This window comes from Carboxylicivirga mesophila, from assembly GCF_018271975.1.
Classification (GTDB): Bacteria; Bacteroidota; Bacteroidia; order Bacteroidales; family Marinilabiliaceae; genus Carboxylicivirga; species Carboxylicivirga mesophila.
In genome coordinates this window covers 1-57,671 of record NZ_JAGUCN010000003.1, presented here as the reverse complement: position 1 = coordinate 57,671, position 57,671 = coordinate 1, and the positions used below count along the sequence as shown (strand labels likewise).

Annotated in this window: 46 protein-coding genes (1 of these 46 running past the window's edge); 29 read left to right on the top strand and 17 right to left on the bottom strand. The window is 43.4% G+C overall.

All coding sequences use genetic code 11. The features are described from left to right. On the top strand, positions 1-780 hold the 3' portion of the coding sequence (locus tag KEM09_RS03945; RefSeq protein WP_212225807.1) for a glycoside hydrolase family 20 protein. It extends 1,479 nt beyond the left edge of the window; 780 of the gene's 2,259 nt are visible here — the last part of the coding sequence; the start codon falls outside the window, past its left edge; it ends in the stop codon at positions 778-780. A gap of 422 nt (positions 781-1,202) precedes the next feature. Here the strand turns inward: KEM09_RS03945 and KEM09_RS03940 are convergent, their stop codons facing one another. The 6 genes from KEM09_RS03940 to KEM09_RS03915 form a co-directional block, all read right to left on the bottom strand. Next, positions 1,203-1,898, bottom strand: coding sequence for a hypothetical protein (locus KEM09_RS03940; protein WP_212225806.1), 696 nt, complete (start codon positions 1,896-1,898; stop codon positions 1,203-1,205). An 85-nt stretch (positions 1,899-1,983) separates the two neighbouring features. Continuing rightward, entirely contained in the window at positions 1,984-2,646 is a 663-nt protein-coding gene (gene ung, locus KEM09_RS03935) for a uracil-DNA glycosylase (RefSeq protein ID WP_212225805.1), read from the bottom strand. 439 nt (positions 2,647-3,085) lie between these two features. Next, positions 3,086-5,758, bottom strand: a complete 2,673-nt coding sequence (locus tag KEM09_RS03930; RefSeq protein WP_212225804.1) for an alpha-L-rhamnosidase-related protein — start codon at positions 5,756-5,758, stop codon at positions 3,086-3,088. 360 nt (positions 5,759-6,118) lie between these two features. After that, the gene (locus KEM09_RS03925; RefSeq protein ID WP_212225802.1) at positions 6,119-8,095 is read right to left on the bottom strand and encodes a hypothetical protein; all 1,977 of its coding nucleotides are present in this window, start codon (positions 8,093-8,095) and stop codon (positions 6,119-6,121) included. A gap of 46 nt (positions 8,096-8,141) precedes the next feature. Then, positions 8,142-10,892 (bottom strand): TonB-dependent receptor, encoded by a 2,751-nt coding sequence (locus KEM09_RS03920; RefSeq protein WP_212225800.1) that lies wholly within the window; start codon positions 10,890-10,892, stop codon positions 8,142-8,144. Between the two features lie 308 nt (positions 10,893-11,200). Further along, a complete protein-coding gene (locus KEM09_RS03915) occupies positions 11,201-13,483 on the bottom strand; it encodes an inorganic phosphate transporter (protein ID WP_212225798.1) in 2,283 nt (760 codons plus the stop codon). A gap of 270 nt (positions 13,484-13,753) precedes the next feature. On the opposite strand from KEM09_RS03915, the gene KEM09_RS03910 reads away from it, so the two are divergent. The 3 genes from KEM09_RS03910 to KEM09_RS03900 all read left to right on the top strand — a co-directional run bounded on the left by KEM09_RS03910 (position 13,754) and on the right by KEM09_RS03900 (position 16,215). Then, positions 13,754-14,791 carry a sensor histidine kinase gene (locus KEM09_RS03910; protein ID WP_212225795.1) on the top strand — a complete coding sequence of 346 codons (1,038 nt, stop codon included), beginning with the start codon at positions 13,754-13,756 and terminating at the stop codon, positions 14,789-14,791. Positions 14,792-14,957: 166 nt separating this feature from the next. Next, the gene (locus KEM09_RS03905) at positions 14,958-15,656 is read left to right on the top strand and encodes a response regulator transcription factor (protein WP_212225792.1); all 699 of its coding nucleotides are present in this window, start codon (positions 14,958-14,960) and stop codon (positions 15,654-15,656) included. Positions 15,657-15,780: 124 nt separating this feature from the next. Further along, positions 15,781-16,215, top strand: a complete 435-nt coding sequence (locus tag KEM09_RS03900) for an SPOR domain-containing protein (RefSeq protein WP_212225790.1) — start codon at positions 15,781-15,783, stop codon at positions 16,213-16,215. A gap of 68 nt (positions 16,216-16,283) precedes the next feature. On the opposite strand, the gene purE is transcribed toward KEM09_RS03900, so the two are convergent. Then, entirely contained in the window at positions 16,284-16,790 is a 507-nt protein-coding gene (purE, locus tag KEM09_RS03895; RefSeq protein WP_212193186.1) for a 5-(carboxyamino)imidazole ribonucleotide mutase, read from the bottom strand. 241 nt (positions 16,791-17,031) lie between these two features. Between purE and hpt the strand changes: the two genes are divergently transcribed. The 14 genes from hpt (at position 17,032) to hemN (ending at position 34,618) form a co-directional block, all read left to right on the top strand. Beyond that, the gene (gene hpt / locus KEM09_RS03890; protein ID WP_212193187.1) at positions 17,032-17,568 is read left to right on the top strand and encodes a hypoxanthine phosphoribosyltransferase; all 537 of its coding nucleotides are present in this window, start codon (positions 17,032-17,034) and stop codon (positions 17,566-17,568) included. A 31-nt stretch (positions 17,569-17,599) separates the two neighbouring features. Next, positions 17,600-18,172, top strand: coding sequence for an adenylate kinase (locus KEM09_RS03885; RefSeq protein ID WP_212193188.1), 573 nt, complete (start codon positions 17,600-17,602; stop codon positions 18,170-18,172). 70 nt (positions 18,173-18,242) lie between these two features. Continuing rightward, positions 18,243-19,241: a GTPase ObgE gene (obgE, locus tag KEM09_RS03880; protein ID WP_212225788.1), complete on the top strand. Its 999-nt coding sequence runs from the start codon at positions 18,243-18,245 to the stop codon at positions 19,239-19,241. Then, on the top strand, positions 19,211-21,046 hold the full coding sequence (locus tag KEM09_RS03875; RefSeq protein ID WP_212225787.1) for a MutS-related protein: 1,836 nt from the start codon (positions 19,211-19,213) through the stop codon (positions 21,044-21,046). The genes obgE and KEM09_RS03875 overlap by 31 nt, the downstream gene beginning before the upstream one ends. Before the next feature lie 123 nt (positions 21,047-21,169). Beyond that, positions 21,170-23,035: a DNA topoisomerase IV subunit B gene (locus tag KEM09_RS03870; RefSeq protein ID WP_212225781.1), complete on the top strand. Its 1,866-nt coding sequence runs from the start codon at positions 21,170-21,172 to the stop codon at positions 23,033-23,035. A gap of 2 nt (positions 23,036-23,037) precedes the next feature. Further along, entirely contained in the window at positions 23,038-25,677 is a 2,640-nt protein-coding gene (locus KEM09_RS03865) for a DNA gyrase/topoisomerase IV subunit A (RefSeq protein ID WP_212225780.1), read from the top strand. 37 nt (positions 25,678-25,714) lie between these two features. Further along, complete coding sequence (locus KEM09_RS03860; RefSeq protein WP_212225779.1) at positions 25,715-26,239, top strand: shikimate kinase; 525 nt, start codon at positions 25,715-25,717, stop codon at positions 26,237-26,239. A gap of 211 nt (positions 26,240-26,450) precedes the next feature. Beyond that, on the top strand, positions 26,451-27,719 hold the full coding sequence (gene hemA / locus KEM09_RS03855) for a glutamyl-tRNA reductase (RefSeq protein ID WP_212225773.1): 1,269 nt from the start codon (positions 26,451-26,453) through the stop codon (positions 27,717-27,719). Positions 27,720-27,775: 56 nt separating this feature from the next. Beyond that, complete coding sequence (gene hemC, locus KEM09_RS03850; RefSeq protein WP_212225771.1) at positions 27,776-28,714, top strand: hydroxymethylbilane synthase; 939 nt, start codon at positions 27,776-27,778, stop codon at positions 28,712-28,714. Between the two features lies 1 nt (position 28,715). Beyond that, complete coding sequence (locus tag KEM09_RS03845) at positions 28,716-29,468, top strand: uroporphyrinogen-III synthase (RefSeq protein WP_212225768.1); 753 nt, start codon at positions 28,716-28,718, stop codon at positions 29,466-29,468. 17 nt (positions 29,469-29,485) lie between these two features. Then, positions 29,486-30,466, top strand: coding sequence for a porphobilinogen synthase (gene hemB, locus KEM09_RS03840; RefSeq protein ID WP_212225766.1), 981 nt, complete (start codon positions 29,486-29,488; stop codon positions 30,464-30,466). A gap of 127 nt (positions 30,467-30,593) precedes the next feature. Beyond that, positions 30,594-31,886, top strand: a complete 1,293-nt coding sequence (gene hemL, locus KEM09_RS03835; RefSeq protein WP_212225764.1) for a glutamate-1-semialdehyde 2,1-aminomutase — start codon at positions 30,594-30,596, stop codon at positions 31,884-31,886. 192 nt (positions 31,887-32,078) lie between these two features. Then, positions 32,079-33,113, top strand: coding sequence for a uroporphyrinogen decarboxylase (gene hemE / locus KEM09_RS03830; RefSeq protein WP_212225763.1), 1,035 nt, complete (start codon positions 32,079-32,081; stop codon positions 33,111-33,113). A 122-nt stretch (positions 33,114-33,235) separates the two neighbouring features. After that, positions 33,236-34,618, top strand: a complete 1,383-nt coding sequence (gene hemN, locus KEM09_RS03825; protein ID WP_212225761.1) for an oxygen-independent coproporphyrinogen III oxidase — start codon at positions 33,236-33,238, stop codon at positions 34,616-34,618. Between the two features lie 153 nt (positions 34,619-34,771). Here hemN and priA read toward each other — a convergent pair whose 3' ends face one another. Next, entirely contained in the window at positions 34,772-37,243 is a 2,472-nt protein-coding gene (priA, locus tag KEM09_RS03820) for a replication restart helicase PriA (RefSeq protein ID WP_212225759.1), read from the bottom strand. 188 nt (positions 37,244-37,431) lie between these two features. Here priA and KEM09_RS03815 point away from each other — a divergent pair, with 188 nt between their 5' ends. Both KEM09_RS03815 and KEM09_RS03810 read left to right on the top strand, forming a co-directional pair. Next, positions 37,432-38,250, top strand: a complete 819-nt coding sequence (locus tag KEM09_RS03815) for an MBL fold metallo-hydrolase (protein ID WP_212225757.1) — start codon at positions 37,432-37,434, stop codon at positions 38,248-38,250. A 123-nt stretch (positions 38,251-38,373) separates the two neighbouring features. Next, positions 38,374-39,912: a YifB family Mg chelatase-like AAA ATPase gene (locus KEM09_RS03810; RefSeq protein WP_212225755.1), complete on the top strand. Its 1,539-nt coding sequence runs from the start codon at positions 38,374-38,376 to the stop codon at positions 39,910-39,912. A 91-nt stretch (positions 39,913-40,003) separates the two neighbouring features. On the opposite strand, the gene KEM09_RS03805 is transcribed toward KEM09_RS03810, so the two are convergent. Then, on the bottom strand, positions 40,004-40,642 hold the full coding sequence (locus KEM09_RS03805) for a PliI family lysozyme inhibitor of I-type lysozyme (protein WP_212225753.1): 639 nt from the start codon (positions 40,640-40,642) through the stop codon (positions 40,004-40,006). Between the two features lie 360 nt (positions 40,643-41,002). Here KEM09_RS03805 and KEM09_RS03800 point away from each other — a divergent pair, with 360 nt between their 5' ends. Then, entirely contained in the window at positions 41,003-41,677 is a 675-nt protein-coding gene (locus tag KEM09_RS03800; RefSeq protein ID WP_212225750.1) for an inorganic pyrophosphatase, read from the top strand. Here the strand turns inward: KEM09_RS03800 and KEM09_RS03795 are convergent. The 6 genes from KEM09_RS03795 to lpcA all read right to left on the bottom strand — a co-directional run bounded on the left by KEM09_RS03795 (position 41,674) and on the right by lpcA (position 47,213). Next, positions 41,674-42,915 (bottom strand): sensor histidine kinase, encoded by a 1,242-nt coding sequence (locus KEM09_RS03795; RefSeq protein ID WP_212225748.1) that lies wholly within the window; start codon positions 42,913-42,915, stop codon positions 41,674-41,676. The genes KEM09_RS03800 and KEM09_RS03795 overlap by 4 nt on opposite strands. A gap of 8 nt (positions 42,916-42,923) precedes the next feature. Beyond that, on the bottom strand, positions 42,924-43,601 hold the full coding sequence (locus tag KEM09_RS03790; protein WP_212225746.1) for a response regulator transcription factor: 678 nt from the start codon (positions 43,599-43,601) through the stop codon (positions 42,924-42,926). A gap of 45 nt (positions 43,602-43,646) precedes the next feature. Then, positions 43,647-44,090 (bottom strand): hypothetical protein, encoded by a 444-nt coding sequence (locus tag KEM09_RS03785; RefSeq protein WP_212225744.1) that lies wholly within the window; start codon positions 44,088-44,090, stop codon positions 43,647-43,649. Beyond that, positions 44,087-45,454 (bottom strand): protoporphyrinogen oxidase, encoded by a 1,368-nt coding sequence (hemG, locus tag KEM09_RS03780; RefSeq protein ID WP_212225742.1) that lies wholly within the window; start codon positions 45,452-45,454, stop codon positions 44,087-44,089. Before hemG ends, KEM09_RS03785 begins: the two co-directional genes overlap by 4 nt. Next, the gene (gene hemH / locus KEM09_RS03775) at positions 45,447-46,364 is read right to left on the bottom strand and encodes a ferrochelatase (protein ID WP_212225740.1); all 918 of its coding nucleotides are present in this window, start codon (positions 46,362-46,364) and stop codon (positions 45,447-45,449) included. Before hemH ends, hemG begins: the two co-directional genes overlap by 8 nt. A 267-nt stretch (positions 46,365-46,631) precedes the next feature. After that, entirely contained in the window at positions 46,632-47,213 is a 582-nt protein-coding gene (lpcA, locus tag KEM09_RS03770) for a D-sedoheptulose 7-phosphate isomerase (protein WP_212225737.1), read from the bottom strand. Between the two features lie 102 nt (positions 47,214-47,315). Here lpcA and KEM09_RS03765 point away from each other — a divergent pair, with 102 nt between their 5' ends. The 8 genes from KEM09_RS03765 to KEM09_RS03730 all read left to right on the top strand — a co-directional run bounded on the left by KEM09_RS03765 (position 47,316) and on the right by KEM09_RS03730 (position 55,441). Continuing rightward, the gene (locus KEM09_RS03765; RefSeq protein ID WP_212225736.1) at positions 47,316-48,122 is read left to right on the top strand and encodes an ion transporter; all 807 of its coding nucleotides are present in this window, start codon (positions 47,316-47,318) and stop codon (positions 48,120-48,122) included. Positions 48,123-48,714: 592 nt separating this feature from the next. Next, positions 48,715-49,044, top strand: coding sequence for a hypothetical protein (locus tag KEM09_RS03760; protein WP_212191566.1), 330 nt, complete (start codon positions 48,715-48,717; stop codon positions 49,042-49,044). 121 nt (positions 49,045-49,165) lie between these two features. Further along, positions 49,166-51,079 carry a DNA mismatch repair endonuclease MutL gene (gene mutL / locus KEM09_RS03755; RefSeq protein ID WP_212225733.1) on the top strand — a complete coding sequence of 638 codons (1,914 nt, stop codon included), beginning with the start codon at positions 49,166-49,168 and terminating at the stop codon, positions 51,077-51,079. Between the two features lie 126 nt (positions 51,080-51,205). Further along, positions 51,206-51,943, top strand: coding sequence for a rhomboid family intramembrane serine protease (locus tag KEM09_RS03750; RefSeq protein ID WP_212225731.1), 738 nt, complete (start codon positions 51,206-51,208; stop codon positions 51,941-51,943). A 15-nt stretch (positions 51,944-51,958) separates the two neighbouring features. Beyond that, on the top strand, positions 51,959-52,846 hold the full coding sequence (locus tag KEM09_RS03745) for a rhomboid family protein (RefSeq protein ID WP_212225729.1): 888 nt from the start codon (positions 51,959-51,961) through the stop codon (positions 52,844-52,846). 6 nt (positions 52,847-52,852) lie between these two features. Continuing rightward, positions 52,853-53,962: an endonuclease/exonuclease/phosphatase family protein gene (locus tag KEM09_RS03740; RefSeq protein ID WP_212225727.1), complete on the top strand. Its 1,110-nt coding sequence runs from the start codon at positions 52,853-52,855 to the stop codon at positions 53,960-53,962. 143 nt (positions 53,963-54,105) lie between these two features. Continuing rightward, positions 54,106-54,900, top strand: a complete 795-nt coding sequence (locus tag KEM09_RS03735) for a thymidylate synthase (protein WP_212225725.1) — start codon at positions 54,106-54,108, stop codon at positions 54,898-54,900. 49 nt (positions 54,901-54,949) lie between these two features. Beyond that, entirely contained in the window at positions 54,950-55,441 is a 492-nt protein-coding gene (locus tag KEM09_RS03730; protein ID WP_212225723.1) for a dihydrofolate reductase, read from the top strand. A gap of 40 nt (positions 55,442-55,481) precedes the next feature. On the opposite strand, the gene KEM09_RS03725 is transcribed toward KEM09_RS03730, so the two are convergent. After that, positions 55,482-56,495 carry a glycosyltransferase family protein gene (locus tag KEM09_RS03725; RefSeq protein ID WP_212225721.1) on the bottom strand — a complete coding sequence of 338 codons (1,014 nt, stop codon included), beginning with the start codon at positions 56,493-56,495 and terminating at the stop codon, positions 55,482-55,484. 5 nt (positions 56,496-56,500) lie between these two features. Continuing rightward, complete coding sequence (locus KEM09_RS03720; RefSeq protein WP_212225720.1) at positions 56,501-57,370, bottom strand: UDP-2,3-diacylglucosamine diphosphatase; 870 nt, start codon at positions 57,368-57,370, stop codon at positions 56,501-56,503. Positions 57,371-57,671 lie beyond the last annotated feature (301 nt).

The following is a 57,671-nucleotide window of genomic DNA, read 5'->3' as shown; positions in this document are numbered from 1 at the left end:
AGTCCTGAGATTAGGGAATGGGATGATTTTTATGCCCGGGTTAAGAATACCTTACCGTACATCGGGAAATATGGTGTTAAACCGGGTGACATCAGTTACCATGTACGCATTAATGTTGAGCCTGATTATGCCAATCAGTCGGCAGGCATTGAATTTGTTACTGAGCGTTCAATACCTGTGTATTACACGACTGATGGCACTGAGCCTACAAAGCAGAGTAAAGTATATGAAGGCGCGTTTGTGTTGTCAGAAGATGCGCACATCAAAGCCTGCCAGTTTAAGGAAGATGGTTCAACAACTTACATCTCAGAGAAGGAAATCATCTTCCACAAAGCTTTTGGTAAGCCTTATGATCTTAAATATGCCTATGCGCCTCAGTATGATGGCGGTGGCAAATATGGTTTAACAAACGGTTTCCTTGGTGTAGAGGTTGGTGTAGAGGAGAAGCCCATTGATCTGACCATCGATATGGGCGGCTTAACCGAAGTGCGTTATATCAACTCGCGCTACAAGAATGCACCTATGTCATGGGTATTCGGACCAAAGAAAGTGATATATGAGGTATCGGCCGATGGTAAAGAGTTTAAACAGGTAGCTGTGTTCGAACCGGGTGTTACCGAAAGCGATGTAGATGAGGTAGTGCAATACCCGGCTACTTTCGAAGCAGTGCAGGTTCGCTATGTGCGCATAGTGGCTGAAAGTGTAGGTATTTGTCCGGCCTGGCATCCGGCAGCAGGTGGTAAAGCCTGGCTCTTCTCCGATGAGGTGATTGTAAAATAATGGTGTATGACGGAAAGGTAAAATCAAGCTTTTGTCTTGTATCTTCTGTCTGACAAGAAATATTTGGTGTAGTTAGTAGTAAGCGCCTCCTGGTTGTGAATGCACAACAGGGGGCGTTTTTGTTATGCGATATCATTTATGAAAAGTGATGTATCTGGTCGATGTTAAGCGTCATAGACATATCGGACTTTCAGTCCTGTATGCATAACCAGTTCGGTAAACAGACCTTTGACCTGTTTTTATACATTTAGCTCTTTCAGAGCATTGCCAATATCCAATTAATTGCCTGTAAGGCAAAGGCGTATTTCCACAGGTCGTAAGGTCTGTGATTATAGAATTGTATTTGCAGGGCTGAAGGCACGACAGGTTAGAGCAACTCAATTACTTACTTATCTTTAATACGGGTCAGTACGATTACTATCTTAGAATGTAGTCACATAATTATATAGTCTGCTAATTGCAATAAAATACCTATTGATATCTTTGGTGAGGACTTCAAGGTTATGAAATGCATTTGGTGCTTGAGAATAGGCTTCTGCGGCTTTAAATAGGCTGCAATTGTCAATATCAGATAGTAAAACTGATAATGTAGGTTCAGGATTCTTAATTTGCAATAATAAACTTGAAGTAATATTTTTTGTTTTTGAACCTATGTGACGAATATAATAAAACCAGTTAACTGTTCTATTAAGGTCCAAAGGTATGGTGCTTTCTTTAGGGTCAATACCTTTGCATATTATTCTGATCTCTGATTCTTTTGGCAATCCTATTTTAGTTCTCTTAATATTTGCTGAAGTATTATTATAAAGAAAATTTAAAAATTGATACTGCTCATTAGTAATTTCATTTAATGCATGAAACAATAATTGTCTGGTTATTCTCCGTTCTTTAAATTCCTTAGAGACAACAACAATTAGATAAAATATGAATGCTGAAACAAATGAAAAACTGAATTCACGCCATAGCCTACCAAGTTGGTATCCATGAGCAAATTTTTCTGGGATATTAATAAGCCAAAAGTCAATAATAAATATTGAAAAAAGAGTTACAATAAAGAAGAGAAGTAACCACTTGTTGATTAATTGAATGAATTCTTTAATTGTATATAAACTTTTCATAGAGATCTTAAAAAACTAAATAGTAATGTCCATAATGATTAAAAGGCATATCGAATCTTTTGTATCTTGATACCTATGTCCCACACTACCACTTAATGGCTGTTTTACCATTGGCTACCAGGTATTCATTGGCTTTGCTAAAATGCTTGTTACCGAAGAAGCCACGATGAGCCGAAAGTGGCGAAGGGTGAACCGACTTAAGAATCAGGTGCCTTTGGGGATCAATCAATTGAGATTTCTTTTGCGCATAGGCTCCCCACAGTAAAAACACCACGTTGTTCAAATCATCGGCAACGGTTTTGATAACTGCATCGGTAAACTGTTCCCAACCTTTTTTCTGGTGCGAGCCAGCCTGGTGCGCCTGAACGGTTAAGGTGGCATTTAACAGCAGCACACCCTGTCTAGCCCAATGCTCCAGATTACCATGCTTGGGTATGTCTATGCCCACATCATTGTGCAGTTCTTTGTAGATATTAACCAGTGAGGGTGGCATCTTAATGCCCTCATTAACTGAGAAACACAGCCCATGTGCCTGGTTGGGACCATGATATGGATCCTGTCCCAGTATCACCACTTTTGTTTGCTCATAAGGACATAAATCAAAAGCATTGAATATTTGAGCAGCAGGCGGATAGATGGTTTTAGTCTGGTATTCATTCTTAACAAAATGAGTCAGTGATTCAAAGTATGATTTGTCAAATTCAGGCTGTAGCACCTGTTTCCATCCGGCTTCAATTTTTACATCCATTGCAATGTAGTGAGGTTAATAATGACAGCAAAAATAGTAAATTTCAGATGATGCCAGGGCGCGATGTTTTTTTAGCATAAGCTGTAATGCTTAGCAGCTGACCATAAAGTAAGTTTAAAAGTCAGCCGATAATCTCATTACATATCTGAAAAGTAGAGGTCGACAGGAAGGGGTATCAACCTCATGTGACAGTCTTTATTTGATTTTTATTCATTAATAACCAATTAAATATATATTCAAGCTCCCTGAGGTTGATTGGTCATTTACATTTCACATTCTACAAATATTTATCTCCGCTGGAGATAATAAAACAACTTCGGAGAAGTTGAATATTTATAGTAATAATAAGCCTACCTTATTAATAACAATCCCAGCGGGATTGCATATTATATAGACGCTTCATTGTCTTTTTGCATTTTTAATCGGTCTGTAATGATTATTATTGTTCAGGAATAATCATCAATTCATCCAGCAATGCAGTATTGATGTCTCTGTTCATATTGTTGTTATAACTCTCAAAGGTCAGGCTAATCTCGTTATTGCCTTTCTGGAGGTCTACCTTAACAAGGTTGGTATTGCCCCAGTTCGACCATTCATCTTTGCCTCGCTGTGGCATCACCATCACACCTGCTTTTTGCCCATTGACATGGAGTGTTCTGATGGCACATTTGTTATCGGTATTATCAGGTCCAGAGCCATTGCTGTATCGGGCCTGGACGAGGTATTTGCCAGCTTTATTAACACTAACTGATGCTGAAATAGTTGTATTGAGATCTTTGGAAAGTTCAATATATCCATCACCATTGAAGCCATTGGCCCTGATGGAACCGGCATCACCCAGTTTGCTGGCATCAATGCTTAAGGATGTGGCCGGAAGGATGGTTACCGGCGCGCTCATAAATGATTCGTTTTGCCCGTTGATGGCTTTGACACAATATTCATGGTAATAATCACTCACGTCGCAGATGTACTCTGTGTTACCGGTTGTTTGCATTAGTTTGCCATTACGCACTACCTGGTAATCAGTAGCCCCTTCAATGCTGTTCCATGTTAGTTTATTACGGTCGTAGGCGAGGCGTGGTGTTTTAAGTGAGAAGCGATTGGAATTGACGGGTTTACTACTTTCAGCATCTACGGTATTATCCAGCTCTATAACCACTTTATAATCACCTGTAGCCGACGGCGGAATGATAGCTAGTGATGCTTGTCCATTGACCGTACAGCTTTTAATTTTTGACCCATAGCCCTTTATGCTTAAGTCTATATTGGCAGAACGGTACTTAAGGTTAGTGATAGTCATCTCGCTGCCATAGCTTTGTGGGATAAACGGCTTGATGTGTAAACCGTCGAGCTCAAATCTTAAACCAGCAAAGATGCGGTAAACAGAACTAAGGTAACCAGCCACGCTCCATAGCTGACGGTTGGAGTTAACCTCGGTATCTCTGAAATCACCGTTTTCGGCTACCATATTTTCTTTATTAGTCAGAAATAATGCGGCTGCCCGGTGCATACCTGCCAGTCCTTGTTCGAGTGCTGCTGTATGCTCAGCTTTGGCGCAGGCCCAGTTCCAGTATGCCTGCACAAATGGCCAGATGCCGTTGTTGTGGTAAGGCGGCATGTCGGGTATTTGCGGATAGATGCAGGGGATGCCGTAGTCCAACACAGGTGTATTCTCAATAAGCTGTTGGCTCTTTGTATTATCAGCTATGTCAAACAAGATGGTGAAGGCTTCACCCAGGGCCTCACTGCGAGGGGATAACATCAGCTTGTTTCGCCCATATAGATATTGTGCATAATAGCCCTTGTCTTCCATCCAAAGTTCTTTGTTAATGGCCTGCTTTACTTTCTCCGATTCCAATTGATAAGGTTGACTGTTCTCACCCAATAGTTCTGCTATCTGCGCCAGAATAGAATAGGTTTGGGCATGAACAGCATTGGTGCCCAGACAGCGCGATTCAAAAATATCAACACCATTCATCCAGTCAGGATAGGTTTGCTTTCGCCAGTCAAGAAATGATGATTCGCCTTTAATAAGGCTGGAACGATTGTCTTTCAAGGTTCGAAAATCATCATCCACCGAATTTTTTATGATGGGATAGATGGTCTTCAGCCATGCTTCATCGCCGGTAACTTTGTATACCTCCCAGGCAGCCAGCGCCCAGGTGGTGCGGTCCGATGAAACAGGCCAGGCGCCGCCCGTTCCGGTATCTTGAATGATCCTATCATTTTTGACTTTACGCATCAGGCTGGTTTTGGCTACTTCAGGATTGGTGAAGGCATAGGCCAGCAAGATGGAGTAGCTGACATCGCGTGTCCACACGCCTGGCCATTCTTCACCAGTGCGAAAAGTGCCATCTGCTTCAATATTCATTTCGGTCTCGTCAAGCGCCAGGTTGTATAATGCATCCAACAGTGGTACCGATGATGTCAGCTGAGGGTAGCTGGAAATATTGTGCTCAAGCTGCCACTCTTTAGCCGTGAAATCATCAGGGTTATATGGATTGAGGGCCAGTGTTATCTCAAAAATACCATCGCCATTGTCATCTTTTAGTTCACGATCGGTGCGACCAGCCAGGTTGTCAAAATCCCAGCCCAGTGGCGAAAGGTTACCAGCGATATAAATACCTTTATAGTCCTCTTTATAAATCTTTTGTCCACTATAGGTTTCATAAAAGCCCTGTTCGCTAAATGCTTTGATGATGGCACTGGCATCCACCTGTATCAGCAGCGGAGTATTGGGTGCAATACTGCCATTGGGAGTAGCTTTTTCTTCCACCTCGTGTTTCTCGCCAAAAGTCAAAAGAGGCAATTGAATGGTGCCGTCGTCACCAGGAGTCAGGAGAAAGGTGTGATTAATGCCCACAGGCAGCTCATTGTCCTTGCCATTGATGGCAAACTTAAACTCTATGAAATTGGGGAAGGTGGCATTAGCCGGACTCTGGTAGTCGGAGGTGATGTGAAAAGGTGAGTGAACCTGTGCTGTATATTCACCTTGTTCCACGCGGTCGTAGAATAGGGTGAAGTTTTCTCCCTGATAGAGTGGTGTACTATCTTGTGTTTGACAGGCAATTAACAGAAGGGGTGCAGTTAGGAAAAAGAAGAACTTTTGCATAGTGGTGTTTATTAATGATACAGTATGCAAAATACTCAGATGCTTAGGAAATCGCAAGTTGTTAAGGGTGCTGTGTTCAGCCAGTCAGGCATATAGTGTGTTGGTGATTGAGCTTTGTCCTTTTGCAAACGTTTGAAAATATCGTTAGGATATCTGCCCAAACAGTTTGGGTAATGCGCCCAAGCGACCTGGGTAGGCTGCCCAAGCATCGTGGGCAATGCGCCCAAGCATCGTGGGCAGTGCGCCCAAATTGTCTGTCCTTATAAGGATCGCTTGCCTGGGCGGTTAATTCAAGTGTTTTGATCAAAAAAGCGACAGGAATAGTTCCTGCCGCTTTTCTATATTTTTTCTTAATACTGCTTACAAAGAAGCTTCAATCCATGACCATCCTGAGATGTCGATTGGTGTGGCATCTTTGCCTGAATTAAGTGTGTAGTAATATTTATCAGCCACGTTTTGGCTAGTTGCATCAGCATTAGCACCGGCAATCTTAACATTAGAAATGGCGCCATTGTCTTTCATATCCAGGTCAACATCATATCCATCTAAGTGCAGGTTAGTGATGGTAGCGCCTGACTCTTTCTTGAATTGCAGGGCAGTACCACCCGTTGTTGAAATGGCAGTTACATTTTCGAACTGGGGATTACCATTCTCTTTATCTCCTTCAAAGGCTGTTGAGAATCCGTCAATAGTGTGAGAGATGTAGGTGTTGGTAATGCTTCCGCTCCATCCTTCTGTCCAGTCCACAGCGTCATCTTCATTATTTTCAAGGTAGATGTTGGCTACGGATACCGTTCCGCCAAAGAACTCAATACCATCATCAGAACCGTTGATAACAGCTACATTGCCAATGGTTGTGCCTGAACCAACTGAGTAAAGAGATACGCCGTTGTACTGTGATTCTGAGTTGATTTGAGCACCTGTTCCTTTAATTACCAGATAGTCGATTGAGCCAGAGTTATCTGTATCATCGTTTCCTCCATAGATGAATCCACCTACTTCAGCAGTGATATCGGTACCAGCAGAAGTTGTAGCTTTACCGCAGATGGTTAATCCACCCCAGTCGCCAGGGATAGCCTGGTCAGAAGCAATCACAACCGGGTTGTCAGCGGTACCGGCGATGTCAATCATTCCACCCATTAATACGGCGATGTAAACGTCAGTACCACCTGCATCAGCATGAATTTTGGTGCCGGCAGGAATGGTCAGTTTAGCACCTTCCTGAACAATGTAGGCACCAGTTAAACGGTATGATTTAGATGCATCTAAAGTAAGGTCAGTTGTTACATTGCCTTTTAATTCAACAACTTCAGCCAGCTCTGCATCAACCCAAGTCCAGTTACCTGGGTCAACAGTAGCTTGTGCATTGTAAGTATTGGCAGGGTCAGCTGTTTCTCCATCGATAATTACGTTAGCCAACGGCCCATCGTCTTTCATATCGATTGTTTTCTCATAACCGCTTAATGAAAGACCAGTGATAGTAGCACCCGATTCTTTTTTGAACTGCAAAGCAGTACCTCCTGTTGTAGAAACAGCAGTCAGGTTAATGATTTTTGGGTTCGCATTGTCCTTGTCAGCTTCAAGCACTGTTGAGAAATCAGCAATGGTGTGCTCCACGTAAGCATTGGTAACAGTTCCGCTCCAACCTTCAGTCCAGTCAATTGCATCATCTTCATTGTTTTGTAAGAACAGGTTGGTAACTGATACCGTTCCGCCGAAGAATTCAACACCATCATCGGCACCGTTGATAACGGCTACATTGTTAACGGTTGTTCCTGAACCTACTGAGTAAAACGAAACACCATTGTATTGCGACTCAGGATTGATTTGAGCTCCTGTACCTTTAATTACCAGGTGACTGATTGTTCCTGAATTATCGGTGTTGTCGTTGCCACCGTAAAGGAAACCGCCTACTTCGGCTTTGATATCAGTACCTGCTGTAGTGCTGGCTTTCCCGCAAATGGTTAAACCACCCCAGTCGCCTGGCTTAGCAGCTGATGAAGACATTACAACAGGGCTCGATTCGGTACCGTTGATATTAATTTTACCACCCATTAATACGGCAATATAAACGTCAGTTCCACCGTTGTCTGCAATTATTTGTGTACCTGCAGGAATAGTTAAAGTAACGCCTTCGCTCACAATAAACGAACCTGTCAGGTTGTAGCTTCCTGCGCTCAAAATGTAATCTTCAACAAGGGTACCGTTCATTGTACCATTGTCAAGTGCTTCAATAACGTCTTGTCCAGGCTTAGGATCATTGTCGTCATCACAGCTCGCTAGGAAAGGCATTGCTAAAATGGCAAGACCTAAAACTTTTAAAACTAATTTTTTCATTTTAGATTAATTTAGGAATGTTAATCAAGTAAATAGACTATAATTTTTAGTTCAAGTTGATGCTGACTCCCATACTCAGGCTAACGCCTTTTTTGTATGATTTAACAACCTCGTCAGATTGTGCAGCAGCACCGCCGCCATTGAAGGGAACAATCAATTGTGTTTGCTCAATTTCAGGATTCAGTAAGTTTTTGCCTGTAAATTTCAATGATACACGGTCTGATAATTTTTTACTAATGATAAGGTCAAGCGTAACAAATCCTTTCTCAATGATTTCACTGTTGAAGTATTTGTCGCTGTTGTCAAAATCTTCGGGGGCTCCCAGTGCAAATATTTTATCTGAAGAATAGTTGCCCGTTAAGGTAGCTACCAGTTCTTTGGGTTGGTTGTTCGAATAGGTTAACGAACCGTTCGCGATAAATTCAGCCGCTCCCTGCAGACCAGTTTCGGTTTTGTTATGGTACTGGAATTCTTCGTGTAAGTCCTGGTTAAACCACATTTTAGTCAGGTTCACAGAAAGGTCCAAACCTGGCATACCTTCTGTTTCTGCCTTAATGATATTAACTCTTGATTCCACTTCAAGACCGTAAACATCGGCTCTGTCACCCGTGTTGGCATATGAGAAATAGCCAGATGAACCATGAAGCATGCGCAGGTTAATAGGATCATTAATCATCTTATAAAAACCGGTTACCGAAAGCAACTGTCCGGCGCTTGGGAAGCGTTCCCACTTCAAATCGAAGTTGTAGTTTTCTGAGCTTTGTAACTCTGGGTTACCGGTTGTTACACGTCCTGTTGGCGATACATAATCAAAAGGTGCCAACTCCTTGAATTCAGGAAGTGTGATAGTTTTACTGGCAGAAAAACGCAGAGCACTTTTTTCAGACGTCTGATACTTGAGGTGTAATGCCGGTAAAATGTTGTTATAGCTTTTTGATGTACTGCCAATTCGTCCTACGTAGTTATCCACATCCCAGTTAATGTCAATTTTATCAACCTCATAGCGTGCACCTACATTGGCCGAAAATTTATTGATATCAAGACCAAAGTTTAGGAAGCCTGAGTACACTAACAGGTCTGCATCGTAGGTGTTGGGTTTACCCTGGCGTATGGTTAATGTGCCGTTCTGGTATAGACTCTGGTCTAATAAGGCTTCGTCCAGATTGTCAATGGAAGCTACCTGAACACCTTTGGCTCTTACACCCATAAACAGCGACTCAAATGCCCTTGTTTTTGAGCGGAAGTTGGCACCAACGTTCAATTTCATTTGCTTGCCTTCTTCATCAATCAGTTTGATTTCATCCTTGAGGTAGGCGTTGAGCTCTGAGTCTTTAATTTCCTGTAATGATTTTCGTTGCTGGTAATCACCTACGTGGGCAAACTGTACTGTGTTAGCATCCAGTATGTTGACTTCATTGCGGATGCGATTCGGCTCATCGGCATTCACCATGTTGTAGGCCACCGCCCATTTAACCAACTGCTTGTCAGTTAATTTATGAGAACCTAATAATTGGTTGATGAACAGGGTTGTTTCTTTTAAATTCTGGTCGCGTACAAAAGCGCCATCTTCCTGTGGGTCCTGGTCAAATACATAGCCTTCACCATTTCTACCTTGCTCATACAATTCATCTTTGGTGGTATGGATGAACATACTGTTGAAATTGACAGAGTGGTTGATGTTAAAGTCATAGGCCAGATTCAGTAAACCGGTTGTATTATATTCGGTAATGTATTTTTCAACATCATTAAAGGAGTTATCCAATATATTGGAACGGTAACTTCTGAAAACCCCGGTTTGATATTCGGATGAACCCGATTGCGAAAGCGTAGCGAATAGGGTGAACTTATCACCGATTTTTTTGCCACCTAACACTGAAACGCCATAGTTAATGGGCAATCCTTTGGTTTCGGTATTCCAACTCTGTTTGGTGATAGCATCTTTAGTGCCAAACGGTCTGCTGTAAAAACCCAAGGTTTGGTCGTTAATATTTTGAGTGGCTCTGAAGTCGCCAAAAACACCATTTTTCAGCACATTGGTGTTGGCTCCTCCACTTATGCCGATGCTTATTTTCTCACTGTAAGTTTTTGAGCTGATATCAACGGCACCTGAACTCTGGTCGGCGTACGTACTTACATCGTATGTTTTATTAATACCAATGTTTTTAATCACATCCGTTGAGAACAGATTCAGATCAATGTTCTTTTTCTCAACATCATCAGATGGAACCGGCAAACCATTCATGGTAGTTGTTAAATAGCGGTCGCCCAATCCGCGTATATATACATCACCAGAGCCTTCGTTCTTGGTGACGCCTGAAATTTTTGAGGTGGCATCTGCTGCATCTGAAACACCAAGGTTCGACATGCGTTTGGCACCAATCTTCTCAACAATGATATCGGCTTCTTTTTGCTCCAGCATTAAAAAGTTCTCTGATTCGCGATTGGCTTTGGCTACTACCTGTACTTCTGCAATATCAAGCTCCGATTCGCCCATCATAAAGTTTAAAGTAGTTTCTTCACCCTCTTTAATTATGATGCCTTCTTTCACCTGTGACTCATACGAAATGTATTGACAACGAATAGTGTATGTGCCAGGCTCTAATGGTGGCATAGTATAGTCACCCATAAAGTCAGTGGTGGTTCCTGTTGTAGTACCTTCAACAACAATGGCAGCTCCAATAAGCTCTTCGCCTGTTTTGCTATCAGTTATTTTCCCTTTAAGTATCCCTGTTTGTGCAAATCCCTGTGTAAGACTTACCAGACATAGAATAACAATTCCTAATACTTGTCTTTTCATTTTCCTCTCAATAATTCAAATATTTCGAGAGCAAATGTATGGCAAGGTCAGGGCTTGACTGATAAGAGAGAATTAATTCAACTTTAAATGTGTGTTAAGTTGAAATGTGTGCTAAGTGACTGTTTAGTAATGGCATGGGTTGGCTGCTTCATTATTAGCCGGATATTAACAATGCATGAGTTAATATGCTATTAACAGGTATTTAACATTGCATGAATTAATGGGGGTATACTGATTTTTTTCTGTATAAAAACAGCTTCCAAAACTTCAAAAAAGGCACTTGGTCAACTATCAGAAACTGACTATGTTTAACTATTAGGGCGACATGATTTAACAAAGTCGCGGTGTGCTTTCAGTAAATTGATGGAATAAAGCAGTACATTCTTGGTTTCGGCCAAAATATCCATAAAAAGAATGCTAACCCGTGTTCGGCCTTCACCTTTCTGAATGCGTTTAATCTGGTTGCGACGCAAGGTGTCCTGAAATCCGATTAAGAAGTTTTGCTTGCTCACCATCTCATTGAGGTGATCAAAGTTTTGTTCTTTCTCCATGTGGATGATGTGGTTGAAATAACCTGTGACTTCATCTAATAGCTCTTGCAAATCTGCACTTTGTGACGCGGTCATGCCTTTGTGCTGATTTTCGATATGCTCATAAAGCGGTTGTGTAATATTGGTTAAGCAACCAACCAGCTCGGTGAGGTAATCAAATGCCTGCACAAAATAATGTCCGGAGTCTATCCCTTCTTCTGTCACCTTCGCATAGGCATAAAAGAATTTGGATTTACTGTTGCGTGTAAATTTATCCAGAATAAGTGCTTTATTATTAGCTTCGTGCAGCTGTCTGACATCTTCATCGATAAAACCCTGAAGCGATAAGTAAAACACTTTTGAGGCTTCCTGCAGATGTTGCCTGATTTGATCACTACCATTATCCATCAGGTGATCCAGGTTATTGTCTGTCTCATCCTGGTATTCTTCTTTCAGAATACGTTTCTCTTCCTGCTTACGTTGGTGGTACCTTTTCGTCAGATATAATGAGGTGGCAGCTAATGCTGCAGATGCTATGGCAGCTATCCAACCGCCATACCATATAATATAGGTAAAAATAAATGCGCCAATAAATGCCAGGCACGCTGTGAAAAACCATCCTCCCAAGATGGATAGTACACCGGAAACGCGGTAAACGGCGCTCTCTCTTCCCCATGCCTGATCGGCCAATGAGGTGCCCATGGCTACCATAAATACCACAAAGGTGGTAGAAAGCGGAAACTGCATGTAGGTGCCAAGCGATATGAGGATGCTGGCCACCACCAGGTTAACGGAAGCTCTGACCGTGTCAAAATAAATAACACCATCTACCGTACGTGCCTCTGCGGTATCGGCTTTCTGATAGCGTGAATCGAAAAAACGGACTACTTTTTGGGGAAGTACCCCAATGACCATGCTATGCAAATGCAAAAAATTACGCACAATGACCCTTGATAGATGCGACGGTTCGAAGCGCTCATAACCGCTCGATTGTCTGCCCAGATAAACTTCTGTTTCGGTAACACTTCTGGCTTTTTTCGACCTGAAAAGTGTTATCGTCATGATAATGGCCGATAGGGTAAATATCACCGTGTAGGTGTAGTCACTGAATATATCTTTACGTATGACCCCTTCTGACATAAAACCGAGGGAGAAATTATCGGGCGTTGATAGGCCGGATGCCATAAACTCTTTAAAGCTTTCTATGGCTGCCAGTGGTATGCCTATAAAGTTTACCAGATCATTGGCAGCAAAGGACATGGCCAGTGCAAAAGTGCCAAAAAGTACTACGATACGCGGTATATCAACATTAAACGATAGCCCTAAGAACAGAAACACAAATGTAGACAGGGCGAAAATTCCGAAAAGGATTTCTTTTTGATAGGCTACCAGAAGTTCATACCAAGGGTAGGTGTCAAAAATACTGGTGTCACCAAGTCCTTTTTTTAAGATCATAAAAACAATTGCTGTAATTGACAATCCTCCAACGATGGCAAATAGGTATTTAAAACGCCTTTGATAGTTAAAGCTGAAAATGATACGGGTAATAAACTGCACAATTCCTCCCACCACAAATGCCAGGAATATAGAGAGTAATATGCCAGCCAATATGACGAATGCTTTATCAGTATTAATCAGCGCTTGCACATCAATGCCATCGATACGGGCCTGTCGGTTCTTTATGAATGATAAGGCCATGGCACCACCCATCAGCTCAAACACAATAGCTATGGTAGTAGAAGTAGGAAAGCCTAAGGTGTTGAAGCCATCAATAAGAATAATATCAACAATCATTACGGCTACAAACACTACAATTAACTCGGTAAATGCAAAACTGGAAGGATTAATAACACCTTTTCGGGCAATCTCCATCATGTTGGCAGAGAGCAATGAGCCAATAAGTAAGCCCACTGCTGCTATCCAATATACAAATTTACGTTTCGCAGCACGTGAGCCAATGGCAGCATTCAGGAAATTAACCGCATCGTTTGATACACCAACAACCAAATCAACTATGGCCAATAAGCCAAGCAGAATTACAGCAATCCAAATTAACGTCATAAAGCTTTATTGATAGTTTCAAATATAGGTGTATCGTATCGCAAAGGTAGCACGGAAATGTTAAGTTTATATTAATATCACAACTTGCCGTGTTGCTACAAATGTATCTAATATCAGTAAAGTAACGAAATATGTGCTTAACATTGAGTTAACATGTGCAATATTGCTATAAATTGATTAATAAGGCAATAATTCGTATAACTTTGTTGTGCGATCAGGTATAATCTGCCGAAATCTGCCAGGCCTGTTTCGCCGATAAATAATATTACTATGAAATCTCTTGAGCCACAAAAAATAGCCGGATTTGTCGCTATTGGTTTTTTGGTGTTGGCATTTGTATTCTTTGGCATCAACTATTTTAGTCCCAACCTGTATTATTCACTGGCTATTTCAGTACCGGTATTTTTTGCTATATCCTTCGCTTTGGTTAACTATTTTATCAATTCTTTTATTTACTCAAAAATTAAACCCATCTATCAAACGATATATGGGCATGATAAAGGCCAGGCTGTTGAAGTCACTTCGTCGGATTCTGATGATATACTCTCTACAGTAAATCGTGAGGTGGTTAACTGGATGCAGGACCGAACCCAGGAAATACAGGAGCTTAAACAGATGGAAAAATACCGTAAGGAATTTTTAGGTAACGTGTCGCACGAACTCAAAACGCCGATTTTTAATATTCAGGGATATATTCTTACCTTGCTTGATGGCGGCATTGATGATCCTAACATTAACCTGCGCTACCTGACCCGTACCGAAAAGAGTATTGACAGGATGATATCTATTATTGAAGATCTAGAGGCTATTTCGAAACTGGAGGCAGGTGAGTTACAGCTCAACCCTGAGCGTTTTAACCTCATTCAACTGGTGGATGATGTGTTTGAACTTCAGGAAATAAGGGCTAATCAGAAAAATATCAAACTTGAATATGGTGAAGGTGCAGCATTGCCACTATGGGTGAAAGCCGATAAGCAGCGGATGTTTCAGGTGGTTAGTAATCTGATTGTCAATTCAATTAATTACGGAAAGAAGGATGGAGAAACCGAAGTAAGTTTCTTTGATATGGATAACCGGGTGTTGGTTGAAGTTAAGGATACGGGTATTGGTATTGCAGAAGAGAGCTTGCCGCGCATTTTTGAACGTTTTTACAGAGCCGATAAAAGTCGCAGTCGCGAACAGGGAGGTACAGGTCTTGGATTAGCCATTGTTAAGCACCTGATAGAAGCGCATGGTCAACGTATCAACGTGCGAAGTACTTTGGGAAAAGGCACGGTGTTTACCTTTACACTTGAGAAGGCACTCTAATATGGGTTCGAGTGAGTTTTTGAATGCTTATCTCCTGCAGAATGTTGGATGCGCGGAAATTGACAAAAGAGCATTGTACTATTTAACATTAAGTTAATGCAATTATAACATTTGCGAAACTATTTATTAATACCATTGCTTACTTTCGTATATAAATTTTTTTATAATGAATGTAGAAAATTACAAGGTCCTTTTGGTTGATGACGAACCTGATATCCTCGAGTTTATTAGTTATAATATGCGTAAAGAAGGGTTTCAGGTGCTGACAGCTAATAATGGCCAGGAAGCTATAAAAATTGCTGAGGCTGAAATACCTGAGCTTATCATTTTGGATGTGATGATGCCTGAAATGGATGGTATTGAAACATGTGAAGAGATAAAGAAAATTCCTGCACTCAATAACTCTATTGTGGCATTTTTAACTGCTCGTGGCGAGGATTATTCACAGATAGCAGGCTTTGAAGCAGGTGCAGATGATTATATCACAAAGCCTATCAAACCTAAGGTGCTCATCTCGAGGGCCAAGGCCTTGCTCAAAAGATACCGTTCAGAGGATGCTGTGGAGGAGCCGCAGGATGGACAGGTAGTTAAAATAGGTGATTTAGTTATTGATCGTGAGCGTTACCTGATTATCAACTCAGGCGAAGAGCTGATTCTGCCTAAAAAGGAATTTGAACTGCTGGTGTTGCTGGCTTCCAAGCCCGAAAAGGTGTTTACCCGCGATGAAATATATAATTCTGTGTGGGGTGATAATATTATTGTCGGTGACCGTACCATTGATGTGCATATTCGTAAGCTTCGCGAAAAGATTGGGCAAGAGCATATTAAGACCATTAAGGGTGTCGGATATAAGTATGTAATTTAGTGTAAGATTACTGATAGGCAACAATATACTTGTTATAAAAATTGCGAAGCAAAATCAATTTCCTTACTTTTAGCTTTGTTATAGTTGAGTTTACAATTACTTACAAACACACAAACTAATTCTTATGAGGAAATTATTATCTGCTCTTGCCATTGTTGCTCTGTTGATTGGAGCCGGATGTAAAGATGAGCCAGCAAAGAAGCCTCAGAAACCTGTTAAAACTGCTGTTGTAGAGAAAAAGGTAGTGGCAGATACAGTGAAAAAAGAGGAGCCTAAACCAGTGGTTAAAGAGGTTGAACCAGAACCACCCAAGCCAGCTGATAAGTATTTCTTAATTGCCGGAAGTTTTGCCAGTAGAAATAATGCCGATGTATTTGTAGCTAAGTTGATTGATCAGGGTTACAATGCGCAGGTGATAGAGCGTCCGGGTGGGCCCAATGGTGAGTTTTATAAAGTGGCTTACAAGTCATTTTATGACCGGAAAGAAGCCTACGCTGAACTAAGAACAGCCCGTAATAATGAAGGGCGAAACGATGTTTGGTTATTGGTTAAGAAGTAATCTCTAAATCGTATAAAACAAAAAAAGAGCTTGATACCAAGCTCTTTTTTTATGATGTGTAAGTTCTTTTAATTCGTTTTGAACTCGTATTTCACTTCCTTCAACTCCTCGTTAGCCTTTACAATTTTGTCTTTAAGGCTTTCTTTGAAATCAGCTAATTTCTGCGAAAGTTCAGCATCGCCTGTGGCTATCATCTGCGCAGCAAGTATACCTGCATTTTGAGCTCCGTTGATGCCAACAGTAGCAACCGGAATTCCCGGAGGCATCTGGGCAATTGAAAGCAAAGCATCCATGCCATCAAGGCTTGCATTAATAGGTACACCAATTACAGGGATTTTAACCATCGATGCAATAACACCTGGCAGGTGAGCAGCCATACCGGCAGCCGCAATAATCACTTTAACACCACGATCTTCAGCACTCTTGGCAAAAGCCTCCACCTGAGCAGGTGTTCTGTGCGCTGAAAGGGCATTGATTTCGAATGGAACTTTCAGATCATTTAAAAAATCAGCCGCCTTCTTCATTACCGGAAGATCCGACGTGCTGCCCATAATAATACTAACTTTTGGTTGCATAATTATCCATTTATGTGTTTGCTAAAAATTCTCTGTTAGAACCTTTCGTTAATTATTTCCCGGCACAAAAATAGTTAAGAAAGCATTATAATCATGTGGTTATCTTTATTTTTTATACTTTTGCAGCTTAAAATCCAGATTTTTATTTAATTATTGAATAATTTTACAATGTAATTATCTGTAGAACAGATAGTAACATTTAGGGTTGGTATTTCTTAAACCAAATAAAAATAAAGAAGCAATGAGCCGAGTTAAGTTGTTAGATAAAGAATTTGAGCTATCAATACCTGAAGAAAAGTTGTTAAAAGCAGTTGATCAGGTAGCAGAGCAAATGAATGTGGAGCTGGCGGATAAAAATCCGTTAATGGTGTGTGTGCTGAATGGCTCGTTTATGTTTGCTTCTGACTTAATGAAACGTCTGAACTTCCCTTGTGAAATCAGTTTCGTGAAATTATCCTCATATGCCGGTACCGGTTCAACCGGGCAGGTAAAGGAGTTGATTGGCTTAAACGAAAATCTGGAAGGCCGTACCGTGGTTTTGCTGGAAGATATAGTTGATACTGGTCTTACCATTATTAATACTGTTGATCAGGTTAAACAAATGGGTCCTGAAGATGTTAAAGTAGCAACGATGCTATTTAAGCCAGATGCCTGTAAGCGAGATGTTAAGCTCGACTATGTGGGGATGGAGATACCAAACGATTTTATCGTTGGTTATGGTCTGGATTACGATGGTTATGGAAGAAATCTGAAAGATATTTATACAGTAGTAGAATAACACCTATTTATTAAGAAAAGGAATAACGAACATGCTCAATGTTGTCATCTTTGGCGCACCAGGATCGGGAAAAGGTACGCAAAGCAAATTAATAGCAGAGAAATTTAATCTGGCTCACGTTTCAACTGGCGAGTTGTGCCGCAGGGCTATTCATAATAACACGCACGAAGGTGTAATAGCTAAAAGCTTTATCGATAAGGGGGAGTTGGTGCCCGATGAAACGATTATTGATATGTTGGATGCTTTTCTTGAAAAGCTGCCAATCGATCAAGGCATTATCTTCGATGGATTTCCAAGAACAGTAGCACAGGCTGAGGCGCTTATTGAAATTATGCAGGAGCATGGTACCAAAGTATCTGTGTTGTTGAACCTGGAAGTGGAGCGTGAAGAATTGTTGTCAAGACTGCTTAAGCGTGCCGAAACAGAGGATCGCTCAGACGATAATATGGAAACTATTAAAAAACGCCTGGAGGTATACGAAGAGCAAACTTTGCCGGTGATAGAATTTTACCGTAAGAAGCGTTTGTATAAGCCTATCAAGGGAGTTGGAAATATTGATGAAATCTTTGGTCGTATTAGTGACGTACTAAACGAACTGAAGTAGTTTTATTTTTACGATATTTGAGCCACGGTAACTTTTTGCCGTGGCTTATTGTGTTTAAAAGAATTAGCATATGGCGGGTTCAAACTTTGTAGATTACGTAAAGATTTTCTGTCGCTCAGGAAAAGGAGGAGCTGGTTCGGCGCATTTGCGTCGCGAAAAATTTGTTGCCATGGGCGGACCAGATGGTGGCGATGGTGGTCGTGGCGGACATATTATTGTGCGGGGTAATCGCAATACCTGGACCTTGCTGCACCTCAAATATAAACGTCACATTTTTGCCGGGCATGGTGAGAGTGGTAGTAAGCAACGCTCAACAGGTGCCGATGGTGAAGACCGGGTGATTGAGGTGCCATTGGGAACCATTGCCAAAGATGCCGAAACAGGCGAGGTGCTTTTTGAAATCACCGAGCATGAGCAGGAAAAAATCCTTGTTAAGGGCGGTCGTGGTGGTTTAGGAAACTGGAATTTTAAATCGGCAACCAATCAAACACCACGTTACGCACAGCCGGGTGAGGATGGCATTGAAATGGCCGCCATTCTCGAGCTAAAAGTACTGGCTGACGTGGGTCTTGTGGGTTTTCCCAATGCCGGTAAGTCAACATTGTTATCTGTTGTGTCTGCCGCCAAGCCGGAGATTGCTGATTACCCATTTACTACCCTGGTGCCTAACCTGGGGATTGTATCTTATCGTGAGCATCAGTCCTTTGCCATGGCTGATATACCGGGTATTATTGAAGGTGCCAGTGAAGGTAAAGGGCTGGGGATACGCTTTCTGCGCCATATTGAGCGAAATTCGATATTGTTGTTTTTGGTGCCGGCCGATGCTGAGGATATCAAAAATGAGTATCAAATTCTATTGAACGAATTAAAGCAGTATAACCCTGAACTGCTTGATAAGGGAAGGATGTTGGCTATCTCAAAGTGCGATATGCTGGATGAGGAGTTGATGGGGGAAATTGAATCTGATTTACCCGATCTGCCACATGTTTTTATATCTTCGGTGGCCAATAAAGGCATTACAGAACTGAAAGATATGATATGGGAGCAACTGATGGCCGCCAACGAATAGAATCAATATATCAAAACTATAAGACTAGCCTGGAAAAGTGGTTAGCTAAAGAAAACAAGCTAAAAAGGCGTTACATTAGTAATGCCTGGTTACGCTTGCTTTTTTTTGTCAGTGCCTTTGTCCTGCCCTTTATGTTCTTCGTGCACTGGACGTTGCCATTCTTTATGCTGTTTATTGTTCTATTCGGTGTTTTTGTGTCCCTTGTGTGGCGGGCCAATCAAATATTATCCCAGCGTAAATATGTAGGTTTTAGGGTTCAGTTACTCACAAAGGAGATTAATGCCTTTGAGCAGAAGTGGATCGAAGAAGAAGATGGGGCCGAATTGATTGAGCCTGATCATGATTATGCCCACGATTTAGATTTGTTTGGCAAAGGTTCCTTGTTTCAGTTTATCAACCGGACAGCCACAAGGGGAGGGTATTTCAGATTAGCCAATAGATTAAAAAATATACTATTGGATGCAGACGAAATTGTTGAACGGCAGAAGGCTGTTCGTGAGTTGTCTGCTCAGGATGAATATCGACAACATTATTATGCCCTGGCTGCTTTAGTGGAAGAGGGTAATAAGCGAAATCGAAAGCTGGATTTAAGCATTCAGCCTGACCTGAGTTTTATTTCCCGGGGCACTAAAGGTCTGATGGCTGGTTTTATGATACTGTTATTGGTGGCTATTCTGTTGGTTGTGATGGACGTATGGAGTGCTAATGTGTTTATCTGGCTCTTTTTTGCCGGACTTGCCATTGTGGCAGCCAACCTGAAGAAGATCAATAAGGTGCATGGGGAAGTTGCTTCTTTGGGGAATTACCTTCAGCGCTATTCTCAGCTCATACAACATGTTGAGCAATCCGATATGCGGGCAGTCTATCTTTTGAAGCTCAAGGATAAATTAAAAGTGGATGGGCAGACCGCAAGTAATGTCATGCAACAGTTGGCCGGGCATATCAAGCTATTTGATCAACGGCTGAACATGCTGCTTGGTGTGATTTTGAATACCTTTCTTTTATGGGACTTAGTGGTTTGTATGCGTCTGCAGATATGGTATAAAAGATATGGCGACAGGCTGATTCAATGGATGGAAGCATTGGATGAGCTGGAAGCCTTAAATAGTCTGGCCACCTTCGCCTTTAATCACCCTGACTACGTATATCCCCAGTTATCGTCATCGGTTGTTTTTTCAGCCAGTGACCTGGGGCATCCTCTAATTGCATTGGAGGAAAGGGTTTGTAACGATTTTTGTTTTGCTGAGCAGCAAAGAATTTGCGTGGTAACCGGTGCCAATATGGCTGGCAAGAGTACTTTCCTGCGTACGGTTGGAGTGGCAATGGTACTGGCGGGTAATGGTTGTGTGGTGGCAGCCAGTGGGTTTGTATATAAGCCAATGCCTTTTGTTACCAATATGCGGGCCATTGATAACTTATTGAAGCACGAATCTTACTTTTTTGCCGAATTAAGTCGCTTGCAGATGATATTGGAGCGTCTGAAAGAAAATGGAGAACTGTTTTTTATCCTCGATGAGATTCTAAAAGGAACCAATTCTTTAGATAAGTACCAGGGCTCTATGGCGCTGATTAAGCAGTTTTTAAAGTATAACGGATGCGGACTGGTGGCCACTCATGATTTGGAATTAGGTCAACTTTCGGAGCAGACCGATGGACAAGTTTTCAACAACTGCTTTGAAGTGGGCTTTGCTAAGGAAGGATTAAGCTTTGATTATAAGCTGAGAACGGGCGTTACTCAAAGTCATAATGCAACCTACCTGATGGAGAAAATGGGGCTGATTCCAAGCGAAAATGTGCGGCATTGAGGGCAGAGATATGCATGGTTGTTGAAAAAGAAATTACGAAACAATTCGTCTTTTAATTATATTTGGATGGTTTTCCGCAATAAGAGGACCTTCACTTTTCCAAATTTTTAGTTGATTTTAAGTATGAGTAGTCAAAATACACAGAACTATTCCGAAGATACGATCCGCACGCTGGACTGGAAGGAACACATCCGCCGTCGTCCGGGTATGTATATTGGTAAGTTGGGAGATGGAACTTTTGCCGATGATGGTATTTACGTGTTGCTCAAGGAAGTAATGGATAATTCCATCGATGAGTTTATGATGGGTAACGGCAAGAAGATTGAAGTTACCGTGCAGGAAGGACGTGTGACTGTTCGCGATTATGGGCGTGGTATTCCTTTGGGAAAGGTGATTGATGTAGCCTCCAAAATGAATACAGGTGCCAAGTACGACTCAAAGGCCTTTAAAAAGTCGGTGGGATTAAATGGTGTTGGTATTAAGGCGGTAAATGCCCTGAGTACTGATTTTACAGTTCAGGCCTATCGCGAAGGCGAGACCAAGCGAGTGGAGTTTAGCCGGGGCGAAGTGGTAACCGATCATGACATGGATACCTCTGGTGAGAAGAATGGTACCTATATTGCTTTTACGCCCGATGCTGAGATATTTGAAAATTACCGTTTCCGTGATGAATATATCGAAACGCTCTTACGCAACTATACCTATCTTAATAAAGGACTGTCCATTGTTTACAACGGCAAAGTGTTTCAGAGTAAGAATGGATTGCTCGACCTGCTGAATGAGAACATGGATGGTGAAGGCTTGTACCCGATTATTCATTTGGAAGGCGAAGACTTGGAGATAGCCGTCACGCATGGTAACCAGTATGGCGAGGAGTATTATACCTTTGTCAATGGCCAGCACACCACACAGGGTGGAACACACCTGGTAGCTTTCCGCGAAGCGTATGTGAAGACCATTCGTGATTTTTACAATAAGAACTTCGATGTGTCCGATATTCGCACAGGTATTATTGCGGCGGTTAGCATCAAAGTAGAAGAACCGGTATTTGAATCGCAGACTAAAACCAAGCTGGGCTCTAAAGATATAGGACCCAACGGACCTTCGGTGCGTAATTTTATCCTCGATTTTGTAACCGAGCATCTGGATAATTTCCTGCATAAGAATACCGAAAGTGCCGAGATATTATACAAGAAAATTCTCGAGTCAGAAAAAGAACGTAAGGCCATTTCAGGCATTAAGAAACTGGCGCGCGAAAGGGCAAAGAAAGTGAGCCTTCACAATAAAAAACTGCGCGACTGCCGGATTCATTATACAGATATTAAGAAAGACGAAAATGGAGCCAGCTCTATTTTCATCACGGAGGGAGATTCGGCCAGTGGTTCAATCACCAAGGCTCGTAACGTTAACTCACAGGCCGTATTCAGTCTTAAGGGAAAGCCGCTGAATAGTTACGGACTGACCCGCAAGGTGGTGTATGAGAATGAGGAGTTTAACCTTTTGCAGGCAGCTCTTGATATAGAAGATGGATTGGATAGCTTGCGATATAACCACGTGATTATTGCCACCGATGCCGATGTGGATGGTATGCACATCCGCTTATTGCTGCTCACGTTCTTTTTGCAGTTCTTCCCTGAGTTGGTGAAGAATGGGCACCTGTATATTTTACAGACTCCTTTGTTCCGGGTGCGTAATAAAAAGAAGACTTTCTATTGCTACTCGGATGAAGAGAAATTGTCTGCCATGAAAAAATGTGGACCTAAACCGGAGATAACCCGATTTAAGGGACTTGGTGAGATATCGCCAGATGAGTTTAAACACTTTATCGGTAAGGATATCCGATTGGAGCAGGTGCGCTTGAAAAAGGATGTGCCGATTAAAGATTTGCTGGAGTTTTACATGGGTAAAAACACACCCGACAGGCAAAATTTCATCATTGATAATCTGGTTGTGGAAGAAGACCTTGTTACTCAAGAATCAAATAATTAAGAATGAGTTTCGACGATACAAATACACCCAATGTGCCGGAGGAAGTGCCTTCGGAGTCATCAGAAAATCAGCCACAGGAAGAACAGCACCTGTGGGATGCCGATGAAACATCTATTAATCATTTGCCGGGTATGTACCGCGAGTGGTTCCTCGACTATGCGTCTTATGTGATTCTGGAGCGTGCGGTGCCGCATATTAACGATGGTTTAAAACCGGTGCAGCGACGTATTCTGCATGCTATGCGTCGCATGGATGATGGGCGCTACAATAAGGTGGCCAATATTATTGGTTTTACCATGCAGTTTCACCCGCACGGGGATGCATCCATTGGTGATGCCCTGGTGCAACTTGGGCAAAAAGATTTACTGATTGACTGCCAGGGTAACTGGGGTAACGTGTATACAGGTGATAGCGCGGCTGCACCTCGTTACATCGAAGCACGCCTGACTAAGTTTGCACAGGAAGTGGTCTTTAATCCCAAGACTACGGAGTGGAAACAGAGTTACGATGGACGTAATAATGAGCCGATTACCTTACCCGTTAAGTTTCCGCTGCTATTGGCACAGGGCGTAGAAGGTATCGCCGTTGGATTGGCATCTAAACTGTTGCCTCACAACTTTAATGAGCTGATTGATGCTTCAGTTAATTATTTGGAGAATAAACCATTCGAGATTTTTCCTGATTTCCCAACAGGTGGTATGGTGGATGTGTCGCGTTACAACGACGGGCTAAGAGGTGGTGCTGTTAAGGTGCGGGCTAAAATCGGTAAGGTGGACAGTAAAACACTGGTCATATCCGATATTCCTTATGGTAAAAATACAACCACACTAATTGAGTCCATTCTTAAAGCCAATGATAAGGGCAAGATAAAAATCAAGAAAATTGACGATAACACGGCTGAGAATGTGGAGATACTCGTGTATCTGCCAGCTGGTGCGTCGCCCGATAAGACCATTGATGCTTTATATGCATTCACTGACTGCGAGGTGTCTATATCGCCTAATGCCTGTGTTATTCAGGATAACAAGCCCTATTTTATTGGAGTTAGTGAAATCCTGAAAGAGAATACGGATAATACTGTACAGTTGCTTAAGCGTGAGTTGGAAATCCGTAAAGGTGAGCTGGAAGAGGCGTGGCACATGTCTTCACTGGAGCGCATCTTTATTGAGAATAAGATTTACCAGCGCATGGAGGACTGTGAGACAATGGAGGCTGTTGTGCAAACCATTGATCATGGATTAGAACCGTTTAAAAACCTGCTGAGGCGCGAGGTAACACGCGATGATATTGTGAAGCTGACGCAGATTCGAATGATTCGGATCTCTAAATTTGACGCCAAGAAAGCAGATGAATACATCGCTTCCCTGGAGGAGGAAATGGAACAGATAGCTTATCATCTGGCCAACCTGATTACTTATGCGATTGACTACTTTAAGCATATTAAGAAGCAATATGGTAAAAACTTCCCACGTAAAACGGAGATCAGGAGCTTTGCCAATATTGAGGCTACCAAAGTGGTGGTGAAAAATGAGAAGTTGTATATCAACCGCGAGGACGGTTTTGTAGGAACGTCTCTTCGAAAGGATGAATATGTTTGCGATTGTTCAGATATCGATGATATTATCATTTTCTACAAAGACGGTAAGTACATTATCACAAAAGTATCTGACAAAGCTTTTGTGGGTAAAGATATCATACACATCGCTGTGTTCAAGAAGAATGATAAGCGCACCATTTACAACGCCGTTTATCAGGATGGAAAAGGCGGTATCATGTATATGAAGCGCTTTGCTGTTACCGGCGTAACCCGCGATAAGGAGTATCACATCACTAAAGAAACACCGGGTTCGAAACTGATGTATTTCAGTGCCAATCCAAATGGTGAATCGGAAATCCTGAAGGTGGTGCTTCGCCCAAAGGCACGTATCCGTAACCTTGTGTTTGATGTGGATATGGGTGAGCTGGCGATTAAGGGCCGGGCCGCGATGGGTAATATCCTGACTAAGCACGAGGTGAAATCTATATCACTTAAACGGAAAGGTGAATCAACTTTGGGTGGCCGTAAAATTTGGTTTGAGCATGAAACATTGCGCTTAAATGCTGATGGAAGAGGTCAATATCTGGGTGAATTCCATGGTGGCGATCAGGTTTTAATCATCACTAAAGATGGTAAGTACCACCTGACATCCTATGATCTGAGTAACCATTATGAGGATAATATTCTCATCATTGAAAAGTATAAGAGTGATGTGGTGTGGTCTGCCGTGTATTTTGATGCCGACCAAAACTACTACTATATCAAGCGTTTCCAGTTTGAGAATTCGGCCAGGGCACAGTCGTTTATAGGTGATAATCCTAAATCGCGACTGGTGAAAATTATGCATGTGGATTACCCGCGTCTGGAGGTGAAGTTCGGAGGCGATGATAAATTGAAAGAGAAGCTCATTGTTGAGGTGGCTGAGTTTATCGGCGTGAAGAGCTTTAAGGCCAAAGGTAAGCGTCTGACCACTTTTCAGGTGTCTAAAATTCAGGAATTGGAGCCTTTGGTGTTAGATGAGCCAAAGCCTGATGGACAAGGTGAAGCTGCTGATGAGCACCATGATGAAGATGATGAAAACCAGATGTCGCTGTTTAATGAATGATGTCTCTGGGAGGATAACACATTAACTTAAATGTTAGATGGTCATTAAGCGCATATATCTGGTTGGATTCATGGGAAGCGGCAAGTCGACGCTTGGTAAGCGCCTGCGCTCAGAACTCGGCTGGGAATTTCTGGACCTGGACGACTATTTTGAGGAACGTTATCAAATGACCATCAAGCAATATTTTGCCCAGTTTGGTGAAGATGCATTCAGGTTGGCCGAGAAGGAGTTGTTGCTGGATGTGAGCCAAAAAGAGCGATTAATTATAGCTACCGGGGGAGGTGCACCTTGCTATTTTAATAATATGCAGGTGATGAACGATACCGGTTTAACCATTTACATAAAATTGTCGGTTGAAACACTGGCCGGACGCTTGAGTAGCGCCCGACAGGTGCGACCATTGGTGGCCGGTAAGTCAGGCACTGAGCTGCATCAGTACATCGAAGAAAAATTGCAGGAACGGGATGGCTTTTACAATCAGGCAAAGGTAATTGCTGATGGCGAGGTGCTCGGTGTCGATGGCTTTGTGCGAATTATAAAAGCGTCAGGCGAATTAATGTAGCGTAGTTGTCTTGTCATAGTAATCCTTGGTTTAGCTTAGATAATTAGATCTAATTTTAACATTTTTTATCTAAAATCATTCTAAAGAAGTAGCAGCTTACCGAATTTGGTTCAATCTTCAGATTTGCTACAGATTTCATTTTTACTTTTGATTCATAAGCTCCGAAAGTGGCTTGAATAAACAAATGAACAAGTAATTCTGAATTGAAGATATGGTCGGTCTAATTGGAATCAGTCACCAAACTGCACTACTCGAAATACGTGAGCAATTGGTAATTACCAAGGAAGAGGTTACCGGTTTGTATGAATACCTGAATCAAAAATGTGATGTGGATGGTATCATGGCATTAAGCACCTGTAACCGCACAGAGCTGTATTACGAAGCAGACTGCTCGAAAGTGGAAGATATGGACGAGTATGTTCAAAGTGTGACCGATGCTTATATCGCCTACTTCAAGAAGAATGAAACTATTAAGAAATATTTGTACTCACATGTAGGCCTTAATTGTGCGCGCCACCTATTCCGTGTAGCTACGGGCCTCGATTCACTAATCTTGGGTGAATACCAGATTGTTTCCCAACTAAAAGAAGCATTTTCTTGGGTGGATAACACGGCTATGGTTGGACCCGAATTAACCAGAATGGTGCATAAGGCTTTTGAAGCTGGTAAACTGGTGCGTACAAAAACTGCTTTAAATAAAGGGGCTGTGTCAGTAAGCTCGGCTGCTGTTGAGCTGGCCAGCAATAAGCTCAATGGTTTTCCAAATGTGAAAGCCCTCACCGTTGGAGCCGGCGAAACAGGTACCATTGTAGCATTAAACCTATCCAAAAAAGGATGTGTTAATAACTGGATAACCAACCGCACCCTTGGTAAAGCTGAACAACTGGCCGACCGTGTGCAGGGCGTTGCCTTTCCCTTCGAATCACATATTGAACAGTTGCTGGCTGTAGATGTAGTGACTTATGCCACCGGTTCGTCACGCACACTATTGACCAAAGAAGTTTTGGCGGATGTGATGCAGAAACGTGATAATAAGCCGCTGTTGGTGTTGGATTTGTGTAGCCCGCGTAATGTAGATGCTGATGCCGGTAAGTTGGAAGGTGTCACTGTTTATGACCTCGACCATATGGAAGAGGTAGTGAAGGCCAACTTTGAAAAACGCAAAGGTAAGCTGCAGGAAGCCGAAGAAATCATTGAAGAAGTATTGGCTGAGTTTGATGATTGGTTAAATGTGCGTCGCATGAGTTCCGCTATTAGCGCTATAACAAGTACATTTAAAGATGTAAATTCTCTCGAAGCAAGAAATTATAAGAAAGTTAAAGATGATGTTGACGCATCGCAAAAGATAAACGAGTATGGCGAACACCTGAGCGCCAAACTAACCCGTATGCTGATTAAGCAGATGAAAATGGTGACCAATGAAGGTCGCGATTCGGAAAAAGTAAAAATACTCGAAGAATTTTTTAACTTTAACTCATAGATATTAAATACAGATGTTTTCATCTGTATTTTTTTAGTTCAGAATCCCTTAAGTATATGAGTAAATCCATTGTCCGTATAGGAACACGAGGTAGTCAGCTGGCATTGTACCAGGCTAACCTGGTTAAATCAAAGCTTGAACAAGCGATCCCCGATACCATATTTGAGATTGTAATAATCTCCACCAAAGGTGATAAAATACTTGATGTAGCCTTATCGAAAATAGGTGATAAGGGCCTATTCACCAAAGAATTGGAACACGCCTTGTTTAATAATGAAGTAGATATGTGTGTGCACAGCCTGAAGGATCTGCCTACTGTTTTTCCGGAAGGAGCACAGCTGGGAGCTATACTGAAAAGAGCTGAATATAAAGATGCCTGGGTGAGTAAGGATGGACTATCGCTGGAGGAGATGACCGAAGCACATACCGTTGCTACGTCTAGCCTGAGAAGGAAAGCGCAGGTGCACCGGATTAATCCAAAAGTAAAAGTGGTGGATATACGCGGTAATGTCAATACCCGTCTTAAGAAGATGGAGGACGGTCACTGCGATGCAATGGTAATGGCGGGTGCCGGCTTAATACGTTTGGGTTTTGATGATGTAATCACCAATCTGTTTGAACCCGATTATTTTGTGTCTGCCTGTGGACAAGGTGCCATAGCTGTTGAGATACGCGACAATGATGATACCATTGACGCCATTGTAAAAACCTTGCACTGCGAAGAAAGCTATCAACAGATAACAGCCGAAAGAAGCTTTTTGAATGAGCTGGAAGGAGGTTGTCAGATTCCGATTGGAGCCTATGCAAATATCGATGGTGATGATATGCATCTACTTGGTTTAGTGGCCATGCCCGATGGATCGCAGGAGTTGCGGGCAGAACTTTCTGGAAAAGCTTGCGATGCAGAAACGATTGGTCGTAAATTGGCTCAACAGATGGCTCAGTCCGGAGCACATGAGATACTCGAAAAAGTAAGGACATTAAATAATCAGTAGCATGGAGCCTTATTCGCAACCAAAAGCCGTAGTATTAACTCATCCGATGGGTAATGATGACTTATTGTACAATGGTTTAGTGAGCGAAGGAATTGAGGTGGTGTGCGACCCGATGATTGATACAGAGCTGGTGAAATTGGAAGACAATTGCCGGCATGAAGTATATTCCAGCCGACGGATTATTTTTACCAGTAAGCGTGGTGTGGAGTATTTCTTTCAGCAAATGAAGCCCGCTGATGTACTGGATAAAAGCTTTATCTGTATTGGAAAAAAAACAGCACAGGTGCTCGAAAGTTATGGGGTAAAGCCCTGGTGGGTATCTGGCGGAAGAACAGCTTCTGACTTAGTTAAAGAATTGCAGCAGGCACATATCCGTCCTGGTGAGAAATGGTTGGGCATGCTGGGTGAGTTGGCAGAAAATACGCTTGAAGACGGGCTTAAGAATGTATGTCATTACCGTCGTTACAATGTGTATCGTACCATCATTGCAGATAAGCAGAATGAGCAAACCCTAGCGCTATTAAAAGCTCAAAAACCATTGCTGGTCGTGTGTACCAGTCCATCATGCTTCACCGGATTTATGAATTTATATGGTTCACATATACATGATCAAGTGGGCTTTGCCTCTATTGGACCTGCCACTACCAAAGTAATGAAAAAGCAGAATGTGACGCCTGTTGTAACGGCGCGTATGTCAACCTACGAAGGGCTTTGGCAAGAAATGAAACTACAATTAAAACCTGAATATCGTTAAAACAAAAACAATTAAATATGGCATTTCCTGATACCCGATTAAGACGATTAAGATACAATAAGATAGTTCGCCACATGGTGACAGAGACGCATTTGCGTGTTGAAGATTTAGTTTATCCCCTGTTTGTATGTCCCGGAACTGGCGTAAAAAATCCCATTAGTTCAATGCCGGGCAACTACCAGATGTCAGTTGATGTGTTGGTAGAGGAATGTAAACGAGCAGTATTAAAAGGTGTTAAGAGCGTATTGCTTTTTGGTATACCTGAGCACAAGGATGAGCACGGACACGTGGCTTGCCAGAGCGACGGGATTGTACAAAAAGCTATTCGTGCCATTAAGGCAGAAGTCGATGATATCCTCATTATTGCCGATGTATGTAATTGTGAATACACCACTCATGGCCATTGCGGCACTATTATCGATAACGATGTTGATAATGACAGTACATTGAAAACACTGGCCGACCAGTCTGTGTCATTGGCTGAAGCCGGTGCTGATGTGATTGCGCCAAGTGATATGATGGATGGGCGTGTATTGCGCATTCGCGAGGCTTTAGACCTGGCTGGCTACGAAAAGATTCCTATCATGTCGTATGCTGCTAAATATGCATCAGGTTTTTACGGACCTTTCCGTGAAGCTGCCGAGAGCGCACCACAGTTTGGCGACCGCAGCACTTACCAGATGAATCCGGCTAACTCGGATGAAGCTATGCGCGAGATTGCTGCAGATATTGAAGAAGGTGCCGACATTGTTATGGTGAAGCCCGCTTTAAGTTACCTCGATATTATTTATCGCACCAAGCATGAGTTTGAAATGCCAACAGCCGCCTACAACGTAAGTGGTGAGTTTAGTATGGTGAAAGCAGCTGGTGAAAAAGACTGGATTGATGAAAAACGCGTAATGATGGAAGTACTTCTGTCAATCAAACGTGCAGGGGCCGATATCATCATCACCTATCATGCATTGGATGCGGCTGATATTTTAAACGGACAGAAATAAAATAAGCCGATGGCTGTTAGCTAATAGCTGATAGCTATTAAAATATTGTCTGGGCATTTGGTCAATCGGCTTGACTCTTATGTCTTATATTCCCGCTACTCGGGATAAACTTTGATACTTAAAAATAATGAACAACAATAATAGCAAAAACGCCTTTCAGAAAGCACAGGAAGTTATTCCCGGTGGTGTTAATTCACCGGTGCGTGCATTTAAGAGTGTAGGCATCGAACCAATTTTTATCGATAAAGCCAAAGGAACAACCGTGTGGGATATCGATGGCAATGAGTATACCGACTTTGTCGCCTCGTGGGGACCGCTCATTTTGGGCCATGCACATGACGAGGTACTGGAAGCAGTTGCCAATGCAGCTGCCAAAGGAACCAGCTATGGTGCGCCCACACTGATTGAAACAGAAATGGCTGAGCAAATCGTCAAGATGGTGCCGTCCATTGAAAAAGTACGTATGGTTAACTCAGGTACCGAAGCAACTATGAGTGCTATCCGTTTGGCACGTGGTTATACCAAGCGTGAGTTGATTATCAAATTTGCAGGTTGTTACCATGGTCATGGCGATAGCTTTTTGATTAAAGCCGGTTCTGGAGCCATCACTTTAGGTTTACCCGATAGTCCTGGCGTAACCAAAAGTACCGCTAAAGATACCTTGACAGCTGATTACAATAACCTAGACTCGGTAAAACAACTGTTTGATAAGCATAAAGACCAGATTGCAGCGGTAATTGTTGAGCCGGTAGCCGGTAATATGGGTGTTGTGCCACCTGCAGAAGGTTTCCTGCAGGGCTTGCGTGAGCTTACCTGTGATAATGGCGCCCTGTTGATTTTCGATGAGGTAATTACCGGTTTTCGTTTGGCTAAAGGTGGTGCACAGGAGTATTTCAATGTGATGCCTGATTTAACCACCATGGGTAAGATTATTGGAGGTGGTTTGCCGGTTGGTGCTTACGGTGGGCGCAAAGAGATTATGGACATGCTGGCGCCTATTGGGCCGGTTTATCAGGCAGGCACATTGTCGGGTAATCCATTGGCAATGGCTGCCGGGCTAACAGCACTTAAAAAGCTGGATGAAACGCCAAATGCCTACGAAGATCTGGAACGTAAAGCCGCTTTTGTAGCGGCAGGACTGCGTCAGAATGCTGAGGATTTAGGCATGAATGTGGTGCTCAACCGCGTTGGTTCGATGATGACAGCTTTCTTTACTGATAGTAAACAGGTAACATCGTTTGATGAAGCAATGACTTCAGATACAACTAAGTATGCGGCCTATTTCAAACAAGCAGTAGAAAGCGGCTTATACATCGCACCTTCACAATACGAGTGTTTGTTTATCTCCATGGCGCATACCGAAAAGGATCTAGAGAAGCTGATTAAGGGGAATCGTAAAGCTTTAGAAGCAATAAAGTAATAATAGTGCCCGATGTTCAGTGTTAAGTTAATTATGAGCAGGAACCCCCATCGCCCTACGGCACTTCCCCAAGGGGAAGATTGTTAGTTGAATTCTCCCCCAGGGAGAAGCCCGAAGGGAGAGGGGGAATTACAAAGGTTATCCTGTAAACAAGACTTAAGACTGTGCACTGCGCACCTAGCACTAATTAAGATGAATAATATTTTTTTAGATACAATACACGGAAAGAACACAGAGCGACCGCCGGTGTGGTTTATGCGCCAGGCTGGGCGTGTACTGCCTAATTATCGCGCCTTAAAGGAAAACTATACTTTCTCGGAGCTGATGGAAGATCCAAAGTTGGCTGCAGAAGTAACTCTAATGCCTATTTATGATTTGGGTGTTGACGCGGCTATTTTGTTCTCCGATATCCTGGTGGTGCCCGAAGCCTTGGGTATGGCACTGAAGTTTACCGAAGCCGGACCCGAATTTGGCGCCCCATTACATACATTTGCCGATCCGGTGAGCCAGCTCAAGAAAGATATGAGCAAGCTGGATCATGTATATGCAGCCATTGATAAAATCATTGAGACACGTCCCGAAGGAAAGCCGCTTATCGGTTTTTGTGGTGGCTTGCTGACTACATTCTGCTTTATGTTCCGCGATAATGTTCGGGATATTACCTTTAAAAATGCCACGGAATTTCTTTATAAAGACCGTAAAACAAGCAAGAAAATCATTGATGCGCTTGCTGAGGTGTCTATTGAATATGCTCTGACACAAGCTGAACATGGCGTGGAAGCTTTCCAGCTATTTGAAACCTATGGTGGTTTGTTACCAGAGGACCTGTACCTGGAGCTGTTTTTACCGGCATCGAAGAAAATCTTGAATGCAGTGCGCGACAAAGGGGTGCCAACCATCTATTTCCCGAAAGATTTAGGGAATGGCATCAAGGCCATTGATAAGGATGTAGCCGACTTTGTAGGAATAGACTGGCGAATGAGCCTTCAGCATGCACGCGATATTGTTGACCCTGAAGTAGGTTTGCAGGGGAATCTGGATCCACGCTTGTTGTATGCCCCGCAGCCAGAGATTGAGAAAGTGCTGAACGAAACCTATTTGCCTTTTGGACGTGAAAATCAAAAGTGGATTTTTAACCTGGGCCATGGTATCCTGCCTGATTTGCCTGTTGAGAACGTTCAGTTTGTAATTGACTGGGTGAAATCGGTTGACTGGGGAAGGCAATAAGCTGTTAGCCATCGGCCATTAGCTATTGGCTTTTTTTGAACTCTCTCAGCTACGCATTGTTTAGGTATTGAGGTTGTCAATCAGCCTTGATATGTTTGTCGGACTATTTGAAACTAAATATTATGAAATTACAATTTGATAGAAATCTGCTGGAAAAATATAATATAGCCGGGCCCCGATACACAAGTTATCCGCCCGCCACATTTTTCCATGAGGAGTATGGGAATGAGAATTACAAGGAGAGTGTGATTCTATCAAATGACGAAACGCCTGAAAATGTATCAGTATACGTGCATATTCCGTTTTGTCCGCAGCTTTGTACATTCTGTGGCTGCACCACCTACACAGGCATGGGGCAGAGTACCATCGAAAAGTACATCGATGTGTTGATAAAAGAGATTGAGCTGGTATCGAAAGACGTGTCGAAAGACCGGAAACTGACCCAGGTGCACTGGGGCGGTGGTACGCCAAATGCCATATCGGCGAAACTGATTCGTAGAGTAACAGATACCATCAAGGCCAACTTTAACTTTGCCGATGAATATGAGATGGCCATGGAATGTAGTCCGGCCTATCTGGATTTCAATATGGTGGATGAGTTACGCGACATGGGCTTTAACCGAATCAGTCTGGGTGTTCAGGATTTTAAGAAGGAAGTCTTGACAGCCATTAACCGTCGTCCGGCTAAGGTGCCTGTTGGGGAGATGATTGCCTATCTCAAAAAGGTTGGCTTCTCAGGTATTAACATCGATCTCGTGTATGGTCTGCCCTTCCAGACACAGGAGAGTTTCCGAGAAACAGTAGCAGAGGCCTTAGCGGCTAATCCAGATCGTCTCGTGACCTTCTCTTATGCGCATATTCCGCAGGTGATTTCACGTCAGCGCATGCTCGAGCAGTATGGCCTGCCAACACCTGATGAGAAGATAACCATGCTGGAGGATGCCTACAACATGGCGATTGAAGCTGGTTATGTGGCCATCGGTATGGACCACTTTGCCAAGCCCGATGATGAGTTTGCCATTGCCTTGGAACAGAAGAAGCTGCATCGTAACTTCCAGGGGTATTGTACCCGTGAAACAACAGGACAGGTTTATGGTTTTGGTACCTCGAGCATCAGCCAGCTGTTCAATGCTTATAGCCAGAACGAAAAAACCATTAAGAAATACATGGAGCGTGTGGAAGCAGATGGCCGTGCCGTGGTGCGGGGCTATCGCCTGAATCAGAAGGAGCAGATCGTTCGTCAGGTAATCAATGAGTTGATGTGTAATTATTACGCTGATTTCAGGCAGATTGCTGCTGATTTTTCGGTTGAAACGGATGAGGTCTATGCGGCAGTTGAGTTTGCTGAGGAGAAGGTGCAATCGTTCATTGATGATGGTTTGCTGACGATTGAAAACGATGCTTTCACTGTAATTGGCCAGGGCCGTTATGTGATTCGTAATATTGCCATGGCTTTTGATCCCGCCCTTAAGCAGGGAAAAGGGCAATACTCAAAAACTGTTTAAATACTTGTTTTGTATAGCTATCAACTATTCAAGGTAAAATATTATTAACACCTACAAAAAGCTTTCCCTATGGAGGGCTTTTTTGTTACAATAAGATGATATGCACTATCGATAGGCAACAAAACATCATCCAAATTATTGCCTCTGTTAATCCTAGGCTGGGTCCACATCAATCTGGAACGTCACATAACGAAAGGCCTGCTGAGCCTGGAGGCTAAAGATGGCTTCGCGCATCAGGTGTTTCACTTTTGTGGGTGACGCTTTCTTCTCCATCTTAATCAGTATCTTTTTAATGTACAGGTTCTGAATACGATTAATAACCGGTGCCTGCGGACCCAGCACCCGATTGCCAAATACCACGCGCAACTGTTCGGCCAGCAAATGAGCTGCCCTATTGGTTACGGCCTGCTCTTTGTGCTTTATAGTGATGTTAATCAGCCGGTAGTAGGGCGGATATTTAAACAGCTGCCGCTCCTCCAGCTGGCCGTTGTAATGGTTGAGAAAATTATGGTTGATGACGTCCATAATCACGGGATGCTTGGGATTGGATGTTTGTAACACCACCAGTCCCTGCTTATTCTTGCGGCCGGCCCGGCCACTCACCTGTGTCATAAGCTGGTAGCTACGCTCAAAGGCCCTGAAATCGGGATAGTTAAGCATGTTGTCGGCATTGAGGATGCCCACTACGCTCACATTATCAAAGTCCAGCCCCTTCGAAATCATTTGGGTACCAATGAGAATATGTACTTCGCCATCTTCGAACTTCTTAATCAGCTTGTCGTAGCCCGATTTGCTGCGGGTGGTATCCAAATCCATGCGTGCCACCTTATGGTCGGGATAGAGCAGGCTCATCTCCTCCTCAATCTTTTCGGTGCCAAAGCCACGCGTTTCAATAGCCGGACTATGGCAGGCCGGACACACTGTTGGCAGCTGCATACTATGGTTGCAATAATGACACACCAACTGATTGAGGTGTTTGTGGTAGGTCATGGACACATCGCAGTTGACACATTTGGCCACCCAGGCACACTGCCCGCATTCAATAAACGGACTAAAGCCCCTGCGATTCTGAAACAGGATGACCTGTTCGCCATTTTTCAAGGCCTCATCCATCTTTTCGAGCAGCATAGGGGTAAAATGCGAGCTCATCTGCTTTTTGCGTTTGGCCTCGCGCACATCAACAGCCACTATTTCCGGCATCTTAATCCCTTCAAAGCGTTGCAGCAGCTCCACCAGGGCATATTTCCCCTGCTGTGCATTGAAATACGATTCAATGGATGGTGTGGCGGTGCCCAGTAATGTTTTGGCACCAAACAGGCTGGCCAACACTATGGCGGCATCGCGCGCATGATAGCGTGGCGCCGGGTCAAACTGCTTGTAAGTATTTTCGTGCTCCTCGTCAACAATAATAAGGCCCAGGTTAGAGAAGGGCAGAAACACCGATGAACGCACCCCAACTATCAGCTGGTAATTCTTTTGTTGCAACAGGTTATTCCATATCTCCACGCGTTCGGCATCGGCAAACTTACTATGGTAAATGCCCATCTTATTGCCAAAATGTTTTTGGAGGCGTGAAGTAATCTGTGTGGTTAATGCAATCTCTGGCAACAGATACAGCACCTGTTTGCCCTGCATCAGCTGTTCCTCTATCAGGTGAATGTATATCTCGGTTTTACCGCCCGAAGTAACACCATGCAGCAAAGTGACGTCGTGCGTTTGAAAACTGGTTTGTATCTCATCGTAAGCAGTTTGCTGCACCTCACTTAACTGATTGGCCTGCTTCACTGCCTTATCGTCCAGGTCGAGCCGGTCAATGGCCCGCTCCTGCTCCAGGAAAATCTCCTTATTACAAAGCTCCCTGATGGCTGCCTGGCTGGCATTGGCCTTTTTGAGCAACTCAGGCTTCGCAACACTCTCATTGGTAATGGCACCGGTTAATCCGCCCACCATTGACATAAATGTCATCAACAGCTCCTGCTGTTTGGGTGCCCGCGATAGCTTATCAAACACCAGCTGCAGTGCATCTTCCGACTGGCATTTGGGATGTAGCGATATCACTTTTTCGGTCTTGGCTTTATAGCTCTCCTTCAGGTGTTCATTCACAAACACGGCATTGTATTCCAGCAATCGCTTTATCACTGGCAGACTATTCTTGAGCCCGCTCTGTTGATTCACATCATTGATGGAGCATACCTTTTTACCGGCAATGATATCCAGTACCTGGTTTTCCTTATCCGATAAAGGCGACTCAGCTACAAATTCGGTGTTGTAGATGATACGCGTCTCGCTCTCCATCTTCAGCCCCGAGGGCAAAGCAGCCTTATACACTTCACCCAGGGTGCACTGGTAGTAATCAGCCAGCCAGTTCCAGAACTTCAGCTGATAGGCATTGACAAGGGGCTCCTCATCCAGCACCGATACGATGGGCTTTGTTTCATATTCCTCCGGCTTGTTGTGATGCAGCAGACAAATAACACCTGAGTACATCTTCTTTTTACCGAAAGGCACCGCCACACGGTTCCCAACCGTTGCCAGGTGCGCCAAATCATCGGGCACCTCGTAGGTAAACAGTCGTGGCAAAGGCACAGGTAATATAATATCGGCAAAAAGCGGCTTTGTACTCATGAATCTGAATTAAGGGTGTAAAGATAGATATAAGTTGGTTAGTTTGAAGACAGGAGGCACAACAGTCTACTATTTCATGACGACCTCGCCTGAAAATAATCGTCCTCACATGGCGGGATTTTTCTAACGGCTCCTTTCCTTTGATTTACAATTCTACTCATTACCTTAGTGCTCTTATCTATAGCGTCATGAAACTCACCATACTAGTTGACAATAAGCAGAGCCAGAAGCAATTGAAATGCGAACACGGTTTATCATTTCTGTTGGAAACTGATGAACTCAATATCCTGTTCGACACCGGTCAATCGGATAAGTTTCTTTTCAATGCCAAAAAGCTGGGCATTGACCTGTTGTCTATCGACTACGTGGTTCTCAGTCACGGCCACTATGACCATACAGGTGGACTGCCTGCTTTTCTCCGCCTTAACAATAAAGCCAGAGTGATTATACATAAGCATGCCTTCAAGGAACGCTTCTCCAGGTCGAGTAGCATGATTAAAGAAAATGGCATTCCCTGGCGTGATCAATCTGGAATTGATGCGCAACGCTTCATGATAATAGATGAAGATCTGCGATTGCCCGATGGTACGCATATACTTTGCAACATAAAACCTCAGCCTGGCTATGAAGCCATCAACGAACGGCTGGTTGTTAAAAACGGGAATCAATACACGCCAGACCAATTTGATGATGAGCTCATACTGGTAACTACTGAAAAAATACAACCCAGCGTATTATGTGGATGCGCCCATACGGGTATCGTTAACATCCTGCATAGCATCAGTGAACGCCTTCACCGCAATACTTTTAATTATGTAGCCGGTGGACTTCACCTGAATGGTCGAAGCCAGGAGGAGATTGAGCATGTAATCAATGGCTTGAGTCCTTTCAAGGTTAATCAATGGCTATTGAACCACTGCACGGGAGACGTTGCCTTTGAGCGCTTCGCCGAGGCCTTCCCCAAGCAGGTGCAATACGCGGGGAGCGGGCATAGCTTCATCTACTAAATCACCTTCAATCAGAAAATTCACAGCATTAAGCCCTAAAACTTTTCGCTCTGTCAAAACTTATTACGCAAGAAGCATACTGTTAAGCATTTTTTAACTAACTTCCGGTTAAATATTTTAACCATGCTTGTAAAAACCTTTGGCTCAGCCGTCAGTGGTATTGACGCCTACACCATCACTATTGAAGTTAACATCTCTAAAGGCATCCGCTTTTTCCTGGTGGGCCTGCCCGATAACGCCGTTAAAGAAAGCCATCAACGCATAGACTCCGCCCTGAAAGTATGCGGTTACAAGTGGCCCGGTCATAAAATCGTGATCAACATGGCCCCAGCCGATATCCGCAAAGAAGGTGCTGCATATGATTTACCGCTGGCCATAGGCATTCTGGCTGCCTCCTCACAAATTTTGAATCACAAACTTGCTGACTATATGATGATGGGCGAGCTATCGCTGGATGGCAGCCTGCAGCCGGTAAAAGGCGTTCTACCAATGGCCATCCGTGCTAAAGAGGAAGGCTTCAAAGGCTGTATACTGCCACTTGAGAATGCACGTGAAGCCGCTGTGGTGAACGACATCGACATCTATGGCTTTGAAAACATACAGCAGGTGATTCGCTTTCTGGAAGATGACTCGGATACAGAGCCTGTTAAGGTCAATACCGAAGAGGAATTTGAACGAGGCACACAATTGGTTGATTTCGATTTTTCTGATGTGAAGGGACAGGAAAGTGTAAAGCGCTCACTGGAAATTGCTGCCGCCGGTGGTCATAACCTGATCATGATTGGCCCGCCTGGAGCCGGTAAATCCATGCTCGCCAAACGCTTGGCCAGTATTTTACCGCCGCTTACTTTAGACGAAGCACTGGAAACCACCAAAATACATTCGGTAGCTGGTAAAACCGGCAGTGGCACAGCATTAATTACGCAACGGCCATTTCGATCACCACACCACACGATTAGCGACGTTGCCTTAGTGGGCGGTGGCTCCTTTCCACAGCCGGGCGAGATTTCCCTGTCGCACAACGGGGTGCTGTTTCTGGATGAACTACCCGAATTTAAACGGACCGTACTGGAGGTGATGCGCCAACCGCTGGAAGACCGACGCATCAGCATCTCACGGGCCCGCTTTACCATCGATTACCCCGCCAGCTTTATGCTGGTATCATCTATGAATCCGTGCCCTTGCGGCTACTTTAATCATCCCGAGAAGAAATGCGTGTGCAGCCCCGGCGTGGTGCAAAAGTATTTGAGTAAGATATCCGGCCCCTTGCTCGACCGCATCGACCTGCATATTGAGGTAGTGCCCGTGCTCTTTAATAAGCTGGCCGAAGCACCACCATCGGAGAGTAGCATAGCTGTGCGTGAGCGGGTGATTAAAGCACGCAAATTACAGTCGGAACGCTTTAAGGATAACGAAAAGGTGCATTGCAATGCGCAGATGAGCAGCCGGCAATTAGCCCGATATGCCACGCCCGACGAGACGGGGATGAACATCCTGAAGACGGCCATGGAAAAGCTGGATTTATCGGCCAGGGCCTACGACCGCATCTTAAAAGTGGCCCGCACCATAGCCGATTTGGAAGACTGTGACACCGTACAGGCCCATCATGTGGCTGAGGCGGTTCAGTACCGGAGTTTGGACCGCTCGGGTTGGGCAGGGTAGGTAGTAATATTTTGCATGTGCAGGCCAGAGACCTAATCAAAAACGACATAGCGAGAGGCTATGCCGAATGATACATTATGTTTGCGGATAATTATTCAACATCCGTTACACTCACCACCTTAAAGTGACGCGATGCCTCACCATCCACCAGTTGGTAGCTCACCTGGCGTAGGCCGCCGGTAGGATTGGCGTTGCTATCACCATCGTTATACTTTGGGAAGCGCTGCACCAGCTTGGTTTCTACAACGGCGAATTCATCATGCCCCATGTAGCCTTTGTTCAGTTGCTCATTGTCTGCCACAGGTGGGAAATACACCTGACTCATCGATTTCAGGTTGTTTACCGAGAAGGCATATACCTCGCCATAACTGCCACTTCCGTCGGACTGGGTGAAGATCAGTAGCTCAGGCGAGCCGTCAGAGTTCAAATCCTCCACTTCGGCATTAACAATCTGGCTGCCGGTAATATCGAACGCTTCATTAAATTCCTGGATTTCCAGTCCGGATGTGTTGACCGTCATCTCACTAAAACCATCCTCCTTAGCTGCTGATACAGTAAATGTGACACCCTGCAGCTTTAGCTCTTTTGTATAAAAGGCCTTGTTAGGCGCCTGTTCTTGTTCAACTGCTGTATTTTCCTGATTGACCTTATCAGTGCTTTTCTTTTTATTCGTTTGACAGCTCATGGCCACTACAACCATCAGGCTGATAAATACTACATTTCTCATCATTTGTATCTTTTATGATTCCAGCAATGCTGCTATTCATTGCTGAAAGTATAAAAAGCATCTTTAAACGTCAAATACTGCGGCTTGCTTTGTGCTATGAATTAAATTACCATTAATCATTAAATTCTTCTGAAACATTCCTTTACTTCGTGTTGTTGTAATAGTACCAAAAATATCATCAAATGATTGATATAAATTGCCTGTTATTAAGCTTCTACGGCTTCATAAAACATCAACATAGCTAAGGCTATGCATCGCTTTTATTCATTGTAGAAACTCAAAACAGACTAATTTCTTCGGCAATCATTCAATAATATAATTGGTATAACAATCCAAATCTAAAAATCAAGTAAAAGGAAGAACATGACATCTAATAGTTTAATGGATCCAATCGGGCGCCTGATGGGTTTACGTTATAAGTCGCATCCCTGGCATGGAGTTGACATTGGTGATAACGCGCCTGATATAGTAACCAGTTTTATTGAGGTAGTTCCGACAGATACCATCAAGTACGAAGTGGATAAGGTGAGCGGTTACCTGCGTATCGACCGTCCGCAGAAGTACTCCAACGTAGTGCCGGCACCTTATGGCTTTATTCCGCAAACCTATTGTGGCAAGCTGGTGGGCAAATACTGTGCAGAGAAATCGGGCAAGAAAGATATTATTGGTGATGGCGATCCATTGGATATATTGGTATTAACCGAGAAAGACATACCCCATGGCGATGTGTTGGCACAAGCTATACCCATTGGTGGTTTCCGCATGCTGGATGGCAACCAGGCCGATGATAAAATTATTTCGGTGCTGAAAAATGATGTGATGTATGGCGAGTACAAGGATATTAACGACATGCCCGAAATGGTGATTAAGCGTCTGAAGCATTATTTCCTGACTTATAAGGATATGCCGGGTTTGAGCAATGATTCAGAGATTACACATGTTTATAATGCCGAAGAAGCCAAACAGGTGATTCGTCTGTCAATAGAAGATTACGAGAATCGTTTTGAAGGCTTGCGAAGAGCTTTATCAACCTACTAAAAATTTAATCTGAAGATATGTTCAGCATCTTTCTGTTCATAGCAGACCGAGATAGCTGATATATCGCAGATGCGTTTGACAATGGATAAGCCAATGCCCAATGATTGCGGGTGTTGGCTGTTTTTTTTAAAGCGCCCGAAAAGCTTCTCCGGGTCATGGCTGACCACCAGCCCGCTGTTTTTAATCTCCAGGCACTTGTCGTCAATGGTAATGTGGATGTGTCCGTCAGGTATATTATGGCGAATGGCATTCTTCAGTAAGTTCTGGATGAGCGTATGTGCCAGCGATTGGTTCATATGGGCATGCAGGCTGGCCGTTGATACCAGCTTAATTCTTAACCCGGCATCCTCAATCAGCATCTCCAGATTCTCGAGTTGCTTGCGCACCACTTCATTAAAGCTCACTTCTTCGGCATCGGCAAACACCCTGTGGTCCAATTTGGCCAGGAATATAAGCGCCTGGTTGGTTTTGGACAGACGGTTGGTGGTTTCAATCAGCCCGGCAATGGATGTTATCTGCTCTTCAGTCAGGTTATCGGCCTGAATAAGTTCATCTAACTTGGCATTGATAATGGCCAGAGGCGTTTGCAGCTCATGGGAGGTGTTCTCTGTGTATTCCTTCAAGCGCTCATAGTCCAGCTTAATCTTCTTCTCCATGGCATTGAACACCTCATTGAGTTGTTCAAATTCATCGATGTCAGAGGTCATCAATTCCAGACGATTATCTTTATTTACATCAAAGGCACGCAGCTTGTTGATAGTATCATAAAACACGGCCAGCGAATATTTGGTAGATGCCCGGTTCACCAGGTATAATATCAGGAAGAAGATAACAGGAAAAACGGTCAGCATCAGTGTAAACTTCATCACCATCAGATCAGAAGGTGCTGTTGAGCGGATAATGGTAAAGCGGGTGGCGTAAATATTATCAATTGGTTTGAGGTAGGTAAGTTTGCGGTAAAAATCATAGTTTTCGTTACCTGCCTCCTGCATCACTGTATCGGTAAATTCGTAATATTCCTCACTGATTGTTAACCGAAGGGTATCGACACTGACATCGGCATAGGTGAGTGAGTAGTTGTTTTGTGATTCTACTTTTTGCTGAGCTTCCAGTAGTTCGTTGTTGAACATTTTATCAACTGCAAAGCGAATAAAATAGTAACCACCCAGACTGCCAATAAAGAAGAAGAAGATACTGGCAGAAATGAAATTAAGACCGGTTTTAGTGATTAGCTTCATAGGATTGATTAAGTGGCGTCGGTAAATTTATAGCCCACCCCATATACATTTTTTATGTAGTCGCCACACCCTGCCTTTATCAGTTTCTTACGCAGGTTTTTAATGTGCGAATAAATCAAATCATCGGTAAAGCCATAGTCCATAAAGTCTTTTGACATGTGCTCGCCAATTCCTGTCTTGGTCAATACTCGGTTCTTATTGGCAATGAAATACACCAATAGGTCAAACTCTTTTTTGGTAAGATCTACCGGATTGTCATTTACTTTTACAAGCAATTGCCCCGGCACTATTTCCAGCTCGTTAAAATTGATGGTTTCTTCGCCCTTGAAATGTACCCGCCTCACCAATGATTTCAGTCGTGCATTCAGCTCTGCCATCTGAAAAGGTTTGGTCAGGTAGTCATCAGCCCCCAGCTCCAATCCTTCAATTTTATTCTCCAGGCTGTCGCGTGCCGAAAGAATAATAATCCCGGTTTGCATGCCGCCTCCTTTCACCTTCTTGACCACTTCCAGACCATTCCCGTCAGGCAGGTTCAGGTCCAGAATAACAATATCAAACTGGGCATCAAGCATCTGCAAAGCCGAATTGAGTGTGCCAACCATCTCACAGCTATGTCCTTCACTACTTAAAAACTGCTGAACGCTTTGTGCCAGTTGCGGTTCATCTTCTACTATTAATATTTTCATAGTCGTTATATGCTCAAAGACGCCTGTCAGTGGTATGTTGTTACCTCACATGGCATACCTCACTATATTCATAGCCATCGATATTAAAATCATGGCACAGGCAATACCAAAATAAAGAAAATTCTTTTTAAAAATCAGCCGAGGCGTATGATTGCTCTTGGCAAAAACCCAGCCAATATGACTCATTACGAGGGTAAACACCATCAGGATAAAATGTTCAACGGCCCAAAAGCGCCCTTTCACCACCTGCTTGGCATAGGTGGTGACTTCGCCACTGCCAAACTCAAGCATGTACATGACAAAGAGGAATGTACCTAACACAAACTGCAGATACAACAGCAGAGTAGCTACAAAAGGTAGCTTCACATCCAGCTTGTTTAGTTGCAGTCGGTTGGCCAATCCCCCAATGGCTCTCACCAGTATTGTGCCTGTAATGAAGCAGGCCAGTAAGCTGGTAATTATATGCAATATCAGCACCAGTTCTCTCATGCATCCAGCTCCTTGGCAATAAGTGTTGCCTGTTTGATGCGGTCGGCCATACCGATGCCGTCGCGCAGGTTACCCGCTATAATGAGGCCGGGATATTGCTGCTGCACAGTATAGATAGCCTGAAAGCGCTCACCCGATGTGATACCATATTGCGGTATGGCGTGTGCGTATCTTTTTATTTTCACCAGCGAAGGATCAAATGTGGTCACCTTCATCAGGTCAATGAATTCATCTTCGAGCACCTGCAGGAGTTCATTGTCATTAAGGTCGCACAGCCCCTCGTTGCGCACGCCTCCCATAAAGATGGTGAGTAATGCGCCTCCTTCAGGTGCACGCCCTTTAAACAGCGATGACATAAACAGCACGCCCAGTAAGTTGCGCTGCTCCTTGTGCGGTATCAATCCACCAAAACCATCCAGTGGGCGCCCATCCCACTTATCAAAACCAAGAGATACTTCCACCACCCGGGCATATCTAAGGTTGGTCAGGTGCTGCATTTGCTGAGGCTCAACAAATGGCAGGGCCGCATCCAATCCCACCGAACCAAAGGTAGTAATCACTTTATTAGCTTCTATCTGGTGGGACGTACCATCCACAGTATAGCTCACCTGGTAGCTTTCATTATTGGGATTCACCACCACATCACTGGCACCAAAACAGAAGTTGCTTTCTCCGGCACTGCGCAGCAAAGCATTGGTTAAGCCACTTAAGCCACCTTCAATAGAGAAAACGGCCCGATCGGTGCGTTTTTCCAGCTCAGTTTTTGGCTCCTTGGCTTTTTTGCGGGCGCCACCGATAAAGCTGCCATAGGTTTGTTCCAGGTTATACAGCTTAGGCATGGCATACCGCGTCACCAGTTGTGCCGGATCACCGGCATATATCCCCAGAATAAAGGGGTCGATGGCATAGTCGAGGAAGCTGTTTCCCATGCGTCGTTTCACCAGCTCTGCCAATGTTTCATCAGGGTTGGTGCCTTTTGCCCTGAAGGGCTCGCCCAGTATGCGAAACTTATCTTTGAGTGTGAATAAAGGCGTTGAGACTGCCGATATAGGACTGTGAGGCAAAGCATGCCACTCACCATTTTTGAGTACATAGCGAATTTTTACCAGGTCGTTGCCTTTCTCTACTTTGATGGCATCGCCCAGCTCATCAAACAAAGCCACCACTTCGGGGTGTGAGACAATACCTGAATTGGGACCCGATTCAAAGACGAAGCCATTCTCGCTTTGTGTGTTTATAACACCTCCTGCCTGCTTTTGCTTATCCAACACGCAGAAGTTAATGCCTTTTTTATTGAGTTTATGCGCCAGGGTTAAGCCGGTAACACCGGCCCCCAGTATCACCACATCGTATTGTTTATTCATTCACCACACGTTTTAGTGTTTCGATAAAAAGCGGATGTGCCACAGGTATCTCTACGCGTGAAATGTGCTTTACCCGTTCATCCGTTTTGTAGATATCCACCAGCTTAATATTTAGGTCATAAACCGTTTCCAGGCACTCGGTAGTAAAGCTAAGCGGTATCAGTACCACATTATCTTCACCGGCAACCACCAGCTCTTCCAGGTGATCATCGGTATCAGGCCCCACCCATTTGACCGGCCCTACACGCGATTGAAACGCCACTTCGTAACGGCGATTCATGAGTCCTGCCAGTCGTTTGGCCATGTGCTTAACCGTATCGGGGTATTTATCGCCCCGCTTAACGCCATACATAGGGATGGCATGGGCCGTAAACAGCAACAAAGGATTATCCAGACCTTCCCTTTCAATGTGCTCCTCAATGAGGGTCTTCCAGTATTCCAGAAATGTGGGATGCACGCTGTAATCACAGATCTCCCTAATGCTTACACCGTTTAATTTCTTAGCAGCTTTCTTAACATCAGTAAAAACAGATGTGGTAGTGGTGTCACTGGCCTGTGGATACATGGTTAGTACATCAATCTCATCAACACCATCAGCCACCATCTTGTCCAGTACATCGGCAATAAAAGGAGGCGTATAGGAGTATGCAGTGTAAACCGGCAAATTGGCTTGTTCGGCCAAAGCCTTGCCCGTTGCTTCGGTGTGTTTAATGATGGGTGTACCACCTATCAACTGGTATTTTTCCCACGATGATGGATGGCGTTTTTTGGCAATCATATTGGCCACAAATTGCCTGATACCAAACGGTAGCGGCAAAATATACTTATCACTAAACATGTTTTTGAGGAAAAGGCGCATCTCACTTAACGACTGAGGTCCGCCCATATTGACTAGTAATATACCCTTCATATATAACTGTGCGATTTAGTTAATCTTTTTCTTCTAAAGATGAAACACAAGATAGTGAGAATGGTTGAGGTAACAGCATGAATAGGCTATAAAAGTATACGCAAGCCCTGAGCAGCATTGTATCGTGAGCCTGATTTAGAACTGAATCGCTCGGGAGTTAGGATGTGATATTAGCAGTTGAAGGTAGATAAAACACCTGGCATCAGTATCTTTATTGTTTCCTGCGCAACATTATTGATTTATACCTACAGGCAGGTTACCCACGGCTTATTCTTCTATTACTTTAGCTTCAATGTATTGAATCAGCACATGGATAACTTTAATGTGAATCTCCTGGATGCGATCTGAATAGCCCATATGTGGGGCGCGTAATTCAATATCCGCTACCTCGGCCAGTTCACCGCCCGATTTACCGGTTAAGGCCACTACTTTCATACCCTTCTCCCGGGCTGCTTTAGCGGCGTTCAATACATTAGGTGAGTTGCCGCTGGTACTGATGGCCAGCAGCACATCGCCACTCTGGCCTGCGGCTTCCACATAGCGTGAGAAAATATAATCGAAGCCATAATCGTTGCCCACACAAGTGATATGAGTTGGGTCGGAGATAGCTACAGCTGCCAAACCACGGCGATTATCACGAAAGCGACCTGTCAGCTCTTCGGCAAAATGCATGGCATCACTCATGGAGCCGCCATTACCACACGACATAACCTTACCACCAGCGGCAATCGCTTCAGCCATCATATTGCCGGCTGCCTGTAGCTTATCCCAGTTGCTTTCCTCCTGCATAAAACGGTTTAATACCGCCTGTGCTTCATTAAATTCTCTGATGATATCTTCTCGTGTCATGTGTTCTTATTTGCTTTGTAAAAGTACAATGGCTTTTCTAAACTTAAAATTTTTTTAAGCTCAAAGGCTTTATATCTTTGAGTGAGCGCAAATCATAGACTTATGCAATCAGTTAAGAATCGTTTGTACCAGGTAATATACGAAACCGACACGCCGGCCGGTAAATTGTTTGATATTCTTTTGATTATACTTATTCTACTAAGTATAGTTGTGGTGATGGTAGAGAGTGATGACACGCTGCCACCCGCTATCAATAAGGCCATGGTGGTGATGGAATGGTGCCTGACCGGCCTTTTTACCATTGAGTATTTTCTGCGCATCGCTATTATCGATCGCCCGCGCAAGTATATTTTTTCATTCTTTGGTATCATCGATTTGCTGGCCATCCTGCCTACCTACATGGGCCTGATTATCGGAGGCACACAGATGCTGATAGTCGTGAGGGCATTGAGGCTGGTGCGCGTATTCCGGGTGCTGAAACTTACCCGCTATGTCAAAGAGGCCAGCGTCTTGTGGTCGGCGCTGTTGTCGTCGCGTAACAAAATTAGTGTGTTTCTGTTTGTGGTGCTTATTATTGTTACCATCATGGGCACCGTCATGTATATTGTAGAGAATCCGCATAACGAGGGTTTTAAAAGTATTCCGCAAAGTGTATACTGGGCCATTGTAACGCTCACCACAGTAGGCTATGGCGATATAGCGCCTGTGACGGTGTTTGGTAAGTTTCTGGCAGGTTTCATCATGATAACGGGTTATGCCATTATTGCTGTGCCAACCGGTATTGTTACCAGTCAGCTGGTGAATGAAAGTCGCCGTCAGCCAGGTGCGCGTGTTTGTACCGATTGCCTGAAGGAAGGACACGATTATGAAGCTGCCTTCTGCAAGTACTGCGGTCATCCACTGAAATAGAAAACCACCCGCTTGAGCTCTTGCCAAACTCTCTGAGTTGATACAACCTGGTCAGGACCCTCAACAATGCTGGCAGGGCGATAAAAAGATGGCCGGGGGTGGGCTGTTTTACCGGAAGGGCATCAAAATTATGGGAAGGCCGTCGAAATTACGGGAAGGCTTCAGAAAATATGGGAAGGGCGACGAAAATATCATAATTTCATCGGCCTTCCGCCAGATGAGCAGGCCCTGCTGTAAAATTACCCATCCCATTACTTCATTTACTCAGCCAGGTGTGTCGTTAACCGGTTCAGACAGTTGTTTTTGTATTCTTTGCTCGTTGGTTCCGGAGAGAAGTCCTGAAGTTATCAATAAGATGTTCACAGGCTTTGTTAGTAAATACTATTCATCATCAAATAAGCTTTTTAGGTCGCTAAAAGGCTCGCTTGAAACAGGCAGTTTCTGGTTATTAACGATTACTTGTTATCTTTGCCTAGGTGCGGATGCAAACAGCTTTTTGTTGCACAATTATCAAGACGCAGATTTTCGTTGCCGATGGCACTGAGTTTATGCTGGTGTATGAATGGCGGTTTGGTATAAAAATTAGAGAAAGATGAAGTTTACATTTTCAAAAGTGGCGCGTCATCGGGTGTTTCAGCACGACCCGATTTATTACGATGAGCAGAAGGAGAAGCGTGAAGAAAGGGAACGTCGGATAAAAGAAGAGCTGGGACTATTAAACGACGAAGAAAAGGAAAGTGGCTATGCCGGCCGTATAAAGGGAGGTATGCGTCGTCGTATTAAGTCTCATTACGAGGTGTCGCGAAGCGAGAAGCGTCGTTCCAATCTGCGTTTAGTTCTTATCCTGATTATTCTGATGATATTAGGAGTTTACCTAATTCAGGAAGGAATGGCCTGGATGGAGTCATTTTTTGCAGACTAGCCAATTGATTAAACATTTGCACAAATTGTAACATCAAACTTGATGTCTGCCTGAGCGCATATGGCCGCCTGCTTCATCAATATTGGGGTTTTATTAATTAATAAAAAGAGATAGTTAACACATGTCGAATGTAATACAGTTATTGCCAGATTCGGTGGCCAACCAGATAGCTGCCGGAGAGGTGATACAGCGACCTGCATCGGTTATCAAGGAATTGATGGAGAATGCCATTGATGCAGGGGCTACCAATATTCAAGTGATTACCAGGGATGCAGGAAAGAGCCTGATACAGGTCATTGACAATGGTTGTGGCATGAACGAAACCGATGCGCGTATGGCTTTTGAACGCCACGCCACATCAAAAATTCGTGAGGCCAGTGATTTATTTGCATTGCAAACAATGGGTTTTCGGGGCGAAGCCTTGGCATCTATAGCCGCCATTGCTCAGGTTGAACTTAAAACACGACGCGAGGAAGACGACCTGGGTGTGCAGATTAATATTGCGGCTTCTCAGGTTGAGTCGCAGGAACCGGTACAATGTCCGGTTGGTAGTCAGTTCTGTATTAAAAATCTGTTTTACAATGTGCCGGCCAGGCGTCGTTTTCTGAAAAAAACCTCCACCGAACTCCGACATATTATTAATGAATTTCAACGTGTGGCCCTTGCGCACCCCAATGTGGCCCTGTCGCTGGTGCATAACGATGTGCCCATGTTTAGTCTGCCAGCCGGTAATATCAAGCAGCGCATTGTTAATATGAATGGCAAGCAGATGGGCAATAACATTATTCCCATCGATACTGATACGGTGATGGTGAAGATTACTGGCTTTATTGGTAAGCCCGAATCGGCTAAAAAGACCATGGGCGATCAGTTCTTTTTTGTGAATAACCGCTTTATGAAGCATCCCTACCTGCACCGTGCAGTGATGGATGCTTATGATAATATACTGCAGCCCGAAACCATTCCGGCTTATTTTATCTTCCTCGAAGTAGATCCGCAGATTATTGATGTGAATATTCATCCGACTAAAACGGAGATAAAGTTTGAGGATGAACGGGCTTTCTGGCAGCTACTCAATGCCGCCATCCGCGAAAGCCTGGGTAAGTTCAATATGATGCCATCCATCGATTTTGACACCACGGATCAGATTCACATTCCTGTTTCCAACCACGAGGGTGAATTGGTGGAGCCAACTGTTGAGGTGAATCCGTTTTATAACCCATTCGAAGAGGAAAGGAAACAACCAGTTTCGAGTTATGGCAGTGGCGGTACGGCTACTTTCCGGTCAAAAGCTTCGGCACAGGGCTGGGAGAACCTGTACGATGGTAATGAAAGCAATGAACTGCCTGATTTTTCTGCTTTGGCCAATTCTGAAATGGAGAAGCAGGAACCATCCTTTGAACCCAACGAGCAAGAGCAGGAGCCGGTGCAACAAACCTTCTTATCGGGTGGTACCAATGAGGAAAGCGCAGGCAGTAACCGCTTCTTTCAGTTGAAGAACCGCTATATACTCACTTCGGTTAAGTCAGGATTGATGATGATTGACCAGAAGCGGGCTCATGAGCGCATTATCTTCGAAGGATTTATACGTACACTGCAGAGAGGTGCATCCTTGTCTCAAAAATGCCTGTTCCCCGAAGAGCTGCATTTTGGTCCCGAGGAAATGGCTATGGTAAATGAGCTGAAGCCTGATTTATTAACCCTTGGCCTGGAGCTGCAACAGGTTAATGACGAAACCTTCAGTGTGCTATCGACCCCGGCAGGACTGGAAAATGTATCGGCTGCGCAGCTGATTGATGGTATCCTTACCGATTTTAGAGATGGCGAAGTAGACTTGCAAAAGGAAGTAACCGAGCAGGTGGCCACCTCCATGGCCAGGCGTGGCGCCATTCCGTACGGTAAAGTACTGACGACGCTTGAAATGAGCGAACTGTTTGATCAGTTGTTTGCCTGTATGGTACCCAACTTCTCGCCATCGGGTAAAACCATTATTTCAATAATGGATATGGATGAAATGCAAAAGCGCTTTATGTAGTGTCATATTGGCAGAATATCAGTAGTTGATTTAACAATTCTTGTTGCTTTTGCGTTTATTTAGTGGAAGAATAGGATTGGCACTGATGTTGTAGCAGAGTGCCCAATAACTTTTAAAATAGAGCAGATGAACTATCGTCCATCACCTTTAGCCGGATTACCACCGGTAACAAAAAATCTGTTGATAATTAATGCCCTGTTCCTGTTGGCGACATGGGTATTACGTAATACATTCGGTATAGATTTAAATAACTACCTGGGATTGTATTTTCCTCTGTCAGATAATTTTCATCCCGCGCAGTTTGGAACATACATGTTTATGCATGCCGACTTTATGCACCTGTTCTTTAATATGTTTGCCCTGTTTATGTTCGGGCGTGTGTTAGAGGTGTATTGGGGGCCAAAGAAGTTCATTGTGTATTACATTATTACGGGTGCAGGTGCGGCTGTCATTCAGTTAGGTTTCAAGTATATCGATTACAACAATGCTATTTCAGTGCTGACTGATGAGCAAGTGGCTATTGTATTTGAGCAAGGTGCACAGGCATTACGCGAGTGGAAGAATTTTACCAACCCGGATATGGCGAAGTTTAATATGGTGCTTAACAGTTCTATGGTAGGAGCTTCTGGTGCTGTGTTTGGTATATTGCTCGCCTTTGGTATGTTGTTTCCTAATACAGAGCTCATGCTGTTATTTCCACCCATCCCTATCAAAGCCAAATATTTTGTGATGATTTATGGTGTGGCTGAATTATTTATGGGGGTTGCCAATTTCTCATTCGACAATGTGGCTCACTGGGCGCATTTGGGAGGAATGATTTTTGGATTTATCTTGATTAAATATTGGGATAAAAAAGGAATCTGATTTAACTTGTAAGCTATGAGCATAGTCGATGAAATTAAGCAATCGTACCGTCAGGGTGGCGTACTTACCAAATTAATCTACATTAATATTGGGGTGTTTATTGCCATCCGTTTGTTGCAGGTCTTTTTTAGTTTCTCATCAGGCTCAGGCAGTGCTCAATATTACCCTTTACTGGAATGGGTTTCGGTGCCTGCTGATTTAAGTAAGCTGTTATTCAAACCCTGGACATTGATAAGCTATATGTTTGTGCATTACGATTTTCTGCACATCCTGTTTAATATGCTTTACCTCTACTGGTTTGGCCGTATATTCCTCGAGTTTCTGAATCCACGCCAATTGTTAGGCGTCTATTTTTTAGGTGGTTTATTGGGCGTTGTGTTTTACCTGATTAGCTACAACCTGATTCCTGTTCTGCATCAACAGGTACCATATGCTATTCTAATGGGGGCTTCAGGCTCTGTGATGGCCATATTATTTGCCATTGCGCGCTATGCTCCCAACCATAAAATATATTTGCTGTTTTTTGGAGCCGTACAACTCAAATACGTAGCCTTGGTTGCTTTGATATTGGATTTAATCAGTATCCCGCAATTATCGAACACTGGTGGGCACCTGACACATATTGGAGGTGCGGCATTTGGCTATTTCTATGGGGGAAGTATTTCGCAGGGGCGCGATGTCACCATGGGGTTTAATCGCATGATGGATAGACTGGCGACTTTGTTTAAACCCAAATCGAAGCTGAAAGTGACGCATCGCCGGCCCATGAGCGATATGGAGTACAATAGCCGTAAAGTAAACAAACAGCAGGAGGTGGACCGTATTTTAGACAAGATAAAGAAGAGTGGATACGATAGTTTGAGTAAAGAAGAGAAGCAAACATTGTTTGATGCCAGTAAATAAGTCATTTTGTTAAGACGTTTTTTTAAATCTGTAGTTACCATTATCAGCCTGATAGCCTCAGGCGTTTTGCTGTTTTCTGTGTTAACGGCTTATATCAGTCCGGCACATACCTCGGTACTGGCTTTTATTGGCTATGTATTTCCTACTCTCTGGCTCATTAACTTTGTGCTGTTTGCTTTCTGGCTGGTTAAACGGCGCTGGCAGTTTCTGTTGCCTTTATTGGCCATTGTTATAACCTGGGGACATTGGGAGCATACTTTCCAGTGGAAGGGAGCCAAAATGGATCGAAAAGAGATGCAGGCACCACTTAAGGTGATGAGCTTAAATGCCCGCATGTTTGACTATTACCAGTGGATTGGTGATAACACCAATGAGAAGATATTCGATTTTATTCGTGAGGAAAATCCGGACGTACTCTGTATTCAGGAATTTTTCACTACGTCATCTAATAAATCATACACAGAGCATTATATCCTTCGGCGGTTGAACCAATTTAAGTATCAACATATTGAGTATTTATCCGGCAAAAAAGGCAAGCGTAATTTTGGATTGATCACCTTCAGTAAATATCCGATTGTTGAGAAGTATAGTGTAAGGTTTGAGCAATCGAATAACTTCAGTATTTACAGTGATATTATGGTAGGGGAGCAGCGTATTCGCGTATTTAATAATCACCTCGAGTCCATTAAGTTCGACCGGGAGCAGCTTAATTTCCTGGATAGTCTGAACTATCAGAATAAAAAGGAGCGCAATGAAAATATTAAAGCCATCAGCAGTAAGCTGAGTAAGGCGTTTGGTAACCGGGCTTTGCAGGCCGAAACGGTTGGTAAGTATATTGCTAATTCGCCATATCCGCCAATTGTTTGTGGCGATTTTAATGATACGCCTGTATCATATGTGTATCGTAAAATGCGGGGTAATTTAAAGGATGCTTTTGAAGAATCGGGACAGGGGTTTGGTGGCACATACAACGGGCCTTTACCCTCATTTCGTATTGACTTCATTTTTCACGATAACCATTTTGCCTCCTATAATTTCAGGCGTATCAAAGTGGATGTTTCAGATCATTACCCAATTGTTACCACGCTTGAGCTTCAGCCTGATCGGGAAAATTAAGCGCATAGTGGTTGAGCTGTTATATCTTAATAATTTATCTATTTTTACGTTTCAAAATCCTATATGGCGAAATTCCATGTAGCATCGAAAACACAAATTTTAAAAGCAGGTAACGCTACCTGTTATCAGCAAAGAAGTATAGTATGAAGCAGTATTTAGACCTGTTAGACAGGGTTTTGGAGGAAGGATTTAAGAAAGAAGATCGAACAGGAACCGGCACCATCAGCGTGTTTGGACATCAGATGCGTTTTGATTTGAGTGAAGGGTTTCCACTGCTGACTACCAAAAAGTTACACCTGAAGTCGATTATTCATGAACTGCTGTGGTTCTTAAAAGGCAGTACCAATGTTAAGTACCTTCAGGATAATGGCGTGCGTATTTGGAACGAGTGGGCGAAGGAAGATGGTGAGCTGGGACCTGTTTATGGGTATCAGTGGCGCTCATGGCCCGATTACAATGGTGGTCATATCGACCAGATTCAGCAGGTTATTGAGAGCATCAAAAATAATCCGGATTCGCGACGTCATATTGTGAGTGCGTGGAATGTAGGGGCTATTGACGATATGCAACTGCCTCCTTGTCATATTCTGTTTCAGTTTTATGTGGCTGATGGTAAGCTGAGCTGTCAGCTGTATCAACGCAGTGCTGATATCTTTTTGGGAGTGCCCTTCAATATTGCTTCTTATGCCATACTAACCATGATGGTGGCTCAGGTGTGTGGTTTAAAGCCAGGTACTTTTGTTCATACACTGGGCGATGCACATATTTATCTGAATCATGTTGAACAGGTGAAGCTGCAGCTGACACGGGAGCCTAAGGCTTTGCCACAATTACTGCTCAATCCTGATCGCAAAGCGATTGATGAATTCGTGTATGACGATTTTGAGTTGGTTAACTACGATGCACATCCACACATTAAAGGAGCCATATCGGTTTAATGGCCTTTGTGTTGAAATGTTTAACTGACTTTAAAAAGAACTGTAGAAGATGATACTTTCAATGATTGTGGCCATTGACCAGAACAATGGTATTGGTAAAGGGGATGATCAACTGGCTTATATCTCGGCTGACTTAAAACGCTTTAAAGCTCTAACAACCGGACATACCATTATAATGGGACGTAAAACCTTTGAGGCATTGCCCAAAGGTGCATTACCCAATCGTCGTAATGTGGTCATCACCCGCCAGACTGACTTTGAAGCCAAGGGTGCGGACGTGGTGCATTCATTAGATGAAGCTTTGACACTTTGCAGCAGCGATGAGAAAGTGTTTGTAATTGGTGGTGGCGAGATTTATAAAAGCTTTCTGCCAGTGACTCAGGAGCTGTTTTTAACAGTGATTGATCACGTCTTTAATGAGGCAACGGTGTTCTTTCCTGCTATTAATAAGGCTGATTGGTTGGTAGTTAATGAAGAAGGGCCTTTTATGGATGAAAAGACCCAGCTAAGCTACTCTTATCAAAACCTGAGGCGCCGATAGATTATTCCACATTAAGTATTTTGTTGAGGTTTAGTATGTATCAATAAACTGCCAGTTCAGGATAAGCTGCCTTTATATTATTTGCCATTATTTCGTCAATAACATCGGCCAGGTTATCAGGGTATTTGATTTGGATAGGCTGTTTGGTATCAAGCCAGTTTTGTATTGTTTGTAGCTCTTTTGAGAAACTGTTAAGTCTGGTAATGCCCATACTTTCCAGAAAAGCCGCATTGCAATGCTGTTCGTATTGCCCTTTCATGGGGATAACACATAGTTTTTTGCCTAGAAACAATGCTTCAGCAGGCGTTTCGAACCCGGCATTGCAAAGTACACCTGCGCCACTCACCAGGCTTTTAGTAAACTTCTCCTTATTTACCGGTTTAATATCAATATTATCCGCAGTGTATTCTGTATTGGTGTGCTTGGAGAATACATGCCATTTGTTGTTTTTAAACTGTGAAAGGACCTGAATAATTTTGTCGTCAGAATAGGATGGAAGGTATACTGTATAGTGGCCTTTATTTCTGTTGTTGGCCCATCGCACATCGTCGCGTATTACAGGCGTTGAAACTGTTTGGCCGATACTTTTAAAGTGAAAGCCATGGGCTGTTGAAACCGGTGCATAGTGCTTCAATATGGCTTTGCCAACAATATCGCTTGTTTTGGGCTTTGGCGCCTGTGGATGCAGAACAGCACTCTGATGACTTATGCCTACACACTTAACGTTCCGTAATTTGCAGGCCCAGGCGCTTACCGGCTCAAAATCGTTGAGTACCAAATCATATTGATGAACAGGTATGGCCAACACCTCTTTTATGAATTCGTAAGGGCGAAAGCGCAGAAACGTTTGCTTAAGGTCAACGCCTCCTTTCTTTCCGAAAATAAAGCTCATGCCATGGAAGCGATACTTGACTTTCCATGGTAATTTTATATCACATTGGGTACCGCTGATTAACAGGTCAACTTCGCCGTATTTTTTTAGATGTCCGATGACTTCAAATGCCCTGGAAATATGCCCGTTGCCGGTTCCTTGTATAGCGTATAAGATTTTCATATCAGTTAGCTGTTAATGATGTCATTCACCATGGTTTGAAAAAGGATTTTGTGGTTGGGCAGAAGCATGTCATCGCTAACTAATTCGTTATCTGTCTGCTTCGTGTTGTTCTTGGGCATTTCATAGTAATGCAGGTGCCAGTCGTTGTTATAATATTCAAGTGCTGTCATGTTTTCTACCCAGTCGCCGCTGTTCAGGTAGCAAACGCTCCCTTGTTCATTGCTGATGTTTTTTTTCTCGGGCCAATGGATGTGTCCGCAAATCGCATAATCATAGCCTTTTTGAATGGCCAGGTTTGAAACGGTTCGTTCAAATGATGAGGTGATGTTGTTTTTACCTTTCTTAATCGATTTTTTGACGTCGCGTGATAAGGAAACCTTTTTAAGCTTAAGCAATGGCAGAACCGCGTTGGTAAAGCGGTTGATGAGAGTAAGAATGCCATAGCCCGTGGCACCTAATTTGGCCAGCCATTTGGAGTGATGCATGAAAACATCAAACACATCGCCGTGAAATATCCAGGACTTTTTTCCATCCAGTTCGAGAATCAGCTTATTAACGATACTCAGGTTACCAATCTTTTGTCCGGCCAGGCGACGCAGGTGTTCATCATGGTTGCCGGTGATGTAATAAATATGAGTTCCTTTCTCCATCATTTTTAGCAACTGGCGGATGACTTTTAAATGCGACTTTGGAAAATACGATTTGGAAAACTGCCAGATGTCAATGATATCTCCATTTAGAATCAGAATAGGCGTGGAAATACTGTTTAAATAAGAAACGATGGCTTCAGCTTTGCAGCCAAATGTACCCAGGTGAGTATCTGATAATACTATTGCATCAGCATGCCTGGGTTTTTTTTGTTTTTCGTTATTCATTGTCAATGTTTAATTATATGACAATGATAAATGCTAAGTAATAAGTTGATGTTAAGCTAGTAAGAAATTAGTGCGAATTGAAAAGCGCTTTGAGAGCTGGATTAAAGAGGAGGTAATATTTGATTAATATCATTAATAACTGATTTAATATATATTCAACCTCGCTGAGGTTGATTGGTTATTTCCATTGCACTTATCTACAAATGTTTATCTCCGCTGGAGATAATAAAACAACTTCGGAGAAGTTGAATATTTATAGAAATAATAAGCCTACCCTATTAATAACAATCCCGGCGGGATT

Excerpts from the sequence above, each read along its gene's own strand:
- KEM09_RS03940 (WP_212225806.1), bottom strand. The coding sequence starts at position 1,898 with ATGAAAAGTTTATATACAATTAAAGAATTCATTCAATTAATCAACAAG.
- ung (WP_212225805.1), bottom strand. The coding sequence starts at position 2,646 with ATGGATGTAAAAATTGAAGCCGGATGGAAACAGGTGCTACAGCCTGAA.
- KEM09_RS03930 (WP_212225804.1), bottom strand. The coding sequence starts at position 5,758 with ATGCAAAAGTTCTTCTTTTTCCTAACTGCACCCCTTCTGTTAATTGCC.
- KEM09_RS03925 (WP_212225802.1), bottom strand. The coding sequence starts at position 8,095 with ATGAAAAAATTAGTTTTAAAAGTTTTAGGTCTTGCCATTTTAGCAATG.
- KEM09_RS03920 (WP_212225800.1), bottom strand. The coding sequence starts at position 10,892 with ATGAAAAGACAAGTATTAGGAATTGTTATTCTATGTCTGGTAAGTCTT.
- KEM09_RS03915 (WP_212225798.1), bottom strand. The coding sequence starts at position 13,483 with ATGACGTTAATTTGGATTGCTGTAATTCTGCTTGGCTTATTGGCCATA.
- KEM09_RS03910 (WP_212225795.1), top strand. The coding sequence starts at position 13,754 with ATGAAATCTCTTGAGCCACAAAAAATAGCCGGATTTGTCGCTATTGGT.
- KEM09_RS03905 (WP_212225792.1), top strand. The coding sequence starts at position 14,958 with ATGAATGTAGAAAATTACAAGGTCCTTTTGGTTGATGACGAACCTGAT.
- KEM09_RS03900 (WP_212225790.1), top strand. The coding sequence starts at position 15,781 with ATGAGGAAATTATTATCTGCTCTTGCCATTGTTGCTCTGTTGATTGGA.
- purE (WP_212193186.1), bottom strand. The coding sequence starts at position 16,790 with ATGCAACCAAAAGTTAGTATTATTATGGGCAGCACGTCGGATCTTCCG.
- hpt (WP_212193187.1), top strand. The coding sequence starts at position 17,032 with ATGAGCCGAGTTAAGTTGTTAGATAAAGAATTTGAGCTATCAATACCT.
- KEM09_RS03885 (WP_212193188.1), top strand. The coding sequence starts at position 17,600 with ATGCTCAATGTTGTCATCTTTGGCGCACCAGGATCGGGAAAAGGTACG.
- obgE (WP_212225788.1), top strand. The coding sequence starts at position 18,243 with ATGGCGGGTTCAAACTTTGTAGATTACGTAAAGATTTTCTGTCGCTCA.
- KEM09_RS03875 (WP_212225787.1), top strand. The coding sequence starts at position 19,211 with ATGGGAGCAACTGATGGCCGCCAACGAATAGAATCAATATATCAAAAC.
- KEM09_RS03870 (WP_212225781.1), top strand. The coding sequence starts at position 21,170 with ATGAGTAGTCAAAATACACAGAACTATTCCGAAGATACGATCCGCACG.
- KEM09_RS03865 (WP_212225780.1), top strand. The coding sequence starts at position 23,038 with ATGAGTTTCGACGATACAAATACACCCAATGTGCCGGAGGAAGTGCCT.
- KEM09_RS03860 (WP_212225779.1), top strand. The coding sequence starts at position 25,715 with ATGGTCATTAAGCGCATATATCTGGTTGGATTCATGGGAAGCGGCAAG.
- hemA (WP_212225773.1), top strand. The coding sequence starts at position 26,451 with ATGGTCGGTCTAATTGGAATCAGTCACCAAACTGCACTACTCGAAATA.
- hemC (WP_212225771.1), top strand. The coding sequence starts at position 27,776 with ATGAGTAAATCCATTGTCCGTATAGGAACACGAGGTAGTCAGCTGGCA.
- KEM09_RS03845 (WP_212225768.1), top strand. The coding sequence starts at position 28,716 with ATGGAGCCTTATTCGCAACCAAAAGCCGTAGTATTAACTCATCCGATG.
- hemB (WP_212225766.1), top strand. The coding sequence starts at position 29,486 with ATGGCATTTCCTGATACCCGATTAAGACGATTAAGATACAATAAGATA.
- hemL (WP_212225764.1), top strand. The coding sequence starts at position 30,594 with ATGAACAACAATAATAGCAAAAACGCCTTTCAGAAAGCACAGGAAGTT.
- hemE (WP_212225763.1), top strand. The coding sequence starts at position 32,079 with ATGAATAATATTTTTTTAGATACAATACACGGAAAGAACACAGAGCGA.
- hemN (WP_212225761.1), top strand. The coding sequence starts at position 33,236 with ATGAAATTACAATTTGATAGAAATCTGCTGGAAAAATATAATATAGCC.
- priA (WP_212225759.1), bottom strand. The coding sequence starts at position 37,243 with ATGAGTACAAAGCCGCTTTTTGCCGATATTATATTACCTGTGCCTTTG.
- KEM09_RS03815 (WP_212225757.1), top strand. The coding sequence starts at position 37,432 with ATGAAACTCACCATACTAGTTGACAATAAGCAGAGCCAGAAGCAATTG.
- KEM09_RS03810 (WP_212225755.1), top strand. The coding sequence starts at position 38,374 with ATGCTTGTAAAAACCTTTGGCTCAGCCGTCAGTGGTATTGACGCCTAC.
- KEM09_RS03805 (WP_212225753.1), bottom strand. The coding sequence starts at position 40,642 with ATGATGAGAAATGTAGTATTTATCAGCCTGATGGTTGTAGTGGCCATG.
- KEM09_RS03800 (WP_212225750.1), top strand. The coding sequence starts at position 41,003 with ATGACATCTAATAGTTTAATGGATCCAATCGGGCGCCTGATGGGTTTA.
- KEM09_RS03795 (WP_212225748.1), bottom strand. The coding sequence starts at position 42,915 with ATGAAGCTAATCACTAAAACCGGTCTTAATTTCATTTCTGCCAGTATC.
- KEM09_RS03790 (WP_212225746.1), bottom strand. The coding sequence starts at position 43,601 with ATGAAAATATTAATAGTAGAAGATGAACCGCAACTGGCACAAAGCGTT.
- KEM09_RS03785 (WP_212225744.1), bottom strand. The coding sequence starts at position 44,090 with ATGAGAGAACTGGTGCTGATATTGCATATAATTACCAGCTTACTGGCC.
- hemG (WP_212225742.1), bottom strand. The coding sequence starts at position 45,454 with ATGAATAAACAATACGATGTGGTGATACTGGGGGCCGGTGTTACCGGC.
- hemH (WP_212225740.1), bottom strand. The coding sequence starts at position 46,364 with ATGAAGGGTATATTACTAGTCAATATGGGCGGACCTCAGTCGTTAAGT.
- lpcA (WP_212225737.1), bottom strand. The coding sequence starts at position 47,213 with ATGACACGAGAAGATATCATCAGAGAATTTAATGAAGCACAGGCGGTA.
- KEM09_RS03765 (WP_212225736.1), top strand. The coding sequence starts at position 47,316 with ATGCAATCAGTTAAGAATCGTTTGTACCAGGTAATATACGAAACCGAC.
- KEM09_RS03760 (WP_212191566.1), top strand. The coding sequence starts at position 48,715 with ATGAAGTTTACATTTTCAAAAGTGGCGCGTCATCGGGTGTTTCAGCAC.
- mutL (WP_212225733.1), top strand. The coding sequence starts at position 49,166 with ATGTCGAATGTAATACAGTTATTGCCAGATTCGGTGGCCAACCAGATA.
- KEM09_RS03750 (WP_212225731.1), top strand. The coding sequence starts at position 51,206 with ATGAACTATCGTCCATCACCTTTAGCCGGATTACCACCGGTAACAAAA.
- KEM09_RS03745 (WP_212225729.1), top strand. The coding sequence starts at position 51,959 with ATGAGCATAGTCGATGAAATTAAGCAATCGTACCGTCAGGGTGGCGTA.
- KEM09_RS03735 (WP_212225725.1), top strand. The coding sequence starts at position 54,106 with ATGAAGCAGTATTTAGACCTGTTAGACAGGGTTTTGGAGGAAGGATTT.
- KEM09_RS03730 (WP_212225723.1), top strand. The coding sequence starts at position 54,950 with ATGATACTTTCAATGATTGTGGCCATTGACCAGAACAATGGTATTGGT.
- KEM09_RS03725 (WP_212225721.1), bottom strand. The coding sequence starts at position 56,495 with ATGAAAATCTTATACGCTATACAAGGAACCGGCAACGGGCATATTTCC.
- KEM09_RS03720 (WP_212225720.1), bottom strand. The coding sequence starts at position 57,370 with ATGAATAACGAAAAACAAAAAAAACCCAGGCATGCTGATGCAATAGTA.